43 protein-coding genes, 3 tRNA genes and 1 pseudogene (1 of these 47 running past the window's edge) are annotated in these 57,671 nt (G+C 58.0%); 32 read left to right on the top strand and 15 right to left on the bottom strand.

Annotated features, from left to right (window positions below; genetic code table 11):
- Both bamB and der read left to right on the top strand, forming a co-directional pair.
- A protein-coding gene (gene bamB, locus AC13DJ_RS04455) for an outer membrane protein assembly factor BamB (RefSeq protein WP_199457327.1) crosses the window boundary here: on the top strand, positions 1 to 511 show its 3' end. The gene continues 659 nt to the left of window position 1, outside the view; 511 of the gene's 1,170 nt are visible here — the last part of the coding sequence; the start codon falls outside the window, past its left edge; the stop codon is at positions 509 to 511.
- A gap of 61 nt (positions 512 to 572) precedes the next feature.
- Positions 573 to 1,994, top strand: a complete 1,422-nt coding sequence (der, locus tag AC13DJ_RS04450) for a ribosome biogenesis GTPase Der (protein WP_022989213.1) — start codon at positions 573 to 575, stop codon at positions 1,992 to 1,994.
- A 32-nt stretch (positions 1,995 to 2,026) separates the two neighbouring features.
- Here the strand turns inward: der and pta are convergent, their stop codons facing one another.
- From pta to AC13DJ_RS04435, 3 genes are read right to left on the bottom strand one after another with little or no spacing between them, the layout of a single operon-like run.
- On the bottom strand, positions 2,027 to 4,180 hold the full coding sequence (gene pta, locus AC13DJ_RS04445; protein WP_482934000.1) for a phosphate acetyltransferase: 2,154 nt from the start codon (positions 4,178 to 4,180) through the stop codon (positions 2,027 to 2,029).
- A 33-nt stretch (positions 4,181 to 4,213) separates the two neighbouring features.
- Complete coding sequence (locus AC13DJ_RS04440) at positions 4,214 to 5,398, bottom strand: acetate kinase (protein ID WP_474539271.1); 1,185 nt, start codon at positions 5,396 to 5,398, stop codon at positions 4,214 to 4,216.
- An 18-nt stretch (positions 5,399 to 5,416) separates the two neighbouring features.
- On the bottom strand, positions 5,417 to 7,867 hold the full coding sequence (locus AC13DJ_RS04435) for a bifunctional diguanylate cyclase/phosphodiesterase (protein WP_474543775.1): 2,451 nt from the start codon (positions 7,865 to 7,867) through the stop codon (positions 5,417 to 5,419).
- A 242-nt stretch (positions 7,868 to 8,109) separates the two neighbouring features.
- Between AC13DJ_RS04435 and ccoM the strand changes: the two genes are divergently transcribed.
- Positions 8,110 to 8,262: a cytochrome c oxidase subunit CcoM gene (gene ccoM / locus AC13DJ_RS04430; protein ID WP_474539268.1), complete on the top strand. Its 153-nt coding sequence runs from the start codon at positions 8,110 to 8,112 to the stop codon at positions 8,260 to 8,262.
- 33 nt (positions 8,263 to 8,295) lie between these two features.
- Here ccoM and AC13DJ_RS04425 read toward each other — a convergent pair.
- The 3 genes from AC13DJ_RS04425 to AC13DJ_RS04415 form a co-directional block, all read right to left on the bottom strand.
- Positions 8,296 to 8,371 (bottom strand) — tRNA-Glu (locus AC13DJ_RS04425).
- Between the two features lie 88 nt (positions 8,372 to 8,459).
- Positions 8,460 to 9,362 carry a TIGR01777 family oxidoreductase gene (locus AC13DJ_RS04420; RefSeq protein WP_474543777.1) on the bottom strand — a complete coding sequence of 301 codons (903 nt, stop codon included), beginning with the start codon at positions 9,360 to 9,362 and terminating at the stop codon, positions 8,460 to 8,462.
- Between the two features lie 29 nt (positions 9,363 to 9,391).
- The gene (locus AC13DJ_RS04415; RefSeq protein ID WP_058340537.1) at positions 9,392 to 9,769 is read right to left on the bottom strand and encodes a sirohydrochlorin chelatase; all 378 of its coding nucleotides are present in this window, start codon (positions 9,767 to 9,769) and stop codon (positions 9,392 to 9,394) included.
- Positions 9,770 to 9,862: 93 nt separating this feature from the next.
- Between AC13DJ_RS04415 and AC13DJ_RS04410 the strand changes: the two genes are divergently transcribed.
- The 4 genes from AC13DJ_RS04410 to abc-f all read left to right on the top strand — a co-directional run bounded on the left by AC13DJ_RS04410 (position 9,863) and on the right by abc-f (position 13,496).
- On the top strand, positions 9,863 to 10,465 hold the full coding sequence (locus tag AC13DJ_RS04410) for a DUF924 family protein (RefSeq protein WP_474539264.1): 603 nt from the start codon (positions 9,863 to 9,865) through the stop codon (positions 10,463 to 10,465).
- 95 nt (positions 10,466 to 10,560) lie between these two features.
- A tRNA-Gly gene (locus AC13DJ_RS04405) sits at positions 10,561 to 10,636 on the top strand.
- A gap of 128 nt (positions 10,637 to 10,764) precedes the next feature.
- The gene (locus tag AC13DJ_RS04400; protein WP_482934001.1) at positions 10,765 to 11,562 is read left to right on the top strand and encodes an MOSC domain-containing protein; all 798 of its coding nucleotides are present in this window, start codon (positions 10,765 to 10,767) and stop codon (positions 11,560 to 11,562) included.
- Between the two features lie 5 nt (positions 11,563 to 11,567).
- Complete coding sequence (gene abc-f / locus AC13DJ_RS04395) at positions 11,568 to 13,496, top strand: ribosomal protection-like ABC-F family protein (protein WP_474539261.1); 1,929 nt, start codon at positions 11,568 to 11,570, stop codon at positions 13,494 to 13,496.
- Positions 13,497 to 13,516: 20 nt separating this feature from the next.
- Here the strand turns inward: abc-f and AC13DJ_RS04390 are convergent, their stop codons facing one another.
- A complete protein-coding gene (locus tag AC13DJ_RS04390) occupies positions 13,517 to 13,948 on the bottom strand; it encodes a universal stress protein (RefSeq protein WP_022989223.1) in 432 nt (143 codons plus the stop codon).
- A 152-nt stretch (positions 13,949 to 14,100) separates the two neighbouring features.
- Positions 14,101 to 14,919: a hypothetical protein gene (locus AC13DJ_RS04385; protein WP_474539259.1), complete on the bottom strand. Its 819-nt coding sequence runs from the start codon at positions 14,917 to 14,919 to the stop codon at positions 14,101 to 14,103.
- Positions 14,920 to 15,245: 326 nt separating this feature from the next.
- On the opposite strand from AC13DJ_RS04385, the gene fadB reads away from it, so the two are divergent.
- From fadB to topA, 3 genes are all read left to right on the top strand, one after another.
- Positions 15,246 to 17,393 carry a fatty acid oxidation complex subunit alpha FadB gene (gene fadB / locus AC13DJ_RS04380; protein WP_474539257.1) on the top strand — a complete coding sequence of 716 codons (2,148 nt, stop codon included), beginning with the start codon at positions 15,246 to 15,248 and terminating at the stop codon, positions 17,391 to 17,393.
- Positions 17,394 to 17,425: 32 nt separating this feature from the next.
- A complete protein-coding gene (gene fadA, locus AC13DJ_RS04375; RefSeq protein ID WP_474539255.1) occupies positions 17,426 to 18,601 on the top strand; it encodes an acetyl-CoA C-acyltransferase FadA in 1,176 nt (391 codons plus the stop codon).
- Positions 18,602 to 18,868: 267 nt separating this feature from the next.
- Positions 18,869 to 21,508: a type I DNA topoisomerase gene (gene topA / locus AC13DJ_RS04370; protein ID WP_474539253.1), complete on the top strand. Its 2,640-nt coding sequence runs from the start codon at positions 18,869 to 18,871 to the stop codon at positions 21,506 to 21,508.
- Between the two features lie 194 nt (positions 21,509 to 21,702).
- Here the strand turns inward: topA and AC13DJ_RS04365 are convergent, their stop codons facing one another.
- Positions 21,703 to 22,572 (bottom strand): NAD(P)-dependent oxidoreductase, encoded by an 870-nt coding sequence (locus tag AC13DJ_RS04365; RefSeq protein ID WP_474539251.1) that lies wholly within the window; start codon positions 22,570 to 22,572, stop codon positions 21,703 to 21,705.
- Between the two features lie 104 nt (positions 22,573 to 22,676).
- Positions 22,677 to 23,951 carry a citrate synthase gene (gene gltA / locus AC13DJ_RS04360; RefSeq protein WP_058340543.1) on the bottom strand — a complete coding sequence of 425 codons (1,275 nt, stop codon included), beginning with the start codon at positions 23,949 to 23,951 and terminating at the stop codon, positions 22,677 to 22,679.
- Between the two features lie 481 nt (positions 23,952 to 24,432).
- Between gltA and sdhC the strand changes: the two genes are divergently transcribed.
- The 18 genes from sdhC to AC13DJ_RS04270 all read left to right on the top strand — a co-directional run bounded on the left by sdhC (position 24,433) and on the right by AC13DJ_RS04270 (position 49,825).
- Complete coding sequence (sdhC, locus tag AC13DJ_RS04355) at positions 24,433 to 24,810, top strand: succinate dehydrogenase, cytochrome b556 subunit (protein ID WP_058340544.1); 378 nt, start codon at positions 24,433 to 24,435, stop codon at positions 24,808 to 24,810.
- Positions 24,807 to 25,148, top strand: coding sequence for a succinate dehydrogenase, hydrophobic membrane anchor protein (gene sdhD / locus AC13DJ_RS04350; RefSeq protein WP_081697577.1), 342 nt, complete (start codon positions 24,807 to 24,809; stop codon positions 25,146 to 25,148). The genes sdhC and sdhD overlap by 4 nt, the downstream gene beginning before the upstream one ends.
- Positions 25,149 to 25,151: 3 nt before the next feature.
- The gene (gene sdhA / locus AC13DJ_RS04345; protein ID WP_482934002.1) at positions 25,152 to 26,924 is read left to right on the top strand and encodes a succinate dehydrogenase flavoprotein subunit; all 1,773 of its coding nucleotides are present in this window, start codon (positions 25,152 to 25,154) and stop codon (positions 26,922 to 26,924) included.
- A 15-nt stretch (positions 26,925 to 26,939) separates the two neighbouring features.
- On the top strand, positions 26,940 to 27,644 hold the full coding sequence (locus AC13DJ_RS04340) for a succinate dehydrogenase iron-sulfur subunit (protein WP_058340547.1): 705 nt from the start codon (positions 26,940 to 26,942) through the stop codon (positions 27,642 to 27,644).
- A 318-nt stretch (positions 27,645 to 27,962) separates the two neighbouring features.
- Positions 27,963 to 30,800, top strand: coding sequence for a 2-oxoglutarate dehydrogenase E1 component (locus AC13DJ_RS04335; protein WP_474539249.1), 2,838 nt, complete (start codon positions 27,963 to 27,965; stop codon positions 30,798 to 30,800).
- Between the two features lie 25 nt (positions 30,801 to 30,825).
- Entirely contained in the window at positions 30,826 to 32,040 is a 1,215-nt protein-coding gene (gene odhB, locus AC13DJ_RS04330) for a 2-oxoglutarate dehydrogenase complex dihydrolipoyllysine-residue succinyltransferase (RefSeq protein WP_482934003.1), read from the top strand.
- Between the two features lie 35 nt (positions 32,041 to 32,075).
- Entirely contained in the window at positions 32,076 to 33,518 is a 1,443-nt protein-coding gene (gene lpdA, locus AC13DJ_RS04325; RefSeq protein ID WP_474539246.1) for a dihydrolipoyl dehydrogenase, read from the top strand.
- A 94-nt stretch (positions 33,519 to 33,612) separates the two neighbouring features.
- Positions 33,613 to 34,779: an ADP-forming succinate--CoA ligase subunit beta gene (gene sucC / locus AC13DJ_RS04320; protein ID WP_273132689.1), complete on the top strand. Its 1,167-nt coding sequence runs from the start codon at positions 33,613 to 33,615 to the stop codon at positions 34,777 to 34,779.
- A complete protein-coding gene (gene sucD, locus AC13DJ_RS04315) occupies positions 34,779 to 35,651 on the top strand; it encodes a succinate--CoA ligase subunit alpha (RefSeq protein ID WP_058340552.1) in 873 nt (290 codons plus the stop codon). The genes sucC and sucD overlap by 1 nt, the downstream gene beginning before the upstream one ends.
- Before the next feature lie 202 nt (positions 35,652 to 35,853).
- Positions 35,854 to 37,068, top strand: a complete 1,215-nt coding sequence (locus AC13DJ_RS04310) for a tryptophan--tRNA ligase (protein WP_094625072.1) — start codon at positions 35,854 to 35,856, stop codon at positions 37,066 to 37,068.
- A 36-nt stretch (positions 37,069 to 37,104) separates the two neighbouring features.
- On the top strand, positions 37,105 to 37,932 hold the full coding sequence (locus AC13DJ_RS04305) for a segregation and condensation protein A (protein ID WP_474539243.1): 828 nt from the start codon (positions 37,105 to 37,107) through the stop codon (positions 37,930 to 37,932).
- Between the two features lie 15 nt (positions 37,933 to 37,947).
- Positions 37,948 to 38,559, top strand: coding sequence for an SMC-Scp complex subunit ScpB (scpB, locus tag AC13DJ_RS04300; RefSeq protein ID WP_482934004.1), 612 nt, complete (start codon positions 37,948 to 37,950; stop codon positions 38,557 to 38,559).
- Positions 38,560 to 38,596: 37 nt separating this feature from the next.
- Complete coding sequence (gene rluB, locus AC13DJ_RS04295) at positions 38,597 to 39,559, top strand: 23S rRNA pseudouridine(2605) synthase RluB (RefSeq protein ID WP_058340555.1); 963 nt, start codon at positions 38,597 to 38,599, stop codon at positions 39,557 to 39,559.
- 127 nt (positions 39,560 to 39,686) lie between these two features.
- Positions 39,687 to 40,367 carry a GntR family transcriptional regulator gene (locus AC13DJ_RS04290; protein ID WP_058340556.1) on the top strand — a complete coding sequence of 227 codons (681 nt, stop codon included), beginning with the start codon at positions 39,687 to 39,689 and terminating at the stop codon, positions 40,365 to 40,367.
- Position 40,368: 1 nt separating this feature from the next.
- Positions 40,369 to 43,863 carry a chromosome segregation protein SMC gene (smc, locus tag AC13DJ_RS04285; RefSeq protein ID WP_482934005.1) on the top strand — a complete coding sequence of 1,165 codons (3,495 nt, stop codon included), beginning with the start codon at positions 40,369 to 40,371 and terminating at the stop codon, positions 43,861 to 43,863.
- Positions 43,864 to 43,984: 121 nt separating this feature from the next.
- On the top strand, positions 43,985 to 44,977 hold the full coding sequence (gene zipA / locus AC13DJ_RS04280) for a cell division protein ZipA (RefSeq protein WP_482934006.1): 993 nt from the start codon (positions 43,985 to 43,987) through the stop codon (positions 44,975 to 44,977).
- Positions 44,978 to 45,001: 24 nt separating this feature from the next.
- Positions 45,002 to 47,038 (top strand): NAD-dependent DNA ligase LigA, encoded by a 2,037-nt coding sequence (gene ligA / locus AC13DJ_RS04275; RefSeq protein WP_482934007.1) that lies wholly within the window; start codon positions 45,002 to 45,004, stop codon positions 47,036 to 47,038.
- Between the two features lie 150 nt (positions 47,039 to 47,188).
- Positions 47,189 to 49,825 carry a hypothetical protein gene (locus AC13DJ_RS04270; protein ID WP_482934008.1) on the top strand — a complete coding sequence of 879 codons (2,637 nt, stop codon included), beginning with the start codon at positions 47,189 to 47,191 and terminating at the stop codon, positions 49,823 to 49,825.
- A 59-nt stretch (positions 49,826 to 49,884) separates the two neighbouring features.
- On the opposite strand, the gene mnmC is transcribed toward AC13DJ_RS04270, so the two are convergent.
- Entirely contained in the window at positions 49,885 to 51,762 is a 1,878-nt protein-coding gene (gene mnmC / locus AC13DJ_RS04265) for a bifunctional tRNA (5-methylaminomethyl-2-thiouridine)(34)-methyltransferase MnmC2/FAD-dependent 5-carboxymethylaminomethyl-2-thiouridine(34) oxidoreductase MnmC1 (protein ID WP_482934009.1), read from the bottom strand.
- A 4-nt stretch (positions 51,763 to 51,766) separates the two neighbouring features.
- On the bottom strand, positions 51,767 to 52,375 hold the full coding sequence (locus tag AC13DJ_RS04260) for a peptidylprolyl isomerase (protein WP_482934010.1): 609 nt from the start codon (positions 52,373 to 52,375) through the stop codon (positions 51,767 to 51,769).
- 213 nt (positions 52,376 to 52,588) lie between these two features.
- Between AC13DJ_RS04260 and AC13DJ_RS04255 the strand changes: the two genes are divergently transcribed.
- From AC13DJ_RS04255 to AC13DJ_RS04245, 3 genes are all read left to right on the top strand, one after another.
- The gene (locus AC13DJ_RS04255; protein ID WP_482934011.1) at positions 52,589 to 53,170 is read left to right on the top strand and encodes a hypothetical protein; all 582 of its coding nucleotides are present in this window, start codon (positions 52,589 to 52,591) and stop codon (positions 53,168 to 53,170) included.
- Between the two features lie 75 nt (positions 53,171 to 53,245).
- Positions 53,246 to 53,950: a cyclic di-GMP-binding domain-containing protein, MshE-related gene (locus AC13DJ_RS04250; RefSeq protein ID WP_482934012.1), complete on the top strand. Its 705-nt coding sequence runs from the start codon at positions 53,246 to 53,248 to the stop codon at positions 53,948 to 53,950.
- Between the two features lie 131 nt (positions 53,951 to 54,081).
- Positions 54,082 to 54,843 (top strand): MFS transporter, encoded by a 762-nt coding sequence (locus AC13DJ_RS04245; protein WP_482934013.1) that lies wholly within the window; start codon positions 54,082 to 54,084, stop codon positions 54,841 to 54,843.
- Here the strand turns inward: AC13DJ_RS04245 and AC13DJ_RS04240 are convergent.
- Both AC13DJ_RS04240 and AC13DJ_RS04235 read right to left on the bottom strand, forming a co-directional pair.
- Positions 54,797 to 55,459 (bottom strand): annotated as a pseudogene (locus AC13DJ_RS04240) (cupin domain-containing protein). The gene AC13DJ_RS04245 and the pseudogene AC13DJ_RS04240 sit on opposite strands and share 47 nt — an antisense overlap.
- A 19-nt stretch (positions 55,460 to 55,478) precedes the next feature.
- Positions 55,479 to 56,009, bottom strand: a complete 531-nt coding sequence (locus AC13DJ_RS04235; RefSeq protein ID WP_022989254.1) for an isochorismatase family protein — start codon at positions 56,007 to 56,009, stop codon at positions 55,479 to 55,481.
- 189 nt (positions 56,010 to 56,198) lie between these two features.
- On the opposite strand from AC13DJ_RS04235, the gene AC13DJ_RS04230 reads away from it, so the two are divergent.
- Positions 56,199 to 56,289: transfer RNA gene (locus tag AC13DJ_RS04230), tRNA-Ser, on the top strand.
- Between the two features lie 248 nt (positions 56,290 to 56,537).
- Here AC13DJ_RS04230 and AC13DJ_RS04225 read toward each other — a convergent pair.
- Positions 56,538 to 57,479 (bottom strand): AEC family transporter, encoded by a 942-nt coding sequence (locus AC13DJ_RS04225; protein WP_482934015.1) that lies wholly within the window; start codon positions 57,477 to 57,479, stop codon positions 56,538 to 56,540.
- Between the last annotated feature and the right edge of the window lie 192 nt (positions 57,480 to 57,671).

Below are 57,671 nucleotides of genomic sequence, written 5' to 3'. Positions count from 1 at the left end.
GCAGTACGAAGTAGGCCAGCCGCAGGGCCGTACAGAGCTTGAGCGCCTGGTGGATATTGGCGGCCAGCCGCTGGTGCTGGATTCCGCCATTATGGTGGCGGGTTATCAGGGCAAGCTGGCCCTGGTGGATATTCGTTCCGGCCAGGAAATCTGGAGCAAGCCGGCATCAAGCTTCTATTCACCGGCAATCGGTAACGGCAATATCTACCTGGCCTCGGCCAATGGCGACATCCAGGCGCTTCGTGGCAATGACCGCAGGGAGCTGTGGGTTCAGGACCAGCTGTCCTGGCGCCAGGTAACCCGTCCGGCCGTTTCCGGAGACTATCTGGTGGTTGGCGATTTTGAGGGTTATCTGCACGTGTTGTCCGCCGAGGACGGCAGCCTGCAGGGCCAGGTGAAGTTCGACAGTGAGGGTATCCGCGTACCGGTTCAGGTTACGAGAGATGGTAACCTGCTGGTTTACGGAAACGGCGGCAAACTGTCAGTGCTCAGGCTTGAGCAGGACGACTGACAGCCCCATGAATTTACCCGGCTACGGCCGGGTTTCTGTTTTATTTGCATAGCAGACCAATATGACCCCAGTAATAGCCCTGGTGGGCCGCCCAAACGTTGGCAAGTCCACCCTGTTCAACCAGATGACCCGTTCCCGGGATGCCCTTGTGGCAGATTTTCCGGGCCTCACCCGTGACAGAAAATACGGGGAAGGTCATTACGAAGGGCAGAAGTTCATTGTTATCGACACCGGCGGTCTGACTGGTGACGAAGTCGGCCTGGACGCTGAAATGGCCAGGCAATCCCTGCAGGCTGTGGAAGAGGCCGATATCGTCCTGTTCCTGGTAGACGGTCGGGCAGGGCTGACGGCCGGTGACGAAATGATTGCTGACCATCTGCGCCGCTCCGGTAAGCAGGCGCACCTGGTGGTTAACAAAACGGACGGCCAGGATCCGGATGTTGCCGCAGCGGATTTCTACCGCCTGGGCTTTGAATCCAGCTTTACCATCGCCGCTGCCCATAACCGCGGTATCCGTACCTTGCTGGAAACCCTGCTGCCTGAACCGGTAGATCCGGAGGAGCAGGACCGGGCCGATCGTTATCCGGGTATCCGCATCGGCGTTGTGGGCCGTCCGAATGTAGGCAAGTCCACACTGGTTAACCGGATGCTGGGTGAAGACCGGGTGGTGGTTTATGACATGCCGGGTACCACTCGCGACAGCGTATACATTCCCTACGAGCGCCATGGTGAGCAGTACACCCTGATTGATACCGCCGGGGTACGGCGCCGTAAAAACGTTCACGAAGTGGTGGAGAAGTTCTCCATCATCAAAACCCTGCAGGCCATCGACGACGCCCACGTGGTGATCCTGGTGATTGACGCCCGGGAAGGTCTGGTAGACCAGGACCTGCACCTGATCGGCTTTGTGCTGGATGCCGGCCGGTCACTGGTGATCGCCGTCAACAAATGGGACGGCATGGATCCGGAAGACCGAAGCAAGGTGAAGGAGCAGGTGGCCCGTCGCCTCGATTTCCTGGATTATGCAGACAAGTACTATATCTCGGCGCTGCATGGCACCGGGGTAGGCACGATGTACGAATCGGTGCAGGCCTGCTACGAATCTGCCATGGCGAAGTGGCCCACAAACCGCCTGACGGCAATCCTGCAGGATGCCGTAGCCCAGCATCAGCCGCCCATGGTTCATGGCCGGCGTATCAAGCTGCGTTACGCACACCAGGGCGGCTCTAATCCGCCGGTGATTGTGGTGCACGGTAACCAGGTGGATTCGCTGCCCGGGGCTTACAAACGGTATCTGGAGAACACCTTCCGCAAGGTGCTGAAAGTGGTGGGATCGCCCATCCGCTTCGAATTCAAGTCCGGTGAAAACCCGTTTGCCAACAAGGTTGACCGGCTGACACCACGGCAGAAGGTCAAGAAGGATAACGACCTGAAGAAAGGTCGCAAGATCAAGAAAACCCGGCAGAAAAGCGTTAAACGCTGATCAACCGGGCTCTCCGCAGGACCGGGAGTGGTTCACGCCACTCCCGCTTCCTCTACCTGGCGCGCCTGAACGGCTGTCAGGGCAATGGTGAACACGATATCTTCCACCAGCGCACCCCGTGACAGGTCGTTCACCGGCTTTCTCAAACCCTGAAGCATCGGGCCAACGCTGACTACATTTGCGCTGCGCTGTACGGCCTTATAGGTGGTGTTACCGGTGTTGAGATCCGGGAACACGAACACCGTGGCCTTACCGGCTACCTTGCTGTCTGGTGCCTTGGATTTGCCGACACTTTCAATCGCAGCGGCATCGTATTGCAGCGGACCGTCGATCAGCAGGTCCGGACGACGTTCCCGGGCAATGCGGGTGGCTTCACGCACCTTGTCGACATCCTGCCCACTACCGGACTCGCCGGTGCTGTAACTGATCATGGCAACCACCGGCTCGATACCGAAGGCCTCCGCCGACTCGGCGCTCTGGATGGCGATGTCGGCCAGTTCTTCGGCGTTCGGGTCCGGGTTGATGGCACAGTCACCGTATACCAGCACCTGTTCCGGCAACAGCATGAAGAATACAGACGACACCACCTTGGCGTTGTCGTGGGTTTTGATCAGCTGCAGGGCAGGGCGCACGGTGTTTGCGGTAGTGTGGATGGCCCCGGAAACCAGGCCATCGGCTTCATCCATGGCGACCATCATGGTGCCGAGCACCACGTTGTCTTCCAGCATGGCTTCGGCCATGTCTTCGGTAAGCCCCTTGTGCTTCCTGAGCTCCACCATCGGTGCGATGTAGCGGTCGCGGACCGAGGCAGGATCCATCAGCTCCAGGTCTTCCGGTAACTCAAGCCCCTGTGCTGCCGCTACGGAGCGGATTTCCTGGGGATTTCCGATTAACACGCAGCGGGCCAGTTTGCGCTGGTGGCAAATAATGGCTGCGTGCACGGTACGGGGCTCGCAGCCCTCCGGCAATACGATTCGTTTATTGGCAGACCTCGCCCGCTCCGACAGCTGGTAACGGAAAGCCGGTGGCGACAGCCGGCTCTGGCGCTGAACCTTAAGGTGTTCCTGGAGCCAGTCGGTATCCACGCGGCGGGCAACCGACTCCATGGACTCCTCGATCCGTTCCGGATCATCAATCGGGATGGCGGACGACAGGCTGGCCAGCATATGGGCGGTTTCATAGGTGTTGGCATCGGAACGGAGTACCGGAAGGCCGGTATCCAGCGCCCTGCGGCACAGGTCGATGACCCGGTTGTCCGGCATCAGCCCGCCGGTAAGCATCAGGCCCGCCAGGGGCACACCGTTCAGGGCTGCCAGGGCCGTGGTCACAACGATATCTTCGCGGTCACCGGGGGTGACCATCAGGGTGCCAGGCTTCAGGGTGTCGGTCATATTCCTGATGGTGCGGGCACACACAGACACTTTCTGAACCCGCCGGCTGTGCATATGGCCTTCGTGCAATACCGGCACCCCGAGCTCCCTTGCAACATCGGACACCCGTGGCGCCAGCAGGTGTGGCTGCCAGGGAATCTCGGCCAGCAAGTGGAAGCGGCCAGACGTGAACACCTTGCAGGCCGAGCGGTAATCAATAACGTCTCCCTTCGCCGGACGGTGGTGGTCCAGGGTCATGCCGGATTTCTCCGGCGCGCCAATCTTGTTCAGGATGACGGCAATGACGTCCGGATCTGAGGGGGCGGCAAACAGGCGCGCAGAGAAATCCAGCTCCTCGTCAAGGTCGGAGGCGGAACAGCTTCTTGGTGCGCTCACCAGGATTACCTCGGAGCCCAGGTTGCGAGCCACTTCGACATTGAGTCGTGCGATGTAGGCTTCGCTCCGGTCTGGCACCAGGCCTTCGATGATAACGATATCGACCTGGTTGGCGACTTTCTGGTACTCGCCAACGACATTTTCCAGAAGCAGGTCACCCTTGCCTCGATTCAGCAGTTGCTGGGCTTCTTTCAGGGGAATCGGATCGGGTGGTTGCAGGTGGCTGCTGGCGGTGACAAACGCCGTGGAAGAATCGCGGCCGGCGTTATGGATGGCTTCGCCGCGGTGTACCGACTGGCTGAACGGTTTGTAGAAACCAACGCTCACGCCTTCACGCTCGAGGGCCCGGAGCAGGCCAAGACAAACGGAGGTCAGGCCGGATTCCATCGAGGTAGGTGCAATAAAAAGACTTTTTGCCATGGGTTGTCCTGTAAATCTGTCGGGTTCGGTCGTTCAGGCGGAGGCCAGGCGCTCGGCTTCCTGGGCAATAACCAGTTCTTCGTTGGTGGGAATCACCAGCACCGGGAACCGGGAGTCGGGGCTACTGACAAAGCCGTCGCTCATCCTGCCATGATCACGGTTCAGGCCGGTGTCCAGTTCAATTCCGAGCAGCCCCAGGTGTTTGACGGTTTCCTGTCGGATGCGGGGGCTGTTCTCACCGATACCGCCGGTAAACACCAGGGCGTGGAGTTGTGACAGCGAGGCCGTCATGGCACCGACATAGCGGGCAAGGCGGAAACAGAACACATCGATTGCCAGTTGTGAGGGTTCGTGGCCGTGATCAGCCAGCTCGCACAGGGATCGCATATCGTTGGTTTGCCCGGACAGGCCCAGCAATCCGCTGTCGTTGTTGAGCATACGGTGGGCTTCGGTGGCACTGACTCCCCGGGTAGCCAGGTAATCAAACAGGCCGGGGTCGACGTCGCCGCTTCGGGTGCCCATCACCAGGCCTTCAAGGGGCGTAAGGCCCATGCTGGTGTCAACGCTCAGGCCATCGCGGATGGCGGTGATGCTGCAGCCATTGCCCAGATGTGCCGAGATAATCGATGTGGTCGCCGGTGTTTTACCCAGCAGACGTGCGGCCTCCCGGGCCATAAAGTAATGACTGGTGCCGTGAAAGCCATAGCGCCGGATGCCCCATTGGGTATAGCAATGCTCGGGTAGCGCATAGCGATAAGCCCGCTCAGGCAGGGTGTGGTGGTAGGCGGTATCGAAGACGGCGGCGTGGGGGCGGTCCGGGAACAGGGCTCGCATGGCACGGATACCGGCGAGGTTGACCGGGTTGTGCAAGGGGGCCAGTTCAGCACAGGCTTCGATGGCCTGTTCGGTGGTATCATCCACCAGGACGGCTTCACGGAAGGTTTCGCCACCGTGTACAACCCGATGGCCGATAGCCTTGGGTGTGCCGGTCAGCAATTGCCGGTTCCGGAATTCATTCACCAGCGCCTGCAGGGCCTGTTCGTGACTGGCTCCGGCCGGCAGTTTCACCGGATTGTCGTCGCCGGAGATTCGTGCAAAGGCATCGCTGTTGTTCAACTTTTCGGCCAGCGCCGAAGCGATTTTCCGGTTTTTCTGATCAAAAAGTGCAAGTTTCAGGGAGGAACTGCCGCAGTTCACAACCAGTATTGATTCTTCCATGTTCTCGCCGTGTTGGTTCTAGGTGCTGGCCCGTTCGTTGGTGTCGAGCCATTGGATGAAATCCTGTTCCGGGAGCGGAGTGCTGTAGAAGTAGCCCTGAGAGTAATCGCAATGTTCTTCCTTCAGGAAGTGGGTCTGGGCTTCGGCTTCGACACCCTCTGCCACCACTTTCAGGCCAAGGCTGTGGGCCATGGTGATAATGGCGCGAACAAGCGAGGCATCGTCGTTTTCGGTCAGCACGTCCTGGATGAAGGACTTGTCGATTTTCAGGGTATCAAAGGGGTAGCTCTTGAGGTAGCTCAGAGCTGAGTAGCCGGTACCGAAATCGTCCACCGTCAGGCGGATTCCGGAACGGTCAAGCTTGCGAAGGATGTCAGCGGTTTCAATGGAGTTGTCCAGAATCAGTCGTTCGGTGATTTCCAGCTCCAGCAGCTTCGGGCTCAGCCCGCTGGCGTCGAGCGCCCGCATGACGGCATCGGTAAAGCCCGGATCCCTGAACTGACGCGGTGACACATTCACCGCCACACCGATCGGGTTTCCGGTCAGGGTTTGCCAGTTGCGGGCGGCTTTGCAGGCTTCCTGGATGACCCACTCGCCAATAGGAATGATCAGCCCTGTTTCCTCGGCCAGCGGAATGAAACGATCCGGCATCACCATGCCCAGGGCAGGGTTGTTCCAGCGCAGCAGGGCTTCGGCAGACACCAGCTTGCCGGAGTGGGTATCGATGATTGGCTGGAAATAGAGTTCGAACTCGCCGAGCTCCATGGCCTTGCGCATGTAGGATTCCATCTGCAGCCGCTCGTGGGAGATCTCGGTCATTTCCGGTGTGAAGCGGGAATAGGCGCTCTTGCCCTTGTGCTTGGCTTCGTACATGGCGGCATCGGCGTGCTGGAGCAGGGTGCCACTGTTATCGGAGTCCTGTGGGAAGGTGGCGATACCAATACTGGTGGTAACGAACACTTCCTGGCCGCCCAGCATGAACGGTGTCGAGAAGGTTTTGAGGATGCGATCAGCTACCTGGCAGGCGGCATCGGGGCCACTCAGGCCGGGCAGGACCACCAGGAATTCATCGCCGCCCAGGCGGGCGACGGTACTGGTGCCGCGAAGGCAGCTGGAGACCCGTTTGGAGGCTTCAATCAGCAGGGTGTCCCCGGCATCGTGGCCAAGGGTGTCGTTAATGTGTTTGAAGTTGTCCAGGTCGAGGAACATAACGCCAACCTGGGTTTCATCCCGGCGGGCCTGGGCGATAGCCAGCTTCAGGCGATCCAGTGCCAGCATGCGATTCGGCAGGCCGGTAAGCACATCGTAGTTGGCCTGGCGCAACAGTTGTTGTTCGTAGCGTTTACGGATGCTGATATCTTCACCGAGAATCAGGTAGCCGGTGGTATCGCTGTTGGAATCCTTGATGGGTGTTACCACCAGCTGTTCCCAGTAACGCTCACCATTGCGCCTTACGCTGTTCACTTCACCCTGCCAAACGCCAACCCGCTTCACCTGCAGCCGTATTGCCTGCCACAGGTGCCACGCTTCCCGGCTGTTCATGGATTGGTCCACCAGTGCGGACGGGTGTTTGCCGATGATGTCCTCCTGGGTGTAGCCGGTGAGCTGGCTGAATTTCTGGTTGGCGTATTCGATGTGCCACTGCCGGTCGCAGATCAGCACAGAAGAGGGGCTCTGTTCGATGGCCTGGGAGAACTTCAGGATATCGGCAGCGTCCCGCTCACGGCGTGCCACATCTTCGTTCAGTCGCTCACGCATCTCGTTGATGGCGTCTGTCACCAGGCCCAGTTCGTCCCGGCGATTGCCCGGGGTGTCCGGACGTTCCAGTTTGAGCGGCCGCGACAAAGTTTTCAGGGAAAGATCGCGGGTGTAACCGGCCATGGCGGTCAGGTGCCGGGTAACCAGGTGGCGGAAAATCCAGAGAATGAGGATGGAAATAAAGAAAATAGTGAAGAACTGGGTGGCGATGATGACGCCCACCCGGTGCCAGAGATCCTGGTAGACATGCTCCAGTCCGGCGGTGATGGTAATTCGGCCAAGGTTGAAGGGTTCGTCATCCCGGTAAACCAGGTCAAAGCTGTGGCTGAGCACGTCGCCCCGGGGGCTTTGCCCCATGATCAGTTCGGAATCCGGCTCTATGCGCAGGCGCAGGTGGTCGATATCGGGCAGGCTGAGAATGCCCTCCATCTGGGTTTGCAGGGATTTCTGGTCAAGGGCCCAGAGGCTGCGGGCAAGGCTGGACGAGTAGCCTGCTTCGATCACATCGAGCCTTTGCTGGATTTTGTTCAGGTCCTGGCGGTAGTCCGAATAGATCTGTATGCCGGAGGCCAGCAAAGTAAAGGCCGAGCTGAAGAGAAGGATCCATGCCAGGAGCCTGATAGAGAGAGGAGAGGCCGTACGAATACGTTTCAGACGTGTCGTAATCTCTGGCATTTCAGTGACCAGGCCACCTTGTGAAGTATCTGACATAACCAGGCGCTGCAAACCGTGTTGTGGTTTGGGCGTTAACCCAGCTTCCCTGCAAACGACTATAGCAACAGTTTATGACAACTGCCCTGCAAACTCAGGATAAATCAGAAGAATTGCCGGAAGAAGTCTCAGTTTGACACTTATTGCAACGGTGTTTCGGGCTTGATGCAGGTCAAGATGGTGTGGGCGGTAGGGGCGTAACCTGAGCTTAGTCAAGTTCGGAATCAAACAGGAGAACGGCCATGTATATGGACGCTGTAGTAATCGCAGGCATTGTAACAGTGTTGCTGATGATCGGATTTTTCGTAGGCGTTGGTGTCTTCATCATGAAAGATCAGAAACACCACGGTGCGAAGGGTGACGCCAAGCATCATCATGGAAGCCATGGCGGATAGCACCTTCGGGTGCTATCAAAGCTTGGGAAAAATTGGCGTCCCCTAGGGGGTTCGAACCCCTGTTGCCGCCGTGAAAGGGCGGAGTCCTAGGCCACTAGACGAAGGGGACGCAACGTTTTCAAAAGCTTGCCTCGTCGAGGTGGCGCGTATATTAAGTAAGGGCCTTGGGCCTGTCAACGCTTTTTTTCAAAAAAAATTCACTTCACGCTTTCTTGCAGGGCATCCGCTAACTCCGGGTACTTGAACCGGAATCCTTCTTTTTCCAGCCTTGCCGGAACCGCTCGTTGGCCGGTGAGCAACAGCCGGGCCATTTCCCCCAGCATCAACTGTAATGCGAATGCAGGTGCAGGCAGTATCGCGGGCCGGCTCAGCACCCGTGCCAGCCCCTTGGTAAATTCGGCATTTGTTACCGGTGCCGGGCTGACTACATTATAGGGGCCGTGAGCCTGTTCGTTTTCCAGCATCCAGATCAGGGCGGCGACAACGTCGTCTCTGTGCACCCAGGGCATATACTGGAGACCGCTTCCAAGCTTACCGCCCAGCCCCAGTTTGAAGGGCAGCAGCATTCGCTGCAGGAAACCTCCACCGGGGCCCGCCACCACGCCTGTACGGGACAGGCATACCCGTACACCGAGTTTCTCCGCCTCCAGAGCTGCCTGCTCCCAATCGCGGCAAAGCTCGTGGGTAAACTCGATATTGGGTGAGGTCTCTTCGGTAACTAATTGATCGCCCTGGTTTCCGTAAACACCTACCGCAGAGCCGGATACGAGTACCCCGGGTTTGGTCGCCCAGCTTTCCATGGCGCTGACCAGATCATGGGTCAGTGCGATGCGGCTGTCCCTGAGGGCTTGTTTTCGTTTATCAGACCAGCGCTTGTCTGCAACGCCTTCGCCGGCCAGGTTGATGACCGCATCAAAGCCGGGGCGACCGGAGGTCTGCCCAAGGTCGCCAATTACCTGAACGGGGCCACAAAGTTCCTTGACGATGTTGGGCGCCTGTCGGCTCAGCACTGTCAGTGACCAGCCCCGGCTGGCCAGTTCCTGGCAAAGAACCTGGCCAATGAAGCCGGTACCGCCGGTTATCAGAATTCGCTTTTCCATGTCTGCTTCCCTCGATGCAAACCGGGTGATCAGACTGCAGCGCGGCCCAGCTCGTCCTGGACAACGTCCCGGATGGCTTCACCCAGATGCGGGTTTTGACCAATAGGGTCTGCCAGCCGGATCTCTACACCGTGCTGTTTCTCGAGCTCTTCAATCATGGCCGGGACGTCTTTGCGTAAATGCCGGCCCGCAGCCAGGAACAACGGAATGATGGTAAAGCTGGTGGCGCCGCTTTCCTTGCCCCGGGCGACAATCGTCTCCAGGGAAGGCTCGGCCAGCTCCATATAGGCAATGGACGAGTCTTCGACTGACTCCAGGGTAGGCTTGGCCAGTTGTTCAAAGGTATCGCACCAGCGCTGGTCGCTGCTGCCGTGAGCCAGCAGAATAATGCGGTGAGGATTTGCCATGAGGTCTCCGGAATGATCAGATGGATTGGCTGCTACGTAATGACTGCAAAGTTATACGATGCTGTTGCCCTAAATGTATCAGGGAGTGGTTGAATGTTCGATTGGAAAGAGCTTTTGGATTACTGGTTTGGCCCCCTGGATGAGCAGGGCCTGCCGGATGCATTTCATCGTAATCGCTGGTTCCGGTCTGACAGAAAGTTCGACCAGGAGATTCGTCGCCGCTTTTTGTCCCTGGTTTTGTTTGCCTCCGAGGAGGGGCTGGAGCACTGGCGTACAGCTGCCGGCGGAGCCCTGGCGGAAATCCTGTTGCTGGACCAGTTTACCCGGAATATCTTCCGGGGCGCTGAGCTGGCTTTCGAGCACGATCGCCTGGCCAGACAATTGTGCCGGCGGGCGATGGACCAGGGCCAGGATGTTCAGTTACCGGCGGTTCAACGCGCCTTTCTGTATATGCCGTTACAGCACTCCGAGAAGATCAAGGACCAGGAATTGTCGGTGGAGTGCTATCGCCAGTTGGCGGCAAGCCACAACGGCTTGCTGGGAGATTTTCTTGAGAGCTTCCTGCAGTCAGCCCGGGACCATCACGACATCATTGCCCGGTTTGGCCGCTTTCCCCACCGTAACCGTGCCCTCGGGCGTAAGTCTACGGAGCAGGAGCTGGAATATCTGGAGGGAGGGCGGAGGTTTGGCCAATAATCCGCTTTCATAATTTCTTAAAAAAAACTGTTGACGCGCTGCGATCGATCAGTAGAATACGCAGCCGTTGAGAGGCAACGCCCTCACAAAGATCTGCGGGAATAGCTCAGTTGGTAGAGCACAACCTTGCCAAGGTTGGGGTCGCGAGTTCGAATCTCGTTTCCCGCTCCAGATTTCAAAAAACCCGACCCCAGTGTCGGGTTTTTTGCTTTCAGGCTCCGGATAACTCCCCTTTCTATTGTCTGTGTCAGCTATACTCGGCATCCTCATTTTTAAACTGATCTGTGCGAGCGCTCAAGATGAAGGTGCAGTCACTTTACCTGTATCCCGTAAAATCCCTGGCAGGTGTTGAAGTTCCAGGCTTTGAGCTGGACGATTTCGGCCCGAAAGGGGATCGCCGCTGGATGATCGTGGACGATCAGAACCGGTTTGTAACCCAGCGCCAGATGCCCAGACTTGCCCTGGTCAGTGCGGTGATGAGCGATGACGGGGTAGAGGTGCAGATTCCGGATCAGGGGCGCTTTCCCCTGGTTCCGCAGGAGGAACAGGTTCGGGTCGTGGTCTGGCGTGATACCGCCGATGCCCTGATGGGTGACCCTGCAGCAAGTGCGGCGTTAAGTGAGTTCTGTGGTGTCCCGCTTCGCTTTGTGTATATGCCCGATTCCAGTTTTCGCCGGGTCGATCCGGAGCGGGTCGCCGATAACCGGCGCGTGGGCTTTGCCGACGGCTTTCCGTTTCTGCTCGCCAATCAGGCGTCACTGGATGAGTTGAACACCCGTCTGACGCAGCCGGTATCCATAACACGGTTCCGGCCCAATATTGTTATAAAGGGCGTGCCGGCATGGGCCGAGGATGATTGGCGATCCCTGATGATCGGGTCTGTAGGATTTCGAGTGGTCAAACCCTGTTCCCGCTGCGTTCTGACAACCGTAGATCCCGAAACGGGCATCAAAGATGCCGGAACCGAACCCCTGAAAACGCTTTCTACCTATCGTAAAACGCCTGATGGCGTAATCTTCGGCCAGAATGCCATTCATTTGAGTAGCGGCAGAATCTCGGTTGGAGACAGTGTTGCCATTTCCCAACAGGAGTCGTGAACAAGGTGCCCTTACTGAACCTGGATAAAATTTCCCTTTCCTTCGGCATGCATCCCTTGCTGGATGAGGCCTCGCTGACCATCGAACCGGGTGAGCGGGTGTGTCTGTTAGGGAGAAACGGCGAAGGTAAATCGACGCTCCTGAAAATCGTCAGCGGTGATGTGACTCCTGATGGAGGCATTGTACGCCTGGAAGAGGGCTCGGTGCTGGCGGTATTGCCCCAGAACCTGCCGTCTGGCGACACCCGCACCGCCTACGATGTGGTGGCTTCGGCGTTTCCGGAAACCGGCGAGTTGCTGGCGGAGTTTCACTGCTTGTCCCAGCAGGCAGATGAAGCCAGCCTGGACCGGATGATGAAGGTTCAGGAGCGCCTCGAGAGCCTGGATGGCTGGCGCCTGGACCAGAAGGTCACCACGATCCTGGCCCAGTACGGCGTAGATCCGGACCGTACGCTGAATACCTTGTCTGGCGGCTGGCAGCGCCGGGTTTTGCTGGCCAGGGCGTTGGTGGCAGAGCCGGATATCCTGTTACTGGATGAGCCAACCAACCATCTTGATGTACCCGCGATTGCCTGGCTGGAAGAGGCTCTGGGCCAGTTTCGGGGTGCCATGCTGTTTGTCAGCCATGACCGGGCCTTTATCCGGCGCATGGCGACCCGGGTAGTCGAGCTGGACCGGGGGCAGTTGATCAGTTTTGCGGCCAACTATGACAAGTACCTGGAGCTGAAAGAAAAGGCGCTGGAAGATGAAGAGCGCCAGAACGCCTTGTTCGACAAGCGCCTGAAACAGGAAGAGGCGTGGATCCGGCAGGGCATCAAGGCCCGCAGAACCCGCAATATGGGCCGCGTAAGGGCACTCAGGGCCATGCGGGAAGAACATCGCCAGCGCCGGGTTCGCGGTGGTACCGCCAATTTCTCCGTTGAAGAGGCAGCCCGTTCCGGCAAGCTGGTGGCTGAAGCCCGGCAGGCAGGCTTTGCCTACCCGGGCACTGAGCCGGTTATCCGGGATATGACGCTGACCATTCTGCGAGGCGACAAGATCGGCCTGGTGGGGGAGAACGGAACCGGCAAGACCACGCTGGTGCGATTGCTGCTGGGTGAGCTTGAGCCTACCGAGGGTAGCATCCGGCTGGGCACCAATCTGCAGGTGGCGTACTTCGATCAGCTGCGGGGTGAGCTGGACCTGGAAAGCAACGCTCTGGATAACCTGGCCGAGGGCCGGGAATTTATCGATATCAACGGCCAAAGCAAACACGTTCTGGGTTACCTGCAGGAGTTCCTGTTCACCCCGGAACGTGCCCGTTCGCCGGTCAGTGTTTTCTCGGGTGGTGAGCGAGCCCGTCTGTTGCTGGCCAAGCTGTTCAGCAAGCCTGCCAACATCCTGGTTCTGGACGAACCAACCAACGACCTGGATGTGGAAACCCTGGAACTGCTTGAAGAACAGCTCTCCGAGTTCAAGGGTACGGTGATTGTGATCAGTCACGACCGGGAATTCCTGGATAACGTGGTCACCGACACGATCTTCCTGGATGGCACCGGTCGGGTGCGCGAGTTCGTTGGCGGTTACAGCGATTGGCGCCGGCAAGGCGGGGTGTTTCCGGCGGAGTCTTCCGGCAGCCGGCCGGACAAACAGGATAAGCGGGAAAAGACAGAGGCAACGACAAAGAAGCCTGAGGCTTCTGTCGCTCCGTCAGCAAAGTCCAAACCGGTGAAACTGAGTTACAAGCTCAAGCTCGAACTGGAGCAGTTACCGGGTAAAATCGAGGCTTTGGAGCGGGAAGTGGCGGAGTTTCAGCAAGCGATCTCCGCGCCGGATTTTTATTCCGGAGATCCGGAGAAGGTTTCGAAGACACTGGAGCAGTTGTCTGACGCAGAAGCCCGCCTTGAGCAGGTCATCGAGCGCTGGATGGAGCTGGAAGAGCAGGCGGGGCAGTAGCAGCCCCGCCATCGCCTTTATCAGTGAATGCGCACTGCGAGAACGTCACATTCTGTGCCGTGCAGCACACCATTGGCGGTAGAGCCCAACAGCAGCTGGAAACCTTTGCGTCCGTGGCTGCCAACAATCACCAGGTCCACGCCCTGTTCCTTCACCAGCCGGTGAATTTCAGATTCCGGACGGCCAACAGTCACAATCTGGCTGTCCTTGGCCACGCCATATTGCTCGCCATATTGCCCAAGCTGGTCGTGGGCGGCCTTGTCCAGCTGATCCTGCAATTCAGAAAGATCCATGGGGATGTCGCCGCCATAGGCATAGCCGACAGGCTCCACAACGTGAACCAGCAACAGCTCCGCCGCCTGTGACTCAGCAATGGACTTGGCTTTGTTAAGGACCTGCGGTGCTTCTTCGGTCAGGTCGATGGCAACCAGAACTTTTTTGTAGGTGGACATGGGGTCTTGCTCCTTCGCGCTGGGAAATAATCCTGAATGACTCTGGATTGTATATCAATCAAGTGTATAGCCATTCTGACCGGCATCAAGCGGAAAGGGAAGTTTTTGGCCGGCGGGCAATGAGTTAACCCGGCCGGCCAGCCAAGCAGGAATCAGGCGTTATTGCGGAGCATTACAATGGCGTCGTCCAGGCCCTGGATAATGCCTTTGGAGTAACGGTCGATAATAAAGCTGACGTTGTTGTCGTTGTAGTTGATGTAGGAGCCGCGAATGAACTGCCACTTGGCGGCCACATCATCGAGGGCAGTTTTCAGTTCGCCGGTCGCTGAGCCGGAGCGCGCCTGCGCCAGAAGCTCGTCAAACATCAGCGCCTGCTGGTCGAGAGACACTTCATTGGCGGCGCCCTGGAACGTCTGGGAGACGGAAGAGTGGGTACGGGCGGCGTAGCGGGCCATCATCTGAGCCATCAGTACTGCCGCTGAGCGAGCTGATTCCACTTGCGGATTGGTTTCCGTTCCGCTGCTTTCCCTGGCGAGGTCGTACAGCTCTGTGGCGGTATCGTTCATAGACTGCCCCTGGTTGGCCAGTTCGGCCATCAGGCGCAGGTCAGGGTAACCGCGATCCCGTACTTCGTTGATGTTGCTGCGCATCAGGTCCTTGAAGCTGTCGAAGGATCTGTTCAGTTCCTCGACCTGTTCGTCTGAAAGCACGCCACTGTTGCTGCCGACCACAGAGTTCATGGCGTCGTTGGCGCTATTGATTCCAACCACAACACGGTTGAGCAATTCGGTGTCGGAGGTTGCGCTGAAGGCGTAGAAGGCGTCCAGCGCCAGGTAGTTGTTGATGCGGAAATCATGAAGGTCTGCGAGGAACTCGTTACCGGATTCCTGTGCCTTGGCGCCGAATGCGGTAAAGGACAACAGGATCAGGGCAGCCAGAAGTGGGCGGATTCGCAGGTGGGCGTCTTTCATCGGATCAGTCTCCGTAATGCCGTTTTATTATTGTGGACTAAAGTCTCAACTCGAAGTTAAAGTAACTACGCAGCCTAATCAACTAATTTCCGGCGGTTACCGGTACCACTTCACTTTTTTATCATGAGTTTCTCCGGGTTCCCTGCAGAAACAAATTGACAAACGCTCCGTTTTTTTCCATCGTGTGGCCTCACGATTCAAACGACTGTATGAATTTTGGATCGGAAGATCGGGCAGTGACCGAAATCTCGCTGCACAAACAGCCGGCCCGGCAGCTATTGTCAGCCGGTTGTCAGCAGTTCCAAACACAGACTGGAGATCAGTTGATGATTTACGAAGGTAAAGCCATCACGGTTAAAGAGATCGAAGGCGGGATCGCTCAGTTGAACTTTGACTTGCAGGGCGAGTCAGTCAACAAGTTCAACCGTCTCACCATCGAAGAGCTGGGCGCCGCAGCTGAAGCACTCAAATCCCAGAAGAACCTCAAGGGCCTGGTGGTTACCAGTTCCAAGGACAGCTTTATTGTCGGTGCCGATATCACCGAGTTTACCGAGCTGTTCGCAGGTTCCGAAGAAGCTCTCGTGGCCAACAGCATGAAGGCCAACGAAGTATTCAACGCCATTGAAGACCTGCCGTTCCCGACCGTTACCGCTATTAACGGTATCGCTCTGGGTGGTGGCTTCGAAATGTGCCTTTCCACCGACTACCGGGTTATGGCTCCCAAGGCCAAGGTAGGTCTGCCGGAAGTGAAGCTGGGTATCTTCCCGGGCTTCGGCGGTACTGTTCGCCTGTCCCGCCTGGTGGGTGTGGATAACGCGGTTGAGTGGATTGCCGGTGGTACTGAAAACCGCGCTGATGCCGCTCTGAAAGTGGGCGCTGTTGATGCCGTGGTTGAAGCCGACAAGCTGGTCGACGCAGCCGTTGCCATTATCAATCAGTGCAACGAAGGCAAGCTGGACAACCTGGCGCGCCGTGAAGAGAAGAAAGGCAAGATCAAGCTCAACGCCATGGAAAGCATGATGGCGTTCGAGATTTCCAAGGCGTTCGTGGCCGGCAAGGCTGGCAAGAACTATCCGGCGCCGGTGGAAGCCATCAAGACCATGCAGAAGCATGCCGGCATGACCCGCGACAAGGCGATCGAAGTAGAAGCCAAGGGCTTCGCCAAGATGGCCAAGACCAACGTTGCCGCGTGTCTGGTTGGTCTGTTCCTGAACGACCAGGCCCTGAAGAAGAAAGCCAGTGCCTGGGAAAAAGAAGCCTCTGATGTGAACCTGGCTGCCGTACTGGGCGCCGGTATCATGGGTGGCGGTGTAGCCTTCCAGTCGGCGCTGAAAGGCACGCCGATTGTTATGAAGGACATCAACCAGGACGGCATCAAGCTGGGCCTGAGTGAAGCCAAGAAGCTGCTGTCCAAGCGTGTCGCCAAGGGCAAGATGGACGCTGGCCAGATGGGCGACGTTCTGAACAACATCACGCCGACCCTGAACTACGGTGATTTCAAGAACGTAGACCTGGTTGTTGAAGCGGTTGTTGAAAACCCGAAGGTGAAAGATGCCGTTCTGCGCGAGACCGAAGACGCGGTTCGCGAAGACGCCATCCTGACCTCCAACACCTCTACCATCTCCATTAACCTTCTGGCCAAGAATCTGAAGCGTCCGGAGAACTTCTGCGGCATGCACTTCTTCAACCCGGTACACATGATGCCGCTGGTTGAGGTTATCCGTGGCGAGAAGACCAGTGACCGCGCTATCGCGACCACCGTTGCCTACGCCAAGGCCATGGGCAAGACCCCGGTCGTGGTTAACGATTGCCCGGGCTTCCTGGTTAACCGTGTTCTGTTCCCGTACTTCGGCGGCTTTGCTGCGCTGGTACGTGACGGTGCCGATTTCCAGAAGATCGACAAGGTGATGGAAAAGTTCGGCTGGCCCATGGGCCCGGCCTACCTGCTCGACGTAGTGGGCATGGACACTGCCAAGCATGCCAACGAAGTGATGGCAGACGGCTTCCCGGATCGCATGAAGGCCGACTTCAAGTCTGCCATCGACGTGATGTTCGAGAACAACCGTTACGGCCAGAAGAACGACAAGGGCTTCTACAAGTACGAAGAAGACAAGAAGGGCAAGCCGAAGAAAGTTGTCGACGAAGAAACCTACAAGCTGATCGAGCCTGTAGTTAACGGCAGCAAGGACTTCGAAGAAGAAGACATCATCGCCCGTATGATGATTCCTCTGTGCCTGGAAACCGTTCGCTGCCTGGAAGACAACATTGTTGAAGACCCGGCCGATGCAGACATGGGCCTGATCTACGGTATCGGTTTCCCTCCGTTCCGTGGTGGTGCTCTGCGCTACATCGACGACATGGGCGTCGACAAGTTCGTCGAACTGGCAGACAAGTATGCAGATCTTGGCCCGCTGTACGCGCCGACCGAGAAGCTGCGTGAAATGGCCAAGACTGGCAAGAAGTTCTTTGGCTAACCCTAACGAGATTTCCGAACGGAGAAAGATCTATGAGCCTTAATCCGAGAGACGTTGTCGTCGTCGATTGCGTGCGGACTCCGATGGGTCGTGCCAAAAACGGCTGTTTCCGCAACGTTCGCGCCGAGACTCTGTCTGCTGCGCTGATTGAAGCACTGTTTGAGCGCAACCCGAAGCTCGATCCGAAAGAAGTAGAAGACGTAATCTGGGGCTGTGTAAACCAGACTAAAGAGCAGGGCTTTAACGTGGCGCGGCAGATTTCCCTGCTGACCCGTATCCCGCACGAGTCTGCTGCCCAGACCGTTAACCGTCTGTGTGGTTCCGCCATGAGCGCCATCCACACTGCCGCCCAGGCGATTCAGACCGGTAACGGTGACGTGTTCATGGTAGGCGGTGTCGAGCACATGGGCCACGTACCCATGACTGCCGGCTTCGACCACAACCCGGCTGCGTCCAAGTACTCTGCAAAAGCGTCCAACATGATGGGCCTGACTGCAGAAATGCTGGCGAAAATGCACGGTATTACCCGCGAGCAGCAGGATGAGTTCGGTGCCCGTTCCCATCGCCTGGCCCACGAAGCCACTGTTGAAGGCCGCTTCAAGAACGAAATCGTTCCGATTGAAGGCCACGACGAAAACGGCTTTGTGAAGCTGATCGAAGAAGACGAGACCATTCGTCCGGAAACGACCGCTGAGTCCCTGGGCCAGCTGCGTCCGGCGTTTGATCCGAAGAACGGTACCGTAACTGCCGGTACGTCTTCCCAGCTGACCGATGGCGCGGCTGCCATGGTACTGATGTCCGCTGAACGGGCAGAAGCACTGGGTCTAACCCCGATTGCCAAGATCCGCAGCATGGCGGTTGCTGGCTGTGATCCCGCAATCATGGGCTACGGCCCGGTTCCGGCCACCAAGAAGGCACTTAAGCGTGCAGGCCTGAAAGTTGAAGATATCGACTTCTGGGAACTGAACGAAGCCTTTGCTGGCCAGTCCCTGCCGGTTCTGAAAGACCTGAAACTGCTGGGCGTAATGGAAGAGAAGGTTAACCTGAACGGCGGCGCGATTGCCCTTGGCCATCCGCTGGGCTGCTCTGGTGCCCGTATCTCTACCACCCTGCTGAACGTTATGCAGGCCAAAGGCGGTAAACTTGGTGTATCCACCATGTGTATCGGCTTGGGTCAGGGCATTGCCACTGTGTGGGAGCGCCTCTGATCGGTTAGTTCGGATCAGTAACGCTCAATCAGGAGGCCCGGCAATTCGCCGGGCCTTCCTGTTTCAGGGATTGTAAAACGGCCCGGAAATCCCAAAAAACGGTGACTGAAATCAAAGAATGGGTTGTTTTGCCATTCTTGACCCTGTAAAACAGTGAGCCTATACACAATGGCAGCCCCTGTGTTTTCCAGTTGCCTGATTTTTATGCGAGTTTACGGTTCTGTCCAGAACTTGACCGATTGATCGCCAAGGATACAGATCTCCAATATGGGTAAAAGTCTCGTTATTGTCGAGTCTCCAGCGAAAGCGAAGACCATCAACAAGTACCTGGGCTCGGATTTTATTGTTAAGTCCAGTGTTGGCCACATTCGTGACCTGCCAGTCAGTGGCAGTGGTAGCCAGTCAGACCCGAAAGAGCGCGCCAGGCAGGCCGCTGCCACCCGCAAGATGAGCCCGGACGAAAAAGCCGAGCACAAGAAGCGTAAGGCCCGTGAACAGCTGGTTGCCCGCATGGGGGTAAATCCCGATAACGACTGGAGCGCCCGTTACGAGATCCTGCCCGGTAAGGAAAAGGTCGTCAGCGAGCTAAAGCGCCTGGCCAAGAATGCCGACCACATCTATCTGGCAACGGATTTGGACAGGGAGGGGGAAGCCATCGCCTGGCACCTTCAGGAGACCATTGGCGGCGAGCCGGAAAAGTATCGCCGCGTGGTGTTCAACGAAATTACCAAGCGGGCCATCCAGGAAGCGTTCAAGGACCCTGGAGAGCTGGATAACAACCGGGTAAATGCCCAGCAGGCGCGCCGGTTCCTGGATCGCGTTGTGGGTTACATGGTTTCGCCGCTGCTCTGGGCCAAGATTGCCCGGGGCCTGTCTGCTGGCCGGGTTCAGTCGGTTGCCGTGCGCCTGATCGTTGAGCGTGAGCGGGAAATCCGCAAGTTCGTGCCGGAGGAATTCTGGCAGCTGCACGCAGACCTGACCGCAGAAGGAACCAGGGACCCGGTTCGGTTCGAGGTTACCCGCTACAACGACAAGCCCTACCGTCCGGTTAATGATGTTCAGAGCAAGGAACATGTTGACCGTCTGAAAGCCGGTAGCTTCAAGGTGGCCAAGCGGGAAGACAAGCCAACCCGTTCACGGCCCTCTGCTCCCTTTATTACCTCGACACTGCAGCAGGCGGCGAGCAACCGCATGGGCTTCAGTGTCAAGAAAACCATGATGCTGGCCCAGCGCCTGTACGAGGCGGGCTACATCACCTACATGCGTACAGACTCGACCAACCTGAGCCAGGATGCCGTAACCGGCTGTCGCGAGTTTATTCAGAAACAGTTCGGTGATCGCTACCTGCCTGAGAAGCCCCGCGTGTACGGTAGCAAGGAAGGCGCCCAGGAGGCCCACGAGGCCATCCGGCCTACTGACGTATCCCGCAGGCCTACCGATATCAGTGGCCTGGAAAAGGATGCGGAGAAGCTTTACGACCTGATCTGGCGCCAGTTTATCGCCTGCCAGATGGCGGATGCCGAATTCCTCAGCACCTCCATCGTTGTGGCCAATGGTGACTACGAACTGCGTACCCGTGGTCGCATCGTCAAGTTCGAAGGTTTCCTGAAAGCTGCGCCCCAGTCAGCCAAGAAAGACGAAGACGTGGCGCTGCCAGACATCAAGGTAGATCAGCCCCTGGATCTCAAGAAGCTGGATCCGACCCAGCATTTCACCAAGCCTTCGCCGCGCTATACCGAAGCCAGCCTGGTCAAGGAACTGGAAAAGCAGGGTATTGGTCGTCCTTCTACCTACGCATCCATTATTTCCACCATCCAGGATCGTGGTTACGTGCGGCTTCAGAACCGCCGTTTTTACGCCGAGAAGATGGGCGAGATTGTTACCGAACGGTTGGCAGAATCTTTCCCGAACCTGATGGATTACGATTTTACCGCACGCCTGGAAGGCGAGCTGGACGAGATTGCCGAAGGCGACGTTCAGTGGAAGAAGGTGCTGAACGACTTCTACGCCAAGTTCCGTAACCAGCTCGAAAGTGCGGAAAAGACCGACGGCGGTATGCGGGCCAACACACCCACAGAAACCGATATTCCTTGCCCCAGCTGTGGCCGTAACATGCAGATTCGCGTGGCCAGTACCGGGGTATTCCTGGGTTGTTCCGGCTATTCATTGCCGCCCAAGGAGCGTTGCAAGACCACCATTAACCTGGTGTCTGGCGACGAAGTGGTCAGTGCCGATGAAGATGTGGAAGGTGAAGGCGAAACCCGCCTGCTGCGTATGAAGCGCCGCTGTCCGAAATGCGGCACGGCCATGGACAGCTACCTGATTGATGAAAAGCGCAAGCTGCACGTGTGCGGTAACAACCCCGACTGCTCCGGCTACGAAGTGGAAGAGGGCAGTTTCCGCATCAAGGGCTACGACGGCCCTACGCTTGAATGCGATAAGTGTGGTTCCGAAATGCAGCTGAAAACCGGCCGCTTCGGCAAGTACTTCGGCTGCACCAACAGCGAGTGCAAGAACACCCGCAAACTGCTGAAGAACGGCGAGCCTGCGCCCCCCAAAATGGATCCGGTGCCCATGCCGGAGCTGCAGTGCCAGAAGGTAGACGACACCTACGTGCTACGTGACGGTGCCTCCGGCCTGTTCCTGGCGGCCAGCAAATTCCCGAAAAACCGGGAAACCCGGCCACCGCTGGTGATGGAGATCAAACCACACCGCAAGGAAATCGACCCGAAATACGATTACCTGATGGACGCCCCGGAGAAAGACCCCGAGGGTAACCCGACGGTGATCCGCTACAGCCGGAAGTCGAAAGAGCAGTACGTTATGTCGGAACAGGATGGCAAGGCCACCGGCTGGTCCGCCTGGTACGAAAACGGCCGCTGGGTGCCTCGGGACAAGAAGAAGTGATTCTTTTTTGCCACGAAATCCACTAAAGAACACGAAAACTGAAGAAAAGATAACTGATTTTTTGCCACGGACACTCACGGACTCTCACGGACAGTAACAAGGCAGTTTTCTCTTTTGTCCGTGTGGGGCCGTGAGTGTCCGTGGCTAATTAGTTTTCTTTTTTAGTGTTCTTTAGTGGATTTCGTGGCAAATCATTACTTCTTGCGAAGCCTCTGAATCAGCGAAGACGTATCCCAGCGGTTTCCGCCCATCTCCTGCACATCTCCGTAGAACTGGTCCACCAGCGCCGTTACCGGCAGTCTGGAGCCGTTTTTGCGGGCTTCTTCAAGGCAGATGCCCAGGTCCTTGCGCATCCAGTCCACCGCAAAGCCGTGGTTGAATTCGCCGTCGATCATGGTTCCGGAGCGGTTTTCCATCTGCCAGGACTGGGCCGCGCCCTTGGAGATCACGTCCACCACCTTGCGCACGTCCAGCTCTGCCTGTTCGGCAAAGTGCAGGGCTTCTGAAAGCCCCTGTACCAGCCCGGCAATGGCAATCTGGTTAACCATCTTGGTCTTCTGGCCGCTGCCCACAGGGCCCATCAGGTTCAGGGCCCGGGCGTAACATTCGAGTACCGGCTTAACCTTGCTGAAATCGTCGGTACTGCCGCCGCACATGATCGTCAGCTGGCCGTTCTCGGCACCTTGCTGGCCGCCGGAAACCGGGGCGTCGATAAAGCCCTGGCCCCGTGCACGGGCCGCCTGTGCCAGTGTCTCGGCAATGCCGGCAGATGCAGTGGTGTGGTCGACCAGGGTGGCTGTGGCCGGGGCGTTGCCGATGATGCCATGCGGGGCGGTGTAGACTTCTTCCAGGTCTTTATCGGCGCCCACGCAGGTCAGTACCACGTCTGCGTTGGCGACCGCATCTGCAATGCTGTCACAGGCTTTGCCCGGATACTGTTCGGCCCACTGACGGGCCTTTTCGCTGGTGCGGTTCCAAACGCTGACGTCATAGCCGGCCCGGGCAAGGTGGCCTGCCATCGGGTAGCCCATTACTCCGAGCCCGATAAACGCGATAGTTGCCATGGTCTGCTCCTGGTTCTTGTCGGATTGGTTGAATTTGTCGTGCCATGATACGAAAAAAGCCGCTGGATTCAGCGGCTTTTTTCTGGGTGAAGCAAGCTTGCAGCTTACTTCTTTGGGTAGTCGCGCTTCGGCGAGCCGGTGTACAGCTGGCGCGGACGGCCGATGCGGTTGGCACCGCTGACCATTTCGTTCCAGTGAGAGAACCAGCCGATGGTGCGGGACATTGCGAAGATCACGGTAAACATGGAAGTCGGAATACCGATGGCCTTCAGAATGATGCCGGAGTAGAAGTCGACGTTCGGGTACAGCTGGCGCTGAACGAAGTATTCGTCTTCCAGGGCAATCTTTTCCAGGCGCTGGGCAATCTTCAGCAGCGGATCGTTTTCCAGGCCAAGCTCGCTCAGCACTTCGTGAGCGGTCTGTGCCATTACCTTGGCGCGCGGGTCGAAGTTCTTGTAAACCCGGTGACCAAAGCCCATCAGGCGGAAAGGATCATCTTTGTCCTTGGCCTTGGCGATGAATTTCTCGATGTTGGACTCGTCGCCGATTTCAGCCAGCATGTCCAGGACCGCTTCATTCGCACCGCCGTGCGCCGGGCCCCAAAGGGCGGCGATGCCGGAGGCGATACACGCGTACGGGTTGGCGCCGGTGGAACCCGCCAGGCGTACGGTGGAGGTAGAAGCGTTCTGCTCGTGGTCCGCGTGGAGGATAAAGATCTTGTCCATCGCGTTGGCCAGAACCGGGTTCGGCTTGTAGTCCTCGCAAGGGGTGCCGAACATCATGTACAGGAAGTTCTCGGCGTAGGACAGGTCGTTACGCGGATACATGAACGGCTGGCCCATGGAGTACTTGTAGCACCATGCGGCGATGGTCGGCATCTTGGCGATCAGGCGATGGCCGGTAATCTCGCGCTGCTTGGGATCGGCCACATCCATCTGGTCGTGGTAGAACGCAGACAGGGCACCCACAACACCGCACATAATGGCCATGGGGTGCGCATCACGGCGGAAGCCGTTGAAGAAGTTGCGCATCTGATCGTGCAGCATGGTGTGGTTTTTGATGGTGTCGTGGAACTGCTTGTTTTCTTCAGCGCTCGGCAGTTCGCCGTTCAGGAGCAGGTAGCATACCTCGAGGAAGTCGGAATGCTCGGCCAGCTGGTCGATCGGGTAACCCCGGTGCAGCAAGACGCCTTTGGCACCATCGATGTAGGTGATGGCAGATTCGCAGGCTGCGGTAGATACAAAACCCGGGTCGTAAGTGAATACGCCTTCCTGGACGAGGCCGCGTACGTCTATAACGTCAGGGCCGACGGTGCCGGAGTAAACCGGTAGCTCAATGGATTTGTCTCCCACCGAGAGCGTGGCTTTCCTGTCGGTCATGGTGCTCTCCCGTTTGATTAGCTGTGACAGCTGATTTGCATGTGTAGATGCGCCAGAAAGCGCGTATTATCGCAAAACTGGGCGCAAAATATAGGGCGTCAGCTTTTTTTGTCAATGAGCTGGGTGCGAAAAGCACCAAATTAACATCCGGTGTAAATGAGGGATATCCCGAATGACGGCGCTTTTGCCCTGAATTCCGGTTTGTCAATAATCCTTATAGATGGGGCAGGGCGGCGCCTCGTAAGGCTTTGGCGGTTGTTGCAAGTTTGTAATTACCGGGGTGTCTCCTTATAATCCGTAGCCCGGAATCGGGGATGCACCGTTTTCTTGCATGCTTCAGCGTAGCAAGCTACCGGGTTGTTATCCGCCCTCCTGAACCAATCGGTTACCGGTATCGTACTGATTCTCCGGACCTAACATACCAACCAACCGCCGCCGGTTTTCCCGGTTTCGCGGTACCAAGAGAGAGTGTGAGAGCGCTGTGAATAGCAAACGACCAGTAAATCTCGATCTCGGCAAGTTCCATTTCCCGCTGCCAGCCATTACTTCGATCCTGCATCGTATCAGCGGCATCATCATTTTTGTTGGTGTTGCATTCCTGATGTACGGCCTGGATCTCTCCCTGTCCGGGGAAGATGGCTTCAACCGGGTTAACGAACTGCTGGACAGCTTCCTGGCAAAGCTGATTATCTGGGGCATCCTGTCTGCTCTGCTTTACCACCTTGTTGCAGGTATCAAGCACCTGCTGATGGATGCGGGTATTGCTGAAGAGCTGGAAAGTGGCCGCCTTGCCGCCAAAATCACGCTTGTGGTTTCCATTGTTCTCATCATTCTGGCTGGAGTCTGGGTATGGGCATGAACAGTGTAACGAATATTGGTCGTAACGGGATTCAGGACTGGATCATCCAGCGGGTTACTGCCTACGTATTGGCTCTGTACACGCTGTTTCTCCTTGGTTTCTTCGTAACTACAGACGTGGACTACCAGGCGTGGTCTTCCCTGTACAGCCAGGGTTGGTTCAAGATTTTCAGCCTGCTGGCGCTGTTGTCCATTGCCGGGCACGCATGGGTAGGCTTGTGGACCGTATCCACCGACTACATCAAGGCAGCAATGCCGCGCTTCCTGCTGCAGGCAGCCTGCATTCTGGTGATGTTCGTATATGTCGTGTGGGGCATTCAGATTCTGTGGGGGCTTTAATCGATGGCTAACATCAAAACCATGTCTTACGACGCGATTGTTATCGGTGGCGGCGGAGCCGGTATGCGTGCCGCCCTGCAGCTGACAGAAGCCGGTATCAATACCGCGTGTATCACCAAGGTATTTCCGACCCGTTCGCACACAGTGTCTGCCCAGGGCGGCATTACCTGTGCGATCGCAAGCGCTGATCCCAATGATGACTGGCGCTGGCACATGTACGATACCGTCAAGGGCTCCGACTATATCGGTGACCAGGACGCTATCGAGTACATGTGTTCTGTAGGTCCCCAGGCTGTATTCGAGCTGGAACACATGGGCTTGCCGTTCTCCCGTACCGAGCAGGGCCGTATCTATCAGCGTCCGTTCGGTGGCCAGTCCAAGGGTCCGGATAACCCCACCCAGGCAGCCCGTACCTGTGCCGCCGCTGACCGTACCGGTCACGCCCTGCTGCACACCCTGTACCAAGCCAACCTGAAGGGCGGCACTACCTTCCTGAACGAGTGGTATGCCGTAGACCTGGTCAAGAACAGCAAAGACGAAGTGGTTGGTGTTGTAGCCATCGAGATCGAATCCGGTGAAGTGGCTTACATCAAGTCCAAGGCTACCGTTCTGGCTACCGGTGGTGCTGGCCGTATCTACGCCTCTACCACCAACGCCATGATCAACACCGGCGACGGTATCGGTATGGCGCTGCGTGCCGGTTTCCCGGTGCAGGACATGGAAATGTGGCAGTTCCACCCGACCGGTATTCACGGTGCTGGCACCCTGGTTACAGAAGGTTGTCGGGGTGAGGGTGGTTACCTGATCAACGCCGAAGGTGAGCGTTTTATGGAGCGCTATGCTCCGAACGCGAAAGACCTGGCTGGCCGTGACGTTGTGGCCCGTTCCATGGTTCTGGAAATCCTGGAAGGTCGCGGTTGTGGTCCCGACAAGGATCACGTGCTGCTGAAGCTGGATCACCTGGGTGAAGAAACCCTGAACCTGCGCCTGCCGGGCATCTGCGAGTTGTCCCGTACCTTTGCGCACGTTGACCCGGTTAAAGAGCCGATCCCGGTCGTTCCGACCTGTCACTACATGATGGGCGGTGTTCCCACCAACGTAGGTGGCCAGGCCCTGACCCAGGATGAAAACGGCAACGACAAGCCTATTCCCGGCCTGTTTGCCTGTGGTGAAGCAGCTTGTGTGTCTGTGCACGGCGCTAACCGTCTGGGTGGTAACTCCCTGCTGGACCTGGTGGTCTTCGGTCGTGCAGCTGGCCTGCACATTGAAGAGCAGCTGCGTGGCGGCTTCGAGGTTGATGGCGCCAGCGAAGAAGATATCAAGCGTGCCATGGCTCGCCTGGAGCGTCTGGACAGTGCCTCTGAAGGTGAGGATGTAGCCAAGGTTCGTAAGGATCTGCAGAACTGCATGCAGCTGTACTTCGGCGTATTCCGTGACGGCGAGAGCATGGAGAAGGGTGTCAAGCTGCTGGAAGAGATCGGCGAGCGTGTTCGCAAGACCAAGCTGGCCGATACCAGCAAGGCGTTCAACACTGCCCGTATCGAAGCGCTGGAGCTGGATAACCTGTACGAAGTTGCCTACGCAACAGCCAAGTCTGCGATCGAGCGTAAAGAAAGCCGTGGTGCGCACGCCCGTAACGACTTTACCGAGCGTGACGACGAGAACTGGCTGAAGCACTCCATGTACTTCCCGCTGGACAAGCGTGTTGGCAAGCGAGACGTGAACTTCGCACCGAAAACGGTTCCGACTTTCCAGCCGAAAGTCCGGACCTACTAAGGGGGTATCCTGAATATGTTGGTAAGCCTGTATCGCTATAATCCGGAAACCGATAATGCCCCTTACATGCAGGATGTCGAAATCGAGATTCCTGCGGGCAAAGATCTCATGGTTCTGGATGTTCTGAACCTGGTGAAGGAAAAAGACCCTTCCATGAGCTATCGTCGTTCCTGCCGTGAGGGTGTTTGTGGCTCTGATGGCATGAACATGAACGGCAAGAACGGCCTGGCTTGTATCACTCCGGTGTCGGATGTGGTCAAGAACAACAAGCTGGTTCTGCGCCCGCTGCCGGGCCTGCCGGTTATCCGTGACCTGGTCGTGGATATGAGTCTGTTCTACAAGCAGTACGAAAAAGTTATGCCGTATCTTGTAAACGACAATCCGGCTCCGGCCATTGAGCGCCTGCAGTCGCCGGAAGATCGTGAAAAGCTGGACGGCCTGTACGAATGTATCCTGTGTGCATGCTGCTCCACCGCTTGTCCGTCGTTCTGGTGGAACCCTGACAAGTTCATTGGTCCGTCTGGCCTGCTGCAGGCCTACCGCTTCCTGGCGGACAGCCGCGACACTGCCCAGGCAGAGCGACTGGCGAACCTGGATGACCCGTTCAGTGTTTTCCGCTGCCGCGGCATCATGAACTGCGTAAGTGTTTGTCCGAAAGGCCTGAACCCCACAAAGGCGATTGGCCATATCCGGAACCTGTTGCTGCAACGAGCCACCTGACAGGCAAAATCTGCAGCACCAGCTATACTGGTGTTCTGACACCAGTTAGTACCCTCGAAGGCCTCGCTATATGCGGGGCCTTCAACCAAAGGCTTATAGTCAAAAGTCTTATCGGGGTGCAAACTTATGCGCGCTGTCTGCTTGGGCTTATCCAGTCTGGCTGATGGCGCAGCTGAGTATAAAAATCACTGGGGACGGAAAACATCCTTGCAGGGTGTGGTGGCCAAAAGTCATGCCGTAATAACCCGTATTGACTGAGATTTACCCCTGGCCGACCATACTCGCTCCCCCGCACCAGCCCAAGGTGAGCTATTCAAAATGCACGAAAGCATCATGGAGCAGTTATGGCAGACTTCCCACCTGCAAGGTGGAAATCTGGCCTACGTTGAACAGCTTTTTGAGACCTACCTGACAGACCCCAATTCAGTTCCCGAAGAGTGGAGAAGCTACTTCGACAAGCTTCCGAGTGTTGATGGCTATAAAGGCCGCGACATCGTTCACTCGACCATCCGCGAACAGTTCGAGCATATCTCCCGCAACCAGCGTTTTCTTGCCAGTAGTGGTGTGCCTGCAAGCGCCACGTCAGATGCTGACAAGAAGCAGATCCGTGTTCTGCAGCTGATCAATGCGTACCGGTTCCGTGGTCACCAGGAATCAAAGCTCGATCCGCTGGGCGTCTGGCAGCGTCAGCCTGTTGAAGATCTCGAGCCCTCGTTCCACGAACTGGGCGAGTCTGACCTGGATCTCGAATTCCAGACAGGTTCACTGAATTTCGGCTCCGAGACCATGAAGCTCGGAGACATCGTGCAAGGCCTGCGCCAAACCTACTGCGAAAGCATTGGCGCCGAATATATGCACGTGGTGGATACCCGCATCAAGCGTTGGTTCCAGCAGCGGATGGAGCCAGTACGCTCCCGCCCTGAGTACGAAGCGGAAACCCGCAAGCACGTGCTCGAGCGTCTCACCGCTGCCGAAGGCCTGGAAAAATATCTGGGCTCCCGTTATCCGGGCGTCAAGCGTTTTGGCCTGGAAGGTGGCGAAAGCCTGATTCCGTGCCTGGACGAACTGATTCAGCGTGCCGGCTCCTACGGTGCCAAGGAAATCGTGCTGGGCATGGCACACCGTGGCCGTCTGAACGTGTTGATAAACACCCTGGGCAAGAATCCGAAGGAACTGTTTGACGAGTTCGAGGGCAAGAAGCTCGCGGATTCCGGCTCCGGTGATGTGAAATACCACCAGGGCTTCTCGTCCAACGTGATGACTCCGGGTGGCGAAGTGCACCTGGCAATGGCATTCAACCCGTCACACCTGGAAATCGTATCTCCGGTGGTTGAGGGTTCTGTCCGTGCCCGCCAGGATCGTCGTGGCGATACCGACGGCAGCACTGTGCTTCCGATCGTTATGCACGGCGACGCGGCCTTTGCCGGGCAGGGCGTTGTGATGGAAACCTTCCAGATGTCCCAGACCCGGGGCTTCGGTGTAGGTGGTACCATCCACATCGTCATCAACAACCAGGTTGGCTTTACCACCAGCAAGCAGGAAGACGCCCGTTCTACCGAGTACTGTACCGATGTGGCGAAAATGGTTCAGGCGCCGATTCTGCACGTGAATGCAGACGACCCAGAAGCCGTGCTGTTTGTAACCCAGATGGCCATGGACTACCGCAACGAGTTCAAGCGGGACGTGGTTATCGATCTGGTTTGCTACCGTCGCCGTGGCCACAACGAGGCCGACGAGCCGGCTGCTACCCAGCCGCTGATGTACGACAAGATCCGCAAGCTGAAAACCACTCGCGCTCTGTACGCAGATCAGCTGGTTGAAGCCGGTGTGATCAGCGAAGACGAAGCCAAGCAGATGGAGAACGACTACCGTGACGCACTCGACAAGGGTGAACACGTGGTCAAGTCCCTGGTCAAGGAGCCGAACAAAGAGCTCTACGTTGACTGGACTCCGTTCCTGGGCCACGAGTGGACTGCCAAGTGCAAGACCAGCGTTCCCCTGAAAACGATCCAGAAGCTGGGCAAGAAACTGACCCAGGTTCCGGAAGGCTTCAGCATCCAGCGCCAGGTTTCCAAGATCGTTAACGATCGGGAAAAGATGACTGCCGGTGCCCTGTCTATGAACTGGGGCTATGGCGAGATGATGGCGTACGCCACCTTGCTGAACGAAGGTCACCCGATCCGTCTGACCGGCCAGGACGTTGGCCGTGGTACCTTCTCGCACCGCCACGCGGTACTGCACAATCAGAAGGATGGCTCTACCCACATTGCGCTGAAAGAGCTGGCCGAAGACCAGCCGAAATTCGAAATCTATGACTCGCTGCTGTCTGAAGAAGCGGTTATGGCCTTCGAATACGGTTACAGCACCACCACGCCGAACGCACTGATTGTTTGGGAAGCCCAGTTCGGTGACTTCGCCAACGGTGCCCAGGTGGTGATCGACCAGTTCCTGACCAGTGGCGAGCACAAGTGGGGCCGTCTGTGTGGCCTGACCCTGCTGCTGCCTCATGGTTACGAAGGGCAGGGGCCGGAGCACAGCTCTGCGCGCCTGGAGCGTTTCCTGCAGCTGTGTGCCGAGCACAATATCCAGGTCTGCGTACCCACCACGCCGTCCCAGGTATTCCACATGCTGCGTCGCCAGGTGAAGCGCCCGCTGCGTAAGCCGCTGGTTGCGATCACACCGAAGAGCCTGCTGCGTCACAAAGAGGCGATCTCCGGCCTGGATGACCTGACTTCAGGTACCTTCCAGACAGTACTGCCCGAGAAAGAACCTTCTGATCCGAAGAAAGTCACCCGTGTGATCATGTGTAGCGGCAAAGTCTACTATGATCTTCTGGAGAAGAAGAAAGCGGACGAACGTGACGATGTGGCCATCGTTCGCCTCGAGCAGTTGTATCCGTTCCCGGCAGACGATCTGGACGAAATTCTGGGCCAGTACACCAAGCTCAAGAGCGCGGTCTGGTGTCAGGAAGAGCCTATGAACCAGGGCGCCTGGTACTGCAGTCAGCACCACATGCGGCACGCACTGCAGCGCCTGAACCCGAAACTGCACCTTGAGTACGCCGGTCGTGATGCTTCTGCTGCTCCTGCCTGTGGACACATGTCTGTTCACATCGAAGAGCAGAAGAAACTGGTTAACGACGCGTTTGGAATCTGACGAGCTACCGAACTAAGGATTTGTAATGTCAACTGAGATTAAAGCCCCCGTTTTCCCTGAGTCGGTTGCCGAAGGCACCGTCGCGACCTGGCACAAGCAGCCCGGCGAAGCCTGCTCCCGTGACGAGCTGATTGTCGATATTGAAACCGACAAGGTTGTGCTTGAAGTGGTTGCACCGGCTGATGGTGTGATTGAAGAAATAGTTAAAGGCGAAGGCGACACCTGCGAAAGCGGTGAAGTGATCGGCCGATTCAAGGAAGGCGCCGCAGGCGAGTCCAAGCCTGCTGAAAGCAAGCCGGAAGCCAAGGCCGAAGCGCCCCAGGAAGAAGCCGCTGCTTCCTCCGGCGACGCTATCCTGAGCCCGGCTGCCCGCAAGCTGGCCGAAGAGAACAGCGTTGATCCGGCTGCTGTAAAGGGCACCGGTAAAGACGGTCGTGTTACCAAGGAAGACGTTCAGAACCACGTAGACAGCAACAAGTCTTCCGGTGCTGCCGCCGCCAAGCCGGCCGCCGCTCCGGCGCTGGAAGTTGCCCAGGGCGAGCGCGCCGAGAAGCGCGTTCCGATGACCCGCCTGCGTGCCAGCATCGCCAAGCGCCTGGTGGATGCCCAGCAGACCGCCGCTATGCTGACTACGTTCAACGAAGTGAACATGGCTCCGATCATGGAGCTGCGCAAGCAGTACCAGGAAAGCTTTGTGAAGCGCCACGGCATCAAGCTGGGCTTCATGTCTTTCTTCACCAAGGCAGCGACCGAAGCCCTGAAGCGCTTCCCGGCCGTTAACGCGTCCATCGATGGTAACGACATGGTTTACCACGGTTACCAGGACGTCGGCGTAGCCGTGTCTACCGACCGTGGCCTGGTTGTACCGGTTCTGCGTGACACCGACGCCATGGGCCTGGCCGACATCGAGAAGAAGATTGTCGAGTACGGCACCAAGGCGAAAGACGGCAAGCTGGGCATCGAAGAGATGACCGGCGGCACCTTCACCATCACCAACGGTGGTATTTTCGGTTCCCTGATCTCCACGCCGATCCTGAACCCGCCGCAGACTGCGATTCTGGGTATGCACAAGATCCAGGAGCGCCCGATGGCGGTGAACGGCAAGGTTGAAATCCTGCCGATGATGTACCTCGCGCTGTCATACGACCACCGTATGATCGACGGTAAGGAAGCGGTGCAGTTCCTGGTTGCGATCAAGGAAATGCTGGAAGACCCGGCCCGTATCCTGCTGGACGTGTAAGCTGACACTCAACGAATTCGATAACAGGAAAGATTATGCCCGATAAATTCGACGTTATTGTCATTGGCGCAGGCCCCGGCGGTTATGTGGCCGCCATCAAGGCTGCTCAGCTGGGTCTGAAGACTGCCTGTGTAGAATCCTGGACCGGCAAAGACGGCAAAAGCCAGGTTCTGGGCGGCACCTGCCTGAACGTGGGCTGTATCCCGTCCAAGGCACTGCTGGAAGTGACTCACAAGTTCGAGGAAGCAAGCCACGACTACGAGTCCATGGGTATCCTGGCCAAGAGCGTTGATATTGACGTTGCCAAGATGATGGAGCGTAAGGATGGCATCGTTAAGCAGCTGACCGGTGGTATCGCCGGTCTGTTCAAGGCTAACGGTGTAACCCCGATCCACGGCCACGGCAAGCTGCTTGCCGGCCGCAAGGTTGAAGTGACCGATAAAGACGGCAACACCAAGACCTACGAAGCCGACAACGTGATCCTGGCGACCGGCTCCAAGCCGATCGAAATCCCGCCGGCTCCGTTTGACGGTGATTACATCGTCGATTCCGAAGGCGCGCTGGAATTTACCGAAGTTCCCAAGCGTCTGGGCATCATCGGCGCTGGCGTAATCGGCCTGGAACTGGGTAGCGTCTGGGCTCGCCTGGGTGCCGAAGTTACCGTGATCGAAGCCCAGGACACTTTCCTGCCGGTTGTTGACCAGCAGGTTGCCAAGGATGCTCTGAAGCAGTTCAAGAAGCAGGGCCTGAACATCATCACCGGTGCCCGCATGACCGGTGCTGAAGTGAAGCGCAAGCTGGTTTACGTGAACTACGAAGACTCCAAGGGCAAGCAGGAAGCCAAGTTCGACAAACTGATTGTCGCTGTTGGCCGTCGTCCGTACACCGATGGTGCGTTGGCTGAAGATTCCGGCGTAACCATGGATGAGCGCGGCTTCATCTTTGTAGACGACAACTGCAAGACCGAAGCACCGGGCGTATGGGCCGTAGGTGACATCGTTCGTGGTCCGATGCTGGCACACAAAGCGTCTGAAGAAGGCGTTATGGTTGCCGAGCGTATCGCAGGCCACAAGCCGCAGGTCAATTACGACTGCATCCCCAACGTAATCTACACCGCGCCGGAAGTTGCCTGGGTTGGCAAGACCGAAGAGCAGCTGAAAGCTGAAGGTGAAGAATACAACGTGGGTACTTTCCCGTTTGCGGCCAACGGTCGTGCCATGGCGGCAAACGCCACGGGTGGTATGGTCAAGATCATCGCAGACGCGAAGACCGACCGCATTCTGGGCTTCCACGTAGTTGGCCCCCAGGCTTCTGAAATCGTTGCCCAGGGCGTGATCGCCATGGAATTCGGTTCCAGTGCCGAAGATCTGGCCCTGACCTGTTTCGCGCACCCGACTCTGTCCGAGTCAGTGCATGAAGCGGCCTTGGCCGTTGCCGGTGGAGCGATTCACGTCGCCAACCGTCGCAAGAAGAAGTAATTCGTTATCGGATTGAGCGGGGCGCCTTTTGGCGCCCCGCTGCCGGTTACTCTCCGTACGTGGTTATCATCCATCTAAAGACGGGACATTAACTATGAATTTGCACGAATATCAGGGCAAACAGCTTTTCGCTGAATATGGCCTGCCGGTATCCCAGGGCATCGCCTGCGATACTCCTCAAGAAGCTGTAGACGCTGCCACTGAAATTGGCGGTGACGCATGGGTTGTCAAAGCACAGGTTCACGCTGGTGGCCGTGGTAAGGCCGGCGGTGTAAAGCTGGTTAAAGACAAAGAAGAAATCCGTGCCTTCGCACAGAACTGGCTGGGCAAAAACCTGGTAACTTACCAGACTGACGAAAACGGCCAGCCGGTCAGCAAGATTCTGGTTGAATCCCTCACCGACATCGACCAGGAGCTGTACCTGGGCGCGGTTGTTGACCGTGGCACCCGTCGTATCGTTTTCATGGCCTCTACTGAAGGCGGCGTGGAAATCGAGAAAGTTGCCGAAGAAACTCCTGAAAAGATCCTGAAAGCCGAAATCGATCCGCTGGTAGGCGCTCAGCCTTACCAGGGCCGCGAGCTGGCATTCAAACTGGGTCTGGAAGGCAAGCAGATCGGTCAGTTCACCAAGATTTTCCTGGGCCTGGCCAAGCTGTTTGAAGAGTGTGACCTGGCTCTGGTTGAGATCAACCCGCTGGTTATCACTCCGGCTGGCGACCTGCACTGCCTGGACGCCAAGATCGGTGTAGACGGCAACGCCCTGTACCGTCAGAAGAAAATCCACGACATGCGCGACCCTTCCCAGGAAGACGCCCGTGAAGCCGAAGCGGCCAAGTGGGAACTGAACTACGTAGCCCTGGAAGGCAACATCGGCTGTATGGTTAACGGTGCTGGCCTGGCCATGGGTACCATGGACATCATCAAGCTTGCCGGCGGCCAGCCTGCCAACTTCCTGGACGTAGGTGGCGGCGCGACCAAAGAGCGCGTTACCGAAGCGTTCAAGATCATCCTGTCTGACGACGCAGTACAAGCCGTTCTGGTTAACATCTTCGGTGGTATCGTTCGCTGCGACATGATCGCTGAAGGCATCATCGGTGCCGTTAAAGAAGTAGGCGTTAAAGTGCCGGTTGTGGTTCGTCTGGAAGGCAACAACGCTGACCTGGGCGCCAAGGTTCTGGCTGAAAGTGGCCTGAACATCATCGCCGCCACCAGCCTGGCGGATGCCGCAGAGCAAGTCGTTAAAGCCGCAGGGGGTAAATAATGAGCATCCTGATCAACAAAGACACCAAGGTTATCTGCCAGGGCTTTACCGGCGCACAGGGTACTTTCCACTCTGAGCAAGCCATTGCCTACGGCACCAAGATGGTTGGCGGTGTAAGCCCGGGTAAGGGCGGTACCGAGCACCTGGGTCTGCCGGTGTTCAACACCGTTCGTGACGCCGTAGAAAAGACCGGTGCAGAAGCCACCGTTATCTACGTACCGGCTCCGTTCTGTAAAGACGCCATCATTGAAGCAGCCGATGCCGGCATCAAGCTGATCGTATGTATCACTGAAGGCATCCCGACCATCGACATGCTGTACGCCAAGGAATACGTTGATCGTGCCGGCGTTCGCATGATTGGTCCGAACTGCCCGGGTGTAATCACTCCGGACGAGTGCAAGATCGGCATCATGCCTGGCCATATCCACAAGAAGGGTAAGGTTGGCATCGTATCCCGCTCCGGCACGCTGACTTACGAAGCCGTGAAGCAGACTACTGACTACGGCTTTGGCCAGTCTACCTGTATCGGTATCGGTGGTGACCCGATTCCTGGCTCCAACTTCATCGATATCCTGGCCCTGCTGCAGGAAGATCCGGAAACCGAAGCTATCGTGATGATCGGTGAGATCGGTGGTACTGCCGAAGAAGAAGCGGCTGCGTTCATCAAAGAGAACGTAACCAAGCCCGTGGTTTCCTACATTGCCGGTGTTACTGCACCTCCAGGCAAGCGTATGGGCCACGCGGGCGCCATCATCTCAGGTGGTAAGGGTACTGCAGACGAGAAGTTTGCCGCCCTGGAAGACGCCGGCGTTAAAACCGTGCGCAGCCTGGCCGAAATCGGCAAGGCCCTGAAGGAAGTGACTGGCTGGTAATCAGTCCGGTTTCAAGCCTTTAACAAACCCCCCGGATTCGCGAGAATTCCGGGGGTTTTGCGTTATGTGGCCAGGCTTTTGATTCGCTTTGCTTAACGCAGGGCAGTGTTGCGTCTATAATGCCCGGTCAGCCCGCTTCCCGCAGCCGTATGTATTCTGGCCGAAACGGGCACTTTATAAACAGAAAGAAGGAGTTCGTGCTTTGAGTTCTGTCGATTCCCAGCAAAGAGTGTTGTCCGGCATGCGTCCGACCGGCAAGCTGCACCTCGGCCACTACCACGGTGTGCTGAAAAACTGGGTCAAGCTCCAGCACGAGTATGAGTGCTTCTTCTTCGTTGCAGACTGGCATGCCTTGACCACCCAGTACGACGACACCTCCGGTATCGAGCAAAGTGTTTGGGACATGGTTATCGACTGGCTGGCCGCCGGCGTGAACCCGGGTTCCTCTACCATGTTCATTCAGTCCCAGGTGCCGGAACACGCTGAGTTGCACCTCCTGTTGTCGATGATCACGCCGCTGGGCTGGCTCGAGCGTATTCCAACCTACAAAGACCAGCAGGAAAAGCTCAAGGAAAAGGATCTCGCCACCTATGGTTTTCTGGGTTACCCACTGCTGCAGACAGCGGATATCCTGATGTATCGTGCCGGTAAAGTGCCAGTCGGCGCAGACCAGGTTTCCCATGTGGAGATTACCCGGGAAATCGCTCGTCGCTTTAACCATATCTATGGCCGTGAGCCGAATTTCGAAGAGCTTTCGGAAGCGGCCATCGTCAAGATGGGCAAGAAGAACGCCAAGCTTTACCGCAACCTGAAGAAACGTTACCAGGAAGAGGGCGATGTGGAAGCCCTGGAAACGGCCCGGGCACTGTTGAAAGAGCAGCAGAATATTTCCCTGGGCGATCGCGAGCGGCTTTATGGCTACATCGAAGGCGGCGGCAAGGTGATTCTGCCTGAGCCCCAGCCGCTGCTGACCCCGGAATCCAAGATGCCGGGGCTGGACGGACAGAAGATGTCCAAGTCCTACAACAACTACATCGGCCTGCGGGAAGAGCCGGACAGCGTGGCGCAGAAAATTCGCACCATGCAGACCGACCCGCAGCGGGTGCGCCGTACCGACCCTGGCGAACCGGAGAAGTGCCCGGTTTGGGGCATGCACAAGGTGTACTCAGACGAGAAGACCTGCCAGTGGGTACAGGAAGGCTGCCGCAGTGCCGGTATTGGCTGCCTGGATTGTAAGAAACCGCTGATCGATTCCATTATCGAAGAGCAGAAACCGCTGCACGAGCGGGCCAGGGAGTATGAGGGCAACCCGGACCTGGTTCGCTCCATCCTTGAAGAAGGGCGTGAGCAGGCCCGTGATGCGGCCCGCGATACCCTTGAGGAAGTCCGCGCGGCCATGGGGCTCAGTTACCGCTGAGCCAGGCCGGGCAACCCCGACCAGAGGTGAAAAGGTATGACGGACGAAAGCACGGAATTAGCTGACGCCCCGGCGGATACCCCGGTGCAGGAACCCCTTGCACGGGTGTCTGGCAAGCCCCTGGTCGACCTGCCGAAAGGTCTCTACATTCCACCGGATGCACTGGCAGTTTTCCTGGAGGCCTTTGAGGGGCCCCTGGATTTACTGTTGTACCTGATTCGCCGCCAGAACATGAATATTCTGGATATCGACGTCAGCGAAATCACCCGGCAGTACATGGATTACATCGGTGCCGTGGAAGCCATGCGCTTCGAACTGGCGGCGGAGTACCTGGTGATGGCCGCCACCCTGGCGGAGATCAAGTCCCGGATGTTGCTGCCTCGCCAGGAAACTGACGATGAGGATGATATCGATCCGAGGGCAGAACTGATCCGCCGGCTGCAGCAATACGAGCGGTTCAAGCAGGCGGCAGAAGATATCGACGAAATGCCCCGCATGGAGCGGGACACCTTTGCCGGTTCTGCCGCACTGCCGAAGCTGCCGTCGTCTCAGCCGCACCCGGATGTCGATATGAGGGAGCTTCTGCTGGCACTGCGTGGTGTGCTGCAACGGGCCGACCTGTTTACCAGCCACCATGTGGAGAGGGAACGGCTGTCTACCCGGGAACGCATGTCCCATATCCTGGCCAGCCTTCAGGGAGACCGGTTCGTGACCTTCGAAAGCCTGTTCACCATCGAAGAAGGCCGGCTTGGTGTGGTGGTAACCTTTCTGGCAACGCTGGAACTGGTCAAGGAACAGCTGATTGAAATTGTGCAGGCAGAGGTTCTCGGGTCCATTCACGTGCGCGCCCGTGCTGCCAGCTAAGGGATATCCAGAGCCATGAACGAAGACCAGTTGGACCGCATTCGTTGTATCACCGAGGCCGCCTTGCTGGCCGCCGGAAAGCCCCTGTCGCTGGATCAGCTCCGGGAGTTGTTCGACGAAGGCGATCGCCCGGCCCGGCAGGTTATGGAGCACGTGCTGGTGCTGCTGGAGCAGTCCTGTGAAGGCCGCGGTTTCGAGCTGAAGAAAGTTGCCAGCGGTTACCGGTTGCAGGTGAGGGAAGAGTTCGCGCCCTGGGTTGGCCGGCTGTTCGAGGAAAAGCCGCAGCGTTATTCCCGGGCGTTGCTGGAAACCCTGGCACTGATTGCCTACCGGCAACCGATTACCCGGGGCGAGATTGAAGAAATCCGTGGCGTTACGGTAAGCAGCAATATCATTCGCACCCTGCTTGAGCGAGAGTGGGTGCGGGTAGTGGGCCATCGCGATGTGCCGGGCAGGCCGGCCATGTATGCCACCACCCGACAATTTCTTGATTATTTCAACCTGACCGGGCTCGATGAGTTGCCTCCGTTGTCGGAAGTGCGGGATCTCGAAGAGATCGGTCGGGAGATAGAACGCAATATGCAGGGCGAAATCGAACTCGATGCGCCCGACCAGACACTTCACTGATGCCACCGGCATCAGCTATTCAGTAAGGATGTAATACATGGCGGCATCTAGCCCCGGAAAACCAGGCGCAGCAAAGAAACCGGCACGCGGCGACCAGGCCCTGAGTGAAGGCCCGGAGCGCATTCAGAAACTCCTGGCCCGTGCCGGTGCCGGATCACGCCGGGAAATCGAGGGCTGGATGGAGTCCGGCCGCCTGCTGGTCAACGGCCAGCCGGCGCAGCCCGGGCAGAAAGCCACCATTGACGACTCCTTCGAACTGGACGGCAAGGTTCTGGACGTAAGCTCGGCCGCCCAGGTGGTTCGCCGGGTGCTGATCTACAACAAGCCCGAAGGCGAAGTGACCAGCCGTAAAGATCCGGAAGGCCGCCCGACGGTATTTGACCGGCTGCCACGGCTGAAAGATCAGCGCTGGATTTCCATTGGTCGCCTGGATATCAACACCACCGGACTGGTGCTGTTCACCACCGACGGCGAACTGGCCAACCGGCTCATGCATCCGTCCCGCCAGATTGACCGTGAATACGCGGTACGGGTGTTTGGTGAAGTAGACGACGCCATGCTGGAGCGCTTGCGGGAAGGTGTGTTGCTGGAAGACGGCATGGCCAAGTTTTCCGATATCGCGCCCGCCGGTGGCAGCGGCATGAACCGCTGGTTTCATGTAACCCTGCTGGAAGGCCGCAACCGGGAAGTGCGCCGCCTGTGGGAATCCCAGGGTGTGCGGGTAAGCCGCCTGAAGCGTGTCCGTTACGGGCCAATCTTCCTGCCCAGCCGTCTGACCCTGGGCAAGTGGGAAGAGCTGGACCAGAAAGCGGTCGATACCCTGAGTCGCACGGTTGACCTTGCACCGGTGAGTATCCCCCAGAAAACGCCCGGGGAACAGGCTGAACACGATCGGAGACGCCGCAAGAGCCCGGGTAAATCGCTGCAGCGTGCCCGCAAAGGCAGCTGGCAGGTCTCTGATTCCGCCCCGGCCCGTCCCCAACGTAAACCCCGTAGCTGACCCCTCAACGGTCCCGCCCCTGTCTGCCGGCAATCAAAATGTCCGACAAGGGGGTGGGGCCGGCAAAAGCCTGTGATAAACTCCTGCGTTTGATTGTCCCGCGTTGGCAGAGGTGAGCATCAGGTCTATGAGATTTCAGGCACCGGAAAGTCTTTCCGAACAGATCGCCCAGCATATTGGCCAGAGAATCGTTATCCGGGATCTCAAGCCCGGCGAGCGCATTCAGGAGCTGAAGGTAGCCGGAGAGCTGAACGTCAGCCGTGGCTCCGTGCGTGAGGCGCTGCTGATTCTCGAGCGCCGGCACCTGGTGGAAATCTACCCGCGCCGTGGTGCCGTGGTGTCTGACCTGACCCCGGCCTCTGTGAATGCCCTCTACGACATCTACATCGACCTGCTATGCATGCTCGGGCGCAAGGTACTGGAACGCTGGTCCGGCGACGAGCTTGGCGGCGTCATGAGCCAGGTACGGGAGATGCAGGCGGTGATCGACGCCCTGAACTCCCAGGCGCCAGACGCTGCCGAACGGGTGATCGAGGCCGGTTTTGGCGTCATGCGCTACGCATACAGCCTGGTTGAAAACCCGTTTCTGGAAGAAACCCTGGAAAACTTCCGGCCCGCCATTAGCCGGACGTACTACGTAGCGCTGGATCATTTCCGCAGTGAAATTGCCGAAACCGGTACCTTCTTCCGAAACCTGGCCGATGCGGCCGTAGCCGGCGATGCCGAGCGCCTGCAGAAGGTTATCCAGGACTTCGGTGAACACCAGCGCCAACAGGTACTGAGCATTCTCACGGAGGAGAACGCCTGACATGCGGCTCAAGTCCATTAAACTGGCCGGTTTCAAATCCTTTGTTGATCCAACCACCGTACCGTTCCCGTCGAATATGACGGCGGTAGTGGGGCCGAACGGTTGTGGCAAATCCAACATCATTGACGCCGTTCGCTGGGTAATGGGCGAGAGCTCCGCAAAGTACCTGCGGGGCGAATCCATGACAGACGTTATCTTCAACGGCTCCAGCGCCCGCAAGCCGGTGGGGCAGGCTTCCATCGAACTGGTGTTTGATAACACCGAAGGTAAGGCGCCGGGCGAGTTCGTTAAATTCAACGAAATTTCGGTAAAACGACGGGTATCCCGGGAAGGCCAGTCCGAATACTTTCTCAATGGCTCCAAGTGCCGCCGTCGAGACATTACAGACCTGTTTCTGGGCACCGGCCTGGGGCCGCGAAGCTACGCCATCATCGAACAGGGTATGATTTCCCGGTTGATCGAAGCCAAGCCGGAGGAATTGCGTGTCTACATCGAAGAAGCGGCCGGCATTTCCAAGTACAAGGAACGCCGCCGGGAAACCGAAAACCGCATCAAGCGTACCCAGGAAAACCTCGACCGGCTGACCGACCTGCGGGAAGAGCTTGGCCGGCAATTGCAGCACCTGGAGCGACAGGCGGCTGCAGCGGAAAAGTACAAAACCTACAAGCAGGAAGAGCGCCAGAAAAAAGCGGAACTTACCGTACTGCGCTGGAAGGCCCTGGATAACGACCTGCAAACCTCGCGTGGCAAGATCCGCGATACCGAGCTGGAGCTTGAAAAACTCCTGACCGAGCGGGTGAACCTGGAAACCTCCCTGGAATCCCTGCGGGAAGCCCACCACGAACGCACCGAACACTTTAACCGAGCCCAGGCCCGCTACTACGAAGCCGGCGCGGATATTGCCCGTATTGAGCAGAGCATCGAACACCAACGGGAACGCAGCCGCCAGACCGCTGCCGAGCTGGACCAGGCCATGGCCAACCAGCGGGAACTGGCCCGGGAGCTGGAACAGGACGAAGACAAGCTGGCGGGCATCCAGGAAGAACTGGATATGCTGGAGCCCGAGCAGGAGAGCCTGGCCATCCGGGCCGAGGAATCCGGCGAGAAGCTCCAGCAGGCCGAGGATGCCATGAGCGACTGGCAGCATCGCTGGGATGAATTCAGTACCCGATCCGCCGACGCTCGCCGCCAGGCAGAACTTGCCCAGTCCCGCATCCGTTCGCTGGAAGACGCCATCGAGCAGCTGCGCAACCGCAAACAGAAACTTCACGACGAAAACGAACTGCTGGAAGGCCAGCTGGACCGGGCAGAGCTGGAAGACCTGCTGGAACAGCAGGAAACCCTGGAGCTCCAGCGGGAAGAAGCGCAGGAGCGTATTCAGTCTCTGCAGGATGACGTTTATAACGCCCGCCAGAAACTCCGCGATGCCGAACAGCAGGTACAGGAGCATCGCCAGCGGGTGCAAAGCCTGCGGGCTTCCCTGGAGTCCCAGCAATCCCTGCTGGACGAACAGATGGGCAGCCAGGACGATGCGCTGCAACAATGGCTTTCAGATAACGGCCTTTCCGATGCGCCCCGGCTGGCGACCCGCCTGGCGATCGAAGACGGCTGGGAGTTTGCGGTTGAGCAGGTAATAGGCCGGTTCACCCAGGGCCTTTCGTTGCCCGGCTTTGATCAGCTGACGGGCGCGCTGGAACAGGCTCCCAGAGGCCTGGCGGTCGTTTCGGAAAATGGAAATGGCAGCCCGGAAAGCTCCGGGCTTGCCGCCAGGGTATCTGGCGTCCCGGCGCTGGATGCCATGCTGGCAAACATTGATGTGGCGGAATCTGCCGCTGACGCACTCGCGCGCCGTGAGCAACTGGCGCCGGCCGCCAGCCTGATTACCCGTGAAGGGATCTGGGTTGCCCGGGACTGGGTACTGATGCCGGACTCCGACGCCGGCCAGGTGGGCGTGATCGAGCGCCAGAAAAAGGTCACCGAGCTTGAAGCCTTGCTGGCGGAAGCCGAAGAACAGCTTGAAGCCGCTACTGACCAACTGGAACTTTTGCAGGAGCAGGGCGAACGGGCAGAGACCGCCCGGGAAGAAGCCCAGGCCAGAATCAGCGAAACCGAGCGCGATCTGGCAGCGCTGGCATCCCGCGCCAGCGGCCTGAAAGCCCGGGCAGAGCAGATTGATGCCCGGCTGTCCCGCATTCGCGACGATATTGAAGAAGTGACCGCGAGCCTGGAAGGCCAGCAGGAAAGTCTGCTGGAAGCCCGGGAGGAATGGGATATTGCGCTGGCCTCCAGCGAAGACTCCGATGAAGAAAAAGAACGCCTGCTGGAACAGCGGGATAGCCTCAGGGAGAACCTTGACCGCCTGCGCCAGGATGCCCGCCACGATCGTGACCACACCCACCAGCTTCAGCTGCAACTGCAAACCCTGCAAAGCCAGCGTGACGGCCTGAAACAGACCATTGACCGGATGCAGCTCCAGAGGGAGCGCCTGGAAGAACGGCTGGACGTGCTCCGGGAAGCCCGGGAAACCGCCGAAGAGCCCGTGGAAGACCTGCAGATGCAGCTCGAAGGCCTGCTGGAGCGGCGGCTGGCGGAAGAAGAAAAGCTGGGTGCCGCCCGGGATGCCCTGGAAGATATCGACAGGGAAGTGCGGGATCGGGAGCAGGGCCGCAGCCGTACCGAACACGTGGTGCAGGATGTGCGTGCGCAGCTCGAAAAGCTCAAGATGGAATCCCAGGCGCTGGAGATTCGTTCTGGAAATTATATCGAACAACTCAGAGAGTTAGACGTTAAACTTCAGGTAATACTTGAGCAATTGCCAGAGGACGCCGAGGAAAAAGTCTGGGCCGAAGAGCTGGAAAAGATCGGCAATCGCATCCAGCGGCTCGGGGCCATCAACCTGGCAGCCATCGAGGAGTACCAGGTTCAGGGTGAGCGCAAGAACTACCTGGATGAGCAGCACAATGATCTGATGGAAGCGCTGGAAACCCTGGATAATGCGATCCGCAAGATCGACCGGGAAACCCGTCAGCGTTTCAAGGAAACCTTTGACCAGGTGAACGGTGGCTTGCAGGCATTGTTCCCGAAAGTGTTCGGGGGAGGTAATGCCTACCTGGAGCTGACCGGGGAAGACCTCCTGGAAACCGGCGTCGCCATCATGGCCCGGCCCCCGGGCAAGAAGAACAGTACCATTCACCTGTTGTCCGGTGGTGAAAAGGCCCTGACGGCCATTGCCCTGGTATTTTCCATTTTCCAGCTCAACCCGGCGCCTTTCTGTATGCTGGATGAGGTTGATGCCCCGCTGGATGATGCCAACGTTGGCCGGTACGCCAATATGGTCAAAGAGATGTCCAAACAGGTACAGTTCATCTACATTACCCATAACAAGATCGCCATGGAGCTGGCTGACCAGTTGATGGGGGTGACCATGCACGAACCGGGCTGTTCGCGACTGGTATCGGTAGACGTAGACGAGGCAGCGGCCCTGGCCGAAGCCTGACGGGTTGGCGAAAAAGCCGCCAACCATGACAATAACGCCATCTGGGCCCGGTGTGCGTTGTATTCATTACGGGCTTTTCTTAGAGTAGCAACGTTCCGAACTGCAAACAGGACAGCAGCTTATGTCACTTAGGGAATGGTTAATCGCCATAGGTACCCTGGTAATTATTGTAATCGTGGTCGACGGTATCCGTCGCATGCATCGAGCCCGCAAGGAATCCATGGCGATTTCTTCAGGAATGGGGGCTGACGACCTGAAAGATTCCCCGCTGGATGACGACTACAACCCGGAACTGCCGAATGGCGGAGCCCGCATAGTTTCCCGGGGTAACCTGGAAGAGCGGGGCTATGTCACCCGCGACACCTCCGAACCGGACGGTTATGACGATGACGTGGAACCTGAAACAGGCTGGGGTGCCATTGATGATGAGCCCGAAGAACCTGTTCAGACACGTGTGCCCTCCCGGCCGGAACAGCCCCGGGAGTTTGCGGAGCCGGAGCCGATGGTTGAGCCGGAGCCCGAACCCGCCCCTGAGCCACAACCGGAAGTGCGCCAGCCGTCACGGCCGGTCAAGGAGCAGGAGCCTCCGGTTGTCACCTCCGAGGTCGAAGAAGATACCGCCCGCAGGGAGCCTGTGAAACCCCGTGGTAACCAGCCTCTGGCCGGTGCCAACCGCCCGGAAGCCCGGGAAGTACTGGTCATCAACGTGTTGTCCCGCAGTGGCGAGGAGTTTTCGGGCCCGGTCCTGAAAAAGCTGTTTGAAGCCTGTGGCCTGGAGCACGGCGACATGGATATCTACCATCGCCACGAAGGCTCCGATACCACCACGCCGGTGCAGTTCAGTGTGGCTAACGCGGTAGAGCCGGGCACATTCCGGCCGCAGGACATGCCCGGGATGAAAACGCCGGGTATCAGCTTTTTCATGAGCCTGCCCGGGCCGTCAAATGCCATGCAGGCATTCGAATTCATGCTGGAAACTGCCCAGACGGTGGTCCGCAACATGGGTGGCGAGCTGAAAGACGAGCGCCGCAGTGTGATGACACCGCAAACCATCGAGCACTGCCGCCAGCGCATCCGTGAATTCGAGCGTAAACAACGCTCCCATCGGGCCTAACACCCAGCCAGGACTCCCGACCTGATGACCAAAGCTTCTGCAGAAATCCAGCAGCGCGTAGCTGAGCTACGCGCCAATCTTGAAGACCACAATTACTACTACTACGTTCTGGACGAGCCCAGAATCCCCGATGCGGAATACGACCGGCTGTTCCGGGAGCTTCAGCAACTGGAGCGGGAACATCCGGAGCTGGCTTCTGACGACTCGCCTACCCGCAGGGTAGGCAGCACCCGCGACACCAGCTTCGCCGAAGTGACCCACCGGCTGCCGATGCTGTCGCTGGACAACGCCTTCAGCGAAGATGAACTGCGGGACTTCGACCGCCGGATCCGCGACCGCCTGAACACCGAAGACTCCATTGAGTACGTCTGCGAACCCAAGCTCGATGGCCTTGCGGTCAGCCTGCATTACGAGAACGGACTGCTGACCCGCGCTGCCACCCGGGGTGATGGCTACACCGGGGAAGACATCACCGCCAACATCCGAACAATTCCGTCTGTACCGCTAAAGCTTCGGGGCAGCGGCTATCCGGAGCTGGTAGAGGTGCGTGGCGAGGTGTACATGCCCAAAGCCGGGTTCGAGAAGCTGAACCAGCGGCTGGCAGAGCAGGACGAGAAGACCTTTGTTAACCCGCGTAATGCCGCCGCCGGCAGTCTGCGCCAGAAGAAATCTACCGTCACCGCCAAACGCCCGCTGGAGTTCTGCGCCTACAGCATGGCAGTAACAGACGAAAGCGTGCTGCCCGGCACCCACTGGGACAGCCTCCAGCTGGTGGCCGACTGGGGTTTCCGGATCAACCCGGAAATGCGCAAGGCCGAGGGTGCGGAAGCCTGCTTGCAGGCCTACAACGAGCTGATGGAAAAGCGTGACAGCCTGCCCTATGAAATCGACGGCATCGTGTTCAAGGTGAACCGCCTGGATCTCCAGCAACAGCTCGGGTTTGTCTCCAGGGCACCGCGCTGGGCCATTGCCCACAAGTTCCCGGCCCAGGAAGAGCTGACGGTCATTGAAGACGTCGAATTCCAGGTGGGCCGTACTGGCGCTGTTACTCCGGTTGCACGCCTGAAACCGGTGTTTGTCGGCGGCGTCACGGTTTCCAACGCCACCCTGCATAACATGGATGAAATCCGCCGTCTGGATGTGCACATCGGCGATACCGTGTTCATTCGCCGGGCAGGCGATGTTATTCCGCAGGTGGTGAAGGTGGTGCCGGAAAAACGCCCGGCTAACGCACCTTCTGTTGAAATGCCGGCGCATTGCCCGGTTTGCGGTTCCGACATTGTCCAGATTGAGGGTGAGGCGGTAGCACGCTGTTCCGGCGGCCTGTATTGCCCGGCTCAGCGCAAAGAAGCCATCCGCCATTATGCGTCCCGCAAGGCGATGGATATTGAAGGTCTTGGCGACCGGCTGATCGAAGTGCTGGTAGATGAAGGCATGGTGAGTACGGTGGCGGATCTGTACCGGCTGACCAAATTCCAGCTGGCCAGCCTTGAGCGTATGGGCGACAAGTCTGCGGGCAACCTGGTGGCGGCCATCGACCGTTCCCGTAACCCGGTGCTCTGGCGCTTCCTTTTTGCGCTGGGCATCCGGGAAGTGGGGGAGGCCACGGCCAAGTCCCTGGCGTCCCATTTCGGAACCCTGGAGGCTATTGCCGGGGCGGATGAGGAAGCCCTGCAGCTGGTTCAGGATGTCGGCCCGATCGTGGCCGGCCATATCCGCAGTTTCTTTGACCAGCCCCACAACCAGGAAACCCTGCAAGCGCTTAAAGACGCCGGTGTTACCTGGCAGGAAGAGCAAGTAGTAGCTGCTGAAGAACAGCCGCTGGCGGGTGAAACCTGGGTGCTCACCGGCACCTTGTCGCAAATGACCCGTGACCAGGCCAAGGAAAAGCTGGAGCGCCTGGGTGCCAAGGTAGCTGGCAGCGTCTCGAAAAAGACCGCTTGCGTGGTGGCGGGAGAAGCGGCCGGCTCCAAGCTCGCAAAAGCTGAGCAACTGGGTGTGCCGGTGCTGGACGAAGATGGATTGCTGGCCCTGCTCAAGGAGCACGGCTTAGAGGCCTGAAGGCCGCTGGCCGGTGAATCTGAGAACTCGCGCAGATCCCCCGGAGAACAAATTGGCTACCATGGCGTTGACCTGTAACGGTGTGTAAACCGGTTGGCTGTACGCAACCGGACACCGCCATAACAACAACGTCTTGAAACGGATTTTTGCATGCGCGCCGATTTGTTCTCCCGCACTTTTTCGACGGGCCGGCTTGCGGGCCTGGCTCTGGTTGCCCTGGCCGCGGCCGGCTGTAAAACCGAAAAGGATCCGGACGACCCCACATTGCTGGGCGCACCGCCTACCACGGCATACATCGGCGTTGAGTACTACTACAACTGGGGTGCCTACGGCGGCGAAGGCATCCTCGATTATTCCCTCACCAATGCACCGGCCTGGCTGGCCCTGGAAGATACCAGCAACAAGGCCCGGCAGGGCGTCATCATGCGCGGTGTGCCGGGGCTGACCGGCGGCGAGCGCGGCCTGGACGACCTTGGCAAAACTGAAGATATCGATATCGTGACCACTGATGGTCGCATGGCCGGGTTCCAGCCGTTTGATATCGAAGTGAAGCACAACCTGGTTTCAGTGGAGGCGCCGGAGTTTACCGAAGGTGAATCACCGGAGATCAGTGCTCCCAGGGGTGAACACTGTGCATTGCCGGAGCTTGAGCCGGAAGGCGCCCACAGTGTTTCCGAAACGGCTGCCCAGCCAACCCGCCGGGTGTATGCCAAAGTCCGGCTTGAACGGCCATCTGTTACCCGAGTTTCCATTGCCTTCCAGCTGGAGTCGGATTTCACCTGTGAAGATCCCGTTGGAGCTATTTCCCGGGAATGCCATTCCGCCGACAGCAATATGGGCCGCGCGATTGTCGGGCAGGACATTGTGGCTCTTGGCAGCGGCTCGGACCACCCGGTTGATGAAGAGGGCAATGAGCTGGCCTACGTAACGTATCAGGAAGGCCCCGAAGGCTTCTACGACCGGGGTGTCGTTACCCTGGAGCCCGGTATCAGTGAATGCTATATCCCGCTGGAAGTGATTGATGACAAGGTGGCAGAACCCACCGAGCAGGCTCGACTGGCCCTGACGGAGGTTCGCGAGGGCCTGGCGTCTCTTGGCAATAATAACGCCGGTATCAGCACCAACCTGGCCATTGCCGATAACGAACCGATGGTTGCCCTGCGAACCCTGAACGGCGGCACCAGGGACACGCTGAATGTTGACCCGGAGGTGACCGATGTAACCTCTGCGGGTTACAACGAGGAGCAGGTTTACGCTGCCATCCTGACTGGCGAGCGGGAAGGGCAGGTAAATGTAAAACTGACGGTTAGCGAACAGTGTTCTACCGTCGGAACCGGAGATTTTGTGATTGTCCAGGCCCCCGAGACTCTTCAGGGCCTTACGCTGGATCCTGAGCCCGGGACTAATGAACTGGTGTTCCCGGCAGGCGTGAACGAGGTGCAGTTCAGTATTACCGCGAAGGACTACGCAGACACCGCCGAAAGCCTGCATGACCGCCTCGCGATCCTGGTTGTTGATGTTAAGGGTCAGGCCGGCCTCGAGAACTTTGCCCGGGGCGAGAGCGACGAGCTGATGACCCTGAGCTTTAACCGACAGATAACGCCGTTGACCTGGACGGATGGATTTGTGCCCACAGACATGGCCACTGGCTCGCAAGGTGAACTGTATGTGGCGGGTCGTGGCTCCGATGATGTATTGCAGGTGCGGATCTACGACCAGAAAGGCGCGCAGTCGGGCTCCACGCTTGAATTGAATGCCGGCGCAACGGCAGCGGCCACGGAGGTGTACCTGGCCCTGGGTAAGCGAACCGAGCGGGTTGACGGTCGCAGTACAACCTACGAAGAGTTGGTGGTGGCTTATTCTGACGCTGGTCAGGCTGTTGTGGAGTTATACCGCAAAGACGGGGACACCGGTGCCTACGGACCGGTATTCGACAAATACAGGCTGGCGTTTGGCTCCTCCGGTAACGATGCCGTCAAACGAGTGGGCTATCAGGGCACCAATGGCGACCTGGTGGTTGCCGGTGAATCCGACGGCGCCTGGGGTGGACAGAGCAATTCCGGTGGCATCGACACCTTCCTGGCAGTGGTTGAAACCATCGGTGAGGAACTCAAGCTTAAGGAAGTCCACCAGGAAGGCTCAACCGGCAATGACAGGGTAGCCGGCGCCAGCACCGAGTTCTCAACTCCTATGCTGTTTGGCTATGCGCCCGGCGTGGTTGATGGCAACGGTGCTGTGGGTCCGTTCTTCTATTCGGGCACGGCAGACGGCGCGGTATACGGTATTGGTGGTGATGCCTCGGAACAACTCCGCCACGGCTTGTATGCAAACAGTACCGCATGGCTGATCGGTGACGGCCCCTGGAGCTACAGTCTGGTTGAAGTGGAAGAGGGCGATAACGAGCTGGAGCGTACAACAGGTGCAACGGCCGGGTTTGTGCTGGGCTTTACCAGCACCGGTGTGCCCAAGGCTGCCTTCACCCTTGCCTCCGTTGCAGACGCCGCTGTGAACTCCCTGGACAAGGGCGTAGCACTGGCAAGTGATGTGATTGCTGCCGGAACGCTGGATGGTGGCCAGGGCCTGTTGGCACGGGTGACCACCCAGAAGGATCCGGAGCTTTATCAGAGCTGGCAAAAAGCACTGGCGGAGCCGGGTGTGCAGTTCCTGGGCCTCGGCAACTACCGGGATGATGAGATCGTGGCCCTGGTGAACTCCGATGCCGGACACCAGGTTCTTCTGTTCAGCCCGGAAGGGCGGTTGCTGACAGCTCCGGCTGATAATCCATGAGCTAATGATCCATGACCTGATGAGCCATAAAGGGTGTCGAGGTTACCCTGAGCCGCCAGTCAGTCCGGCTTGGGGTATAACCTCGAGCTTTCCACCCGGCGGATCAGCGGCTCCGGCAAGCTCAATGGCTGTCCGGTTATTCGGTCCGCCAGGTACTCTGCCATGAGTGGTGCCCAGGTCAGGCCCTTGCTGCCGTATCCGGTCAGCAGGTAGGCGCCCGGCACTTCCTGCCCGTTTTCACCCTTGAGTTCGTCCGCCACCGGCTGATAATCATGGCTGGCGCAACGGAAAGAAACCCGACCTGCAAGCTCGCTGGCATCAGGCCCATGGTCGCCCATGACGGCAGGCAGCAGCTCTGCCAGTTGCTCGATATTTTCCTGGTGGCTTTCCAGTGTAGCGTCCGGGTTATTGTCTCTCAGGTCAAAGGTCGCACCGGTTACTGCGATTCCACTCATGGCCGGGTTCAGGTACTTGGTTCCACAGATGACCGCCCCTGGCAGGTTGTATTTTTCTGCGGGCAAGCAGGTGACCTGTCCCCGGATGGGCTTCAGCCTCAGTTTACCGTTGGCCGGGTTCAGGCTGGCGGACTCGTGACCGCCTGCAATCACCAGCCTCGCTGCGCTCAGCCGCTGGCCATCCTGACTGTCAATCGTCCAGCCTTTGCCGTCAGACCTCACCGTGCGTACATTGAAACCAAATACCCGTTGGATTCCCGGGTGATCGGCAAGGGCAGCGCAGGCCTTTGCCGGCTCAAGCCAGCCGGAACCGGGAAACCACAGGCCGCTGGCCGTTACCTTAAGGCCGGCGCGCTTCGAACCAAGCTCTTCATCCACCGGTTCCAGCAGTTCGACCGGGTACTGGCAGCGTTCAAGGAATTTCTGCTGACGATGCTGCTCCTGCTCGTTGGAGGCCAGCTGCAGCAGGCCAGTGGGGTGCCAGAACTGTCCGGCCCAGCGCCGGTAATAGCGCTGGCTGAAACTCAACGCGGTTGCGGCCAGTTCGGTCTGGGCATTGTATTCCACGCCCAGTTTCACATAGAGCGCGCCTTGGGCATTACCGGAGGCACCGGCGCCGGGCTGATCGGCCCGGTCAATCAGCACAACGGGAACCCCCCGTTCCGCAAGGTTGCGGGCGAGGGTGGTGCCGGCAATTCCGGCACCGATGATCGCCACCGGTAACCGGTTTGATGCACCGGAGGCGGCCACGGAAACCTCAAGCTGGCCGGTGAGCATTTCCCGCTTGCGACCGAAGCCCGGTACCTTTTGCATGGTAAACCCGGCATCGATCAGTGCCCGGCGTACCCGACCCACAGAGGTGAAGGTGGCCAGCGTGGTGCCGGGTTTGCTGTGGCGGCGAATCTGGCCAATGGCGTCTTCCAGCCACATCTCCGGATTCAGCGACGGGGCAAAGCCGTCCAGGAACCAGGCATCCGCCTGGAAGGAGAGGTCTCGCCAGGCGTCCAGAACATCACCGAAATACAGCGTCAGCCGGATTCGCCCGCCCGCCAGTACCAGCCGGTGAGTACCTCGAATCAGTGGTGGGTAATGGGCGATGAGTTCGGCAGCCTGGGGGGCAAGCTCCGGCCAGAAAGACAGGGCTTTTTCCAGATCACTCCGGGTCAGGGGAAACCGCTCCACAGACACAAAGTGCAGAATGGCAGAATCATCTTTCGGCCGGCAGTTGAGCCACTCGGCCCAGGCGGCCAGGAAGTTCAGACCGGTACCAAAGCCGGTTTCCGCAACCACAAAATGACGGTTATCGGCCAGCTCAGCAAAGCGCTCCCGGAGCCGGTTGCGGCCGATGAATACATAGCGGCTTTCTTCCAGCCCGTTGTCGCGACTGAAGTACACATCACCAAAGCGGGCAGATTCCGGCACACCATCGCGCCAGACAAGATCCGCCGGCTCCATGGCCGGCGGCAGAACAGGGTTGGTCATAGAGTCAGTCTTCGGCAGCAGCCCGGGTTACCTGCTCGATGATCACAGAGCGAACGGGCACATCGGCCATGCCGCGAACGCGGGCCGTTTTAACGCCAGCAATGGCGTCCACCACATCCATGCCTTCTGTTACTTTGCCAAATACCGCATATCCGGCACCGTTGGCGCCCTTGTTCAGGTAGGGGTTGTCGACCAGGTTGATGAAGAACTGGGAGGTGGCGGAATCCGGTGCGCTGGTGCGGGCCATGGCAATGGTGCCGCGCTCGTTAGGCAACTCGGCGGAGGCCTCGTTAACAATGGCCTCTTCGGTGGACTTGCGGGACATGTCTTCAGTAAATCCGCCGCCCTGAATCATGAAATCGGCGATTACGCGGTGGAAAATCGTGCCGTTGTAGAAGCCTTTATCGACATAGCCCAGAAAGTTTTCGACCGTTTTCGGGGCGACATCCGGGCGCAGTTCCAGGGAAAAAACACCGTGAGAGGTTTCAAACCGCACTTCCGGACGCTCGTTTACAGGCTCTTCGGCCTGCACCGGAGCGGCAGCCATCAGGGGCAGTGCGAGGGCAAACAGGACGGGCTTCACATTAAACAGGCTTTTTACGGTATTTGTCATTTCAACAGTACTCGCGGTTTCAGGAATGGATCGCTTGGCTGACATAATGTCTGAAATCGTAACCTGTGCACAATTCTAACAGATACTTAACCATTGAATGCCCACGATGGTAGACAGTTGAATAAGCTGGGTTATCCTTCAAATGTGTCGATTTGAAAGTCATGTTGCCGATTCGGGTTGTACGGTAATCACTTTGAATACAGGAGAAGTCTGGTGAGATTCCGTTTATTAACGCAGGCTGGTGCGGTGGCGTCTGCCTTCGCCGTCTTTGCCGGTTCCGCGCCAATGGCCTTGGCTTCCGAGCAGCAAAACTGGAGCTACACACCGGCGTTTCTGCCGGTATCAGAAGCCGGTATGTCTGCGGTTTCCGCTCACGGCAGTGTGCGTTTGCAGGAGTTGCTGCGAGCGGGTGGTGGCACCCAGCCGGCCCACCTTGAGAGCCCGGATTATGTCACCCGTGTGAATGCGCCATCCGGTGAGGTTAGCGGAGACAGCCTTGCGGACTTGGGCACTGCCGGTGCAGATGTGGCCAATGTCCTTGAAGACCTGCTGGCGTCGCTGCCCGATTTGCTGGACATGGACTTCAAGATTGTCGGCATTAAATACCGGCCGGGCGAAGAGGTCGTCACGCTGGGCAGCGATGGCGCAATCCATGTTGCCTTCCCGGAAACCGTGGACCTGGTCGCCATCGAAAATCTTAACGTAGGCGGCGGAGACGGCCCGCCACTAGGCGATATCAACCTCTATGATCTAAGCTTTCACCGGGATTCCAGAATCCGCATCCAGGGAGAATAATGCTCAGCCGGGTGCGGTTCGTTCGTGCCGGGCCGGGTTGTACGGTTGCAACTGTACCAGCGGGAGCGTTTGCCAGTGAAAGTACATAAAGGGTTTGAGGAAAAGTCCCGGCTTGGCCGGTTGCTGATCAACCGGGGTTATATCTCGGAAGGCCAGCTGGAAGCCGGCCTGAAAATTCAGCATGACACCGGCCAACGCCTGGGTGAGGTGCTCGTAGAAGCCGGTTGGCTTACCGAGCGGGAACTGCACCGGGTTCTAAAACACCAGGCCCGTTACCGCAACGCCGCCGCACTGGTGGCCATGGTCACCGTCCCTTTCCAGCCCTTGGTCACCTTTGCCTCAGGCAACTCCAATGCCGCCCTCGCTCCGGTGGTGGCGGGTGAGATGTATGGTGGCTTTGCGCCCATGACCGAAGAGGATATGGCCAGCGTAACTGCCGGGAGCGAGATTGGGCTTCTGGAGCGTATTGAAACCGTCGCTGATCCGGAAACCGCCCGGGACCCGGTTAACACCCTGAAACTGGCCTCCCACATATTCTCTCCGGTGTTGAGCTTCGTCGATTCGGACCTCAGTATTTCCGGCGTCCATTACCGGGAAGGCGAACCCCAATACCGTATCCCCGATGACGGTGCACTTCAGTTGCTGCTGCCGGAGCGCATCGAGGAAGTTCGTCTCGACAATATTCGTGTCACCAACAGTCAGACACCGCCTATTGGCAATATCAGCATTCAGGATATCCGTTTCCATCCGGATTCCCGGATGACGATTCACCTGCATTAGCCGTCATTGCGGCTTTGAGCAGCACTTGCCAGCCTGTCATTTAGTGATAGAGTGCCGTTTTCGCATTTCTGACGGGACAGTTTCATGCCTTTGAATGTATGGGTGCTGGTAGCGGCTCAGGCGCTGGCCATGTGCACGGCTCCTTTTATCGTATTTATCGGAAGTATTCAGGGGCGGCTGCTGGCGCCGGCACCGGAACTGGCCACCTTGCCGGTACCCTGGTTGTGGTGGCGGTCGGTTATCGGCCTTCCGGGGAACGGGTGGCCGAGACTGTCGTGGGTGGTGGTCGCCCCATGCGTGAGATTCTCGCCAATCCCTTGGTCTGGACCGCCATCAGTGGTGCAGCCATTGGTTATGCGGTGATGAGCTTTATCATGACTGCAACGCCCCTGAGTATGACGGAAATGGCCGGGCACGATTTTGACGACGCCAAGCGGGTAATCCAGCTGCACATCATGGCCATGTACCTGCCGTCTCTTATCTCCGGATGGCTGATCCGGGTGGTGGGCATCCCCTTGATGATGACTGTCGGCTTGCTGGCCTATCTGGGGTGTATTCTGTTGGCCGCGGCAGGCATCAGCTTCCACCATTATTTATGGGCCCTGATCCTGCTCGGGGTGGGCTGGAACTTCCTGTTTGTTGGCGGCACCACCCTGTTGCCTCAGGGCTATCGGGATTCAGAGCGATTCCGGGTACAGGGCCTCAATGACATCATGGTATTCAGCGCCCAGGCCACGGCGGCGCTGAGTGCCGGAGCCGTGCTGACAGCCTTGGGCTGGGCTTCGCTGTTAATGGTTGCCGTGCCGCTGCTGGTGCTGCACGCTTTGTTGATGGCAGCCTGGCTGCTCAGGCGCCAGCCGGCAGGGGTAGGTGGCCGGTCTTCAACCAGATAACGGTTTCCTGGTCTACGAACGGGTGATGCTGGCTCAGGTGCGGGCTGCGCATCCAGGTGCCTTCCGGGTAACGGCCGTGTTCATCGCAGAACTCGCCAGACAGCACCAGGATTTCCTCGCCACCGAAGTGCCGGTGGGGCTGGAAGGCCTCATTGGCCGGCCATTTCACCAGGGCCACATGCTCATGCTCGAAATCGTGCAGGGGCATTACCTGCAGCCCGCCAATGCCCGGCAACCATTCAGCCTAATTGGTATCGACACGAACGGTTGCGGTGTCCTTCGGATCAAACTGGTGCAGCTTCACCAACAGGGTGCAACCTTCTTCGCTGAAGGGCGCGTGGCCAGTGCCGGGCGGGTTCCGGAGGTAGGTGCCGGCCGGGTAATGGCCGGTCTCGTCGGAGAATACGCCCTCCAATACCAGGATTTCCTCGCCCAGTGGGTGCTCATGCCGCTTGAAGGAAGAACCGGGTTTGTAGCGAACTATGCTGGTGGCATGGCCCCGTTCGGCCTCTTCCCGTGCCAGCGGCTTGCGCTCCACGCCCGCCGCCGGGCTGGGTTGCCATTCCTGTTCGCGGGTATGAACAACCACTCGCTGGGAGAAATCCATATTCAGCATGAAAAACCTCGAATAAGTGCTATTTGATTAGTGCCTGAACGTCCCGGAACCTCGGATGGCGGCAGTCTACCATCCACTCGAACGCTACCATCTCTGTGGTAACAATCCGGGCGCCACTCTGGTGCAGGCGGTCCAGCGCTACGTCCCGGTCGAAATCATTCCGGGAGCCGGTTGCATCCGCTACCACCCAGACCTTGTAACCGGCATCCAGAAGGCTCAGGGCTGTTTGCAGCATACATACGTGGGTTTCGCAGCCTCCGATGACAATATGCTGGCGGCCCTCCGGCAGGGCATCAATCAGCCCGTCCGGGCAGGCATCGAAATGGTATTTGCTGACGGTGTGGTGGCAAAGCTCCCGAACACTTTCCACGTTCGGGCCCAGCTTGTCCGGAACCTGCTCCGTGGCGATGACCGGCACCTCCAGCAAGCCCGCAATCGTCGCAAGCAGGGTGCAGCGGTCAACTACCTCCATTCCCTGACTGATTGCAGGCATCAGCCTGGCCTGTACATCGACAAGAAGCAGGGTGGACTGTTCGGCTTTCATTAACATAAAGAGGCTCCGAAGATTGTGGGTGTTTGATGACAAGGATAGCCAATTTAGTCGCCGGAAATCCGACAACACGAATTTTCAGGATTTTTTTAAAGGAATCGCTTCATTGCGGTTGCCAAACGCCAGCAAAACTATTAAAGTTTGCGCCCTCAAATGAGCGACAACGTAGCTGATTTGAAACAGTTTATTGGAGAGGTGGCCGAGTGGCTGAAGGCGCACGCCTGGAAAGTGTGTATACGTTAATAGCGTATCGAGGGTTCGAATCCCTCCCTCTCCGCCAATAAAAGAACCCCGGCAGAAATGCCGGGGTTTTTTATTGGGCGGAATAATCCCTACAGCCGTAAGCATTAACCGCTACGCCACACCAAACACCCCCACAAAACTGACATTAGTCAAATCGCCACCCGCCCCCTGAATTTTCTAACTTGTTCTCCATGCCAAGGAAATGAAATATCTTCCAAAACCGGAGAATCAGAATGAAAAAACACCAACTTGCATTGTTCATCGCTGCGGCCGCCGGGCAGGGCATTACGCCAGCCCGGTGGACTGCAGTATGAAGACCCCTGCCGTTACCGTTACGCTGGCCAGTAAGGTGGTCAGTGCAATGATATTGGCCGCCATGCGGTCGTTCCCGCCCAAAGCCTTCACCATGACAAAACTCGCCGCTGCCGCCGGGCTGGCGAAGAACAGGAACATCAGGCCCAGCTCCCGGCCTTCGAATCCCGCCAGCCAGGCCGCCAGTGTGCACAGGGCCGGCAAACTCACCATTTTCCATACCGACGCTCCCAGCGCCGGGCCGCTGTCTGTTCTGATGGCTTTCAGGGAAACGGTGGCGCCAATGCAGAGCAGGGCCAATGGCAAGGTGAGAGAGGCAAAGTAATTGCCGCTGGTCATCACCCATTGTGGAAGGCTGACCTCCCAGGCGGCGAAGGGAATGGCGATAACCACGGCAATAATCAGCGGATTGCGAACCACGTCTTTAACGGTGTTCGAGAAGCTCATGCTTTTCCCCGGCTGATACGCCAGCAATACCACGACAGACAGCACGTTATAGGAAATAATCACCAGCCCCAGCAATATGCCGCCGGCAGACAAGCCGTAATCGCCATAAAGGTTGGCCGCCAAGGCCAGGCCGACAATCCCGCAATTACCCCGGAACGCACCCTGCACATAGACGCCCCGGTCATCTTTGCTCACCCGCCGGATTGCCCAGAACCAGACAGCGCCGAAGCTGGCCAGTGTGGCCGCCAGGTAGAACAGCAGCAGTTTGACGTTGAATGCCGTCGTCAGATCTGCCCGGATGATGCTGAGGAACACCAGGGTTGGCAGCGTGGCCTTGAACACCAAGGCGGAAGCGGTGCTGACAAAGTTCTGGTCTATCCAGCCAATCCGGCGCAGGCCGATGCCGATAAAGACCATGGCAAAAACCGGCAGGGTGGTTTCAAGGGTGTGGGCGAAGGTTGCTAACAGGCCACTCAAGGGACAACGTACTCCTCTGGAACAAACAACGAAAAAGGCCTCCGCTAGTGTCCCTTAACAAAAATTCGCATAGATAATTCTCCGATCCTGTATAATCTCACAAGTAGAGACAGGAGAAACAACCATGGCGCGAATAGCTAGACCCCTTGAAGTGAGCGACTCTGAACGAAAGGAGCTGGAGTC

This window comes from Marinobacter sp. L-46 (assembly GCF_056859535.1).
This window is presented reverse-complemented; position numbering and strand designations above follow the sequence as displayed.

Coding starts and splice junctions, on each gene's coding strand:
- der (WP_022989213.1), top strand. CDS start 573: ATGACCCCAGTAATAGCCCTGGTGGGCCGCCCAAACGTTGGCAAGTCC.
- pta (WP_482934000.1), bottom strand. CDS start 4,180: ATGGCAAAAAGTCTTTTTATTGCACCTACCTCGATGGAATCCGGCCTG.
- AC13DJ_RS04440 (WP_474539271.1), bottom strand. CDS start 5,398: ATGGAAGAATCAATACTGGTTGTGAACTGCGGCAGTTCCTCCCTGAAA.
- AC13DJ_RS04435 (WP_474543775.1), bottom strand. CDS start 7,867: ATGTCAGATACTTCACAAGGTGGCCTGGTCACTGAAATGCCAGAGATT.
- ccoM (WP_474539268.1), top strand. CDS start 8,110: ATGTATATGGACGCTGTAGTAATCGCAGGCATTGTAACAGTGTTGCTG.
- AC13DJ_RS04420 (WP_474543777.1), bottom strand. CDS start 9,362: ATGGAAAAGCGAATTCTGATAACCGGCGGTACCGGCTTCATTGGCCAG.
- AC13DJ_RS04415 (WP_058340537.1), bottom strand. CDS start 9,769: ATGGCAAATCCTCACCGCATTATTCTGCTGGCTCACGGCAGCAGCGAC.
- AC13DJ_RS04410 (WP_474539264.1), top strand. CDS start 9,863: ATGTTCGATTGGAAAGAGCTTTTGGATTACTGGTTTGGCCCCCTGGAT.
- AC13DJ_RS04400 (WP_482934001.1), top strand. CDS start 10,765: ATGAAGGTGCAGTCACTTTACCTGTATCCCGTAAAATCCCTGGCAGGT.
- AC13DJ_RS04390 (WP_022989223.1), bottom strand. CDS start 13,948: ATGTCCACCTACAAAAAAGTTCTGGTTGCCATCGACCTGACCGAAGAA.
- AC13DJ_RS04385 (WP_474539259.1), bottom strand. CDS start 14,919: ATGAAAGACGCCCACCTGCGAATCCGCCCACTTCTGGCTGCCCTGATC.
- fadB (WP_474539257.1), top strand. CDS start 15,246: ATGATTTACGAAGGTAAAGCCATCACGGTTAAAGAGATCGAAGGCGGG.
- fadA (WP_474539255.1), top strand. CDS start 17,426: ATGAGCCTTAATCCGAGAGACGTTGTCGTCGTCGATTGCGTGCGGACT.
- topA (WP_474539253.1), top strand. CDS start 18,869: ATGGGTAAAAGTCTCGTTATTGTCGAGTCTCCAGCGAAAGCGAAGACC.
- AC13DJ_RS04365 (WP_474539251.1), bottom strand. CDS start 22,572: ATGGCAACTATCGCGTTTATCGGGCTCGGAGTAATGGGCTACCCGATG.
- gltA (WP_058340543.1), bottom strand. CDS start 23,951: ATGACCGACAGGAAAGCCACGCTCTCGGTGGGAGACAAATCCATTGAG.
- sdhD (WP_081697577.1), top strand. CDS start 24,807: ATGAACAGTGTAACGAATATTGGTCGTAACGGGATTCAGGACTGGATC.
- sdhA (WP_482934002.1), top strand. CDS start 25,152: ATGGCTAACATCAAAACCATGTCTTACGACGCGATTGTTATCGGTGGC.
- AC13DJ_RS04340 (WP_058340547.1), top strand. CDS start 26,940: ATGTTGGTAAGCCTGTATCGCTATAATCCGGAAACCGATAATGCCCCT.
- AC13DJ_RS04335 (WP_474539249.1), top strand. CDS start 27,963: ATGCACGAAAGCATCATGGAGCAGTTATGGCAGACTTCCCACCTGCAA.
- odhB (WP_482934003.1), top strand. CDS start 30,826: ATGTCAACTGAGATTAAAGCCCCCGTTTTCCCTGAGTCGGTTGCCGAA.
- lpdA (WP_474539246.1), top strand. CDS start 32,076: ATGCCCGATAAATTCGACGTTATTGTCATTGGCGCAGGCCCCGGCGGT.
- sucC (WP_273132689.1), top strand. CDS start 33,613: ATGAATTTGCACGAATATCAGGGCAAACAGCTTTTCGCTGAATATGGC.
- sucD (WP_058340552.1), top strand. CDS start 34,779: ATGAGCATCCTGATCAACAAAGACACCAAGGTTATCTGCCAGGGCTTT.
- AC13DJ_RS04305 (WP_474539243.1), top strand. CDS start 37,105: ATGACGGACGAAAGCACGGAATTAGCTGACGCCCCGGCGGATACCCCG.
- scpB (WP_482934004.1), top strand. CDS start 37,948: ATGAACGAAGACCAGTTGGACCGCATTCGTTGTATCACCGAGGCCGCC.
- rluB (WP_058340555.1), top strand. CDS start 38,597: ATGGCGGCATCTAGCCCCGGAAAACCAGGCGCAGCAAAGAAACCGGCA.
- AC13DJ_RS04290 (WP_058340556.1), top strand. CDS start 39,687: ATGAGATTTCAGGCACCGGAAAGTCTTTCCGAACAGATCGCCCAGCAT.
- smc (WP_482934005.1), top strand. CDS start 40,369: ATGCGGCTCAAGTCCATTAAACTGGCCGGTTTCAAATCCTTTGTTGAT.
- zipA (WP_482934006.1), top strand. CDS start 43,985: ATGTCACTTAGGGAATGGTTAATCGCCATAGGTACCCTGGTAATTATT.
- ligA (WP_482934007.1), top strand. CDS start 45,002: ATGACCAAAGCTTCTGCAGAAATCCAGCAGCGCGTAGCTGAGCTACGC.
- AC13DJ_RS04270 (WP_482934008.1), top strand. CDS start 47,189: ATGCGCGCCGATTTGTTCTCCCGCACTTTTTCGACGGGCCGGCTTGCG.
- mnmC (WP_482934009.1), bottom strand. CDS start 51,762: ATGACCAACCCTGTTCTGCCGCCGGCCATGGAGCCGGCGGATCTTGTC.
- AC13DJ_RS04260 (WP_482934010.1), bottom strand. CDS start 52,375: ATGACAAATACCGTAAAAAGCCTGTTTAATGTGAAGCCCGTCCTGTTT.
- AC13DJ_RS04235 (WP_022989254.1), bottom strand. CDS start 56,009: ATGTTAATGAAAGCCGAACAGTCCACCCTGCTTCTTGTCGATGTACAG.